Genomic DNA, 55,080 nt, shown 5'->3' with positions numbered 1-55,080 from the left:
CCGCACGACCGCCTCCACCAGCGGCCGGCCGACGACGGGCACCCGCGCCAGCCGCGCGGCCGGCGGCAGCAGCGCGGCGAACAGCGCCACCTCGCGGCTGTTGGTGCCGACCAGCAGGTCGACCTCCGGCGCCGCCTCCGCCCACGCGTCCTCGACCGCCTCCTCGGCCGGCAGCGGCGGGAGGCCGTACTGGGTGCCGAACGGCATCGCGGCGACCAGCCCGTACCGCCGGGCGCGCGCCGCCACCCGCGCCTGCGCGTCGACGACCTCCGCGACCGGCGCGGCGGCGTCCAGCGACCGGGCCTCCGCGGCCATCGCGGCGCTCATCCGCGCCCGGCCGCGGGACAGCCCCAGCGGGGCGCTGGACACGACCGCGCGGCGGAACAGCCCCCGGGCGCCGTCGGCCGCCATCAGGTGGGCGATCGCGTCGCCGCCGGCGGACTCGCCGAACAGCGTCACCGCGTCCGGGTCGCCGCCGAAGGCCGCGGCGTTCGCCCGCACCCAGCGCAGCGCCGCGACGAGGTCGAGCAGGCCCAGGTTGGCCGGCCGGCCGTCCCCGTCGCCGAGGAAGCCGAGCAGCCCGAGCCGGTAGGTGACGCTGACGACGACCACCCGCTGCTCGCGCACGAGCGCGGCCGGGTCGTAGGCGGGGGCGTCGCCGGCGCCGCTGACGTAGGAGCCGCCGTGCACCCACACCATCACCGGCAGGGCGTCGCCGGGGGAGGCGTCCTCCGGCACGGTCACCGACAGCCGCAGGCAGTCCTCGTCGGCGACGAGCTCGCCCATGGGGTCGGTGACCATGAGCTCGAGCTCCGGCGCCGGCGGCTGCGGGCACGCCGGCGACCACGACGTCGCGTCGACGACGCCGGCCGCCGGCGGCTCGGGCACCGGCGGGCGGAACCGCTCCGCCCGGGCGTACCGGATGCCGGTGGCCCGCACGACGCCGTCGGACCGCCGGGCGGTGACCGTCCCCGCGGGCGCCGCGAACCGCGGTGCGGTGTCCTGCTGGGTCACGCGGCGCCGACCGCGGCGCCGAGGGCGTCGAACGCGGCCTGCTGGAAGGCCCGCATGGGGGCGACCGTGGTCTGCAGCTCCACCTCGGCGGCGTGGTACATCCCCGGCTCGACGTGCAGCCGCACCGGCACGCCGGCCGCCTGCAGGCGCCGGGCGTAGGCGACGTCCTCGTCGTGGAACAGGTCCAGGTCGCCGACGCCGATCCACGCCGGTGGCAGGCCGGCGAGGTCCAGCCGGCGGGCCGGTGCGGCGTAGGGGCGGGGCTCGTCGGCGCGCGGCGCGTGCCCCAGGTAGGCGGTCCACGCCCAGCGGTTGGACCGCGGCGTCCACACGAGCTCGCCGCGGCCGGCAGTGCTGCGGCGCAGCACGGTGCGGTCGTCGAGCATGGGGTAGACCAGCAGCTGGAAGGCGACCGGCACGCCCTCGTCGTGCGCCCGCTGCGCGAGCGCCGCGGCCAGCCCGCCGCCCGCGCTGGCCCCGCCGACGGCGACGCGCGCCGGGTCCACGCCCAGCTCCCCGGCCCGCCGGTGCAGCTCGCACAGCGCGGCCAGCAGGTCGTCGAGCGCGGCGGGGAACGGGTGCTCGGGGGCCAGCCGGTAGCGGGCGCTGACCACGACGACGCTGAGGTCGCGGGCCATCCGGCTGCACAGGTCGTGGTCGCTCTCGGGGTGCCCGATGACCGTGCCCCCGCCGTGCACCCACAGCAGCGCGCCGCCGGTGCGCTGCGCCGGCTCGTACACGAACACGTCCTGCCCGCCGGGGACGTCGTGCTCCGTCACGGTCACCCCGGCCACCGGCTCGGTGACCCGGGACCCGAACAGCCGGCGCCCGATCCGCAGCTCGGCCCGCGAGCCGATCGACAGCGGCGGCCAGAGGTCCGGGCGGCGGAGCCCGGGCGGGACGGCGGCGACGGTGCGGGCGCGGCGGGCGAGGGCGACGGCGAGGCCGAGCGCGGCGAGGCGCGTCAGGCGGCGGGGGCGGGCGGTCACCGGGCGGACGCTAGCGGTCGGCCCCCGCGCGGCCGCGGGGGCTACGGTGCGCGACGGCGCCCGGGACGGGCGCGGGCGACGGATCGGGAGGACGCGTGACCACAGCGGTGCGGCACGGGGAGGGCACGCTGCCCTCGGGGCAGTACTGGCAGGGCTGGAGCGTCCCCGACCCGGCCGGCGTCGTCGTGCTCGTGCACGGCGTGCACGAGCACGGCGGCCGGTACGCGCACGTGGCCGAGCGGCTCGGCCGCGGCGGCTACGCCTCCTACGCGCCCGACCACCCCGGCCACGGCCGGTCGCCCGGCCGGCGGGGCGACATCGGGAGCATGGCGGGCACCGTCGAGGGCGTGGCGCAGACCGTCCGCGCCGCCGCCGACCGGCACCCCGGCGTCCCGGTGTTCGTCTACGGCCACAGCCTCGGCGGGCTCATCGCGCTGCAGTACCTGACCGGCGAGCCGGACGCGCGCGTCGTCGGCGCGGTCGTCTCGGCGCCCGCGCTCGACACCAGTGCCGCCACCCCGGTGCAGCGGGCGGTGGCGCCGCTGCTGGCCCGGCTGGCGCCCGGCCTCGGCGTGCTCACCCTCGACGTCGAGGCGGTCAGCCGCGACCCCGAGGTGGTGGCCGCCTACCGGGCCGACCCGCTCAACCACAACGGCAGGATGGTGGCCCGCACCGGCGCCGCGCTCATGCAGACCGCCGCCGCGATGCCCGGCCGGCTGCGCGGGCTCCGGCTGCCGCTGCTGGTCGTCCACGGCACCGCCGACCGGCTGGTGGCGCCGGTGGCCAGCGAGGTGGTCCGCGAGCACGCGGGCTCGCCCGACCTCACCCACCGCGCCTACGACGGGTTGTTCCACGAGCCGCACAACGAGCCGGAGAAGGAGCAGGTCCTCGACGACGTCGTCGCCTGGCTCGACGCCCACCGGGCCGGCTGAGCGGTCGTCGGGCGCGGCGATCCGTGACAGGGTCCGGTCAGCCGCGCCGACCGGGGCGGCGGAGGGGGGGACCCGTGCCGCAGACCCTCGGCGACGGCGTGCGGCTGCTGCGCGCCTTCGTCACCAACCCGCGTCAGGTGGGGGCGGTGCTCCCGACGTCCCGGACGGCGGTCCGCGCCATGCTCGACCTCGCCGACGTCCCGGCCGCCGGCCTGGTCGTCGAGCTCGGGGCCGGCACCGGGGTGGCCACCCGGGAGATCCTCGCCCGGCTCGGCGCGGGCGCCCGGCTGGTCGCGCTGGAGATCGACCCGCAGCTGGCCCGCCGGCTCGCCGAGTGCCTCGACGACCCCCGGCTGCAGGTCGTGTGCGGCTCCGCGGAGGACCTCGACGGCCTCCTCGACGGCCGGCGCGCCGACGTCGTCGTCTCCATGCTGCCGTTCACCTCGCTCGAGGCGGGCCTGCGCCGCCGGCTGCTCGACCAGCTGCCCCGGGCGCTGCGCCCGGGCGGCACCGCGGTCGTCATCCAGTACTCGCCGCTGGTGCTCGGCGAGCTGCGCCGCCGGTTCGCCGACGTCCGGACGCGGGTGACGCCGTGGAACGTGCCGCCCGCGTTCCTCTTCGGCTGCACCGGCGCCGCCGGGGGCTGACCCGGCGGCGATGAGCCGCCGGCCCCGCGCCGGTCTCACAGGTCATGACGACCGGACAGATCGACCCCCGGTACGGCGACGCCACGGCGACCGCACCGCCCTGGGCCGACGTGGAGCGGCTGCTCGCCGACGCCCAGCTCTACTGGATCACCACCGTCCGCGCGGACGGCCGGCCGCACGCCGTCCCGCTCGTCGGCGTCTGGCACGACGGCGCGTTCGCCTTCTGCACCGGCGCCGACGAGCAGAAGGCGCGCAACCTCGACGGCAACCCGCACGTGGCCGTGACCACCGGCAGCACCGGCGCGCACGGCTGGGACGGCGGGCGCGACGTCGTCGTCGAGGGCGTCGCGGTGCGGGTCACCGACCCCGGGGAGCTGCAGGCGCTGGCCGACGCCTGGTACGCGAAGTACGGCGAGGACTGGCACTTCGCGGTGCGCGGCGACGAGTTCGTCGAGCTGAGCTCCTCCGGCGGGGCCACCGGGGGCGGCGCGCGGGTGTACCGGGTCCCGCCGGACAAGGTGCTGCTGTTCGGCGGGCCGCACGGCCAGACCCGGTACCGCCCCTGAGCCGGGGCGCCGCACTCCTACGCTGCCCGCCGTGGACGCGACGACGACGCTGGCCTCCGACCTCGGCTTCCCCGAGGGCCCGCGCTGGCACGACGGCCGGCTGTGGTTCTCCGACTTCCACGACCGGCGGGTGCGCACGCTCACCCCGGACGGCGTCCTGACGACGGTCCTCGACCTGGACGACGCGCCGTCCGGGCTGGGCTGGACGCCGGAGGGGACGCTGCTCGTCGTCGCGATGACCCGCCGGGCGCTGCTGGAGGTCGCCGGCGGGCGGCCGGTGGTGCGCGCCGACCTCGCCGGCCTGACCCGCTCCCGCGCCAACGACCTGGTCGTCGACGCGGCCGGCCGGGCCTACGTGAGCAGCTTCGGGTTCGACCTGGTCGGGGGCGCGCCGGTGGAGCCGACCGGGCTGGTGCGGGTGGACCCCGACGGCACCGCGTCCGTCGTCGCGGACGACCTGCGCTTCCCCAACGGCATGGCGCTCACCGGCGACGGCCGGACGCTGGTGGTCGCCGAGACCTACGGCGCCCGGCTCACCGCCTTCGACGTCGCCGGCGACGGCTCGCTGTCCGGCCGCCGGGTGTTCGCGGAGACGCCGGGCCTGGCGCCCGACGGCATCTGCCTCGACGCCGAGGGGCACGTCTGGTTCGCCACCGCCCGCACCGCCGAGGTGCTGCGCGTGCGGGAGGGCGGCGAGGTGACCGGCCGGGTGCCCGTCGGGTCGGGCTCGCTGTCCTACGCCTGCACGCTCGGCGGCGACGACGGGCGGACGCTGTTCGTCTGCACCGCGCCCACCTGGGCCGAGGGCGGCCCGCGCGCCGGCCGGGTCGAGGTCGCCCGGGTCGACGTCCCCCGCGCCGGCCGGCCCTGACCGTCAGGCCGGGCGGGCCGGGAGCAGGTGCTCCTGGTGGTCCAGCTCCCGCTCCAGCGTGCGCAGCCCCTCGTCGGGCAGCCGGCCGAGGTCGCGCCAGCGCAGCAGCTCCTCGCGCTCGGCGTCGATGACCGCCCGGCGCACCCGCAGCGCCGCCTCGTACTCCGGCGACATCGGCACCTCGCCCTCGGCGTCCACGAGGACCTCCAGCCGCCGCTCGTAGCGGCTCCGCCGGGTGCGCAGCGCCGCCCGGATCGACTCGATCGCGGCGTCGTCGACGTGGTCGTGCCGCTCGGCCTGCAGCTCGTCGAGCCGGGCGAGCCCCGCGTCGACCGCCGCGACGCGCGCCTGGTTGCGCAGCCGGGCGGCGTCGGCGGCGTCGGCCCGCAGCCGCAGCCGGCGCACCAGCGGGGCGAAGGTCGCGCCCTGGCCGACGAGGGTGACCAGCACGGCGAGGAAGGCGCAGAACAGCAGCAGGTCGCGGTCGGGGAACGGGTCGCCGGCATCGGTGGTCAGCGGGATCGTGAAGACGGCGGCCAGGCTGATCACGCCGCGGGTGCCGGCCCAGCTCAGCACGGCGATCTCCCGGCCGGACAGCTGCCGAGGCGGGGTCGAGGGGTCGTCGTCCTCGTCGGCGGCGGGAGCGCCGCTGAGCCGCATGTGCAGCGCCTGCGGCGCGTGCTCGGTGAGCCACAGCCACAGCGGCCGGACCAGCAGCACCGCGCCCACGGTGATCAGCGAGGCGACGACGACGGTCGAGGGCGCGTACTGGCCCAGGCCGCGGATGACGGCGGGCAGCTGCTGGCCGATGAGCAGGAAGACGACGCCCTCGAGCAGGAAGTCCACCAGCTTCCACACCGCGTCGGTCTGCAGCCGGGTGGCGCCCGACTGCCAGTACGGCGCGTTGTGCGCGATGACCAGCCCGGCGACGACGACGGCCAGCACGCCGGACACGTGCACCGACTCGGCCAGCAGGTAGGCGACGAACGGCGTCGCCAGCGAGACCGCGTTGGACGCCAGCGGGTCCCGGCGCAGCCGGCGCAGCGGCCGGACGCCGTAGGCGACGACCAGTCCGGCGGCGACGCCCCCGGCGGCGGCGAGCGCGAACTGGCCCAGCGCCGACCAGGTGGAGAAGCCGTCGCCGACCGCGGCCGCGACGGCGACGCTGAGCAGGGTCAGCGCGGTCGCGTCGTTGAGCAGCCCCTCGCCCTGGATGAGCGTGACCAGCCGGGGGGGCAGCCCGACCCGGCGGCCGACGGCGAGCGCGGCCACCGGGTCCGGCGGGGCGACGGCGGCGCCCAGGGCGATGCCGGCGGCGAGCGTCGCCCCGGGGACCCACAGTGCGAACCCGGCGCCGATCACCAGCGCGGTGACCAGCACCAGCAGCACCGACAGGCCGACGACGGTCCGCATGTTGGCGCGGATCGCGATCAGCGAGGAGTCCAGCGCGGCGCTGTAGAGCAGCGGCGGGAGCAGGACGGTCAGGACGATCTCGGGGTCGAGCGTGAGGTTCGGGCCGGGCAGCAGCGCGTAGACCAGCCCGGTCACGGTGAGCAGCGCGGCCGCCGGGATGCCGGTGCGGCCGGCCAGCCAGCGGGCCGCCACGATGACCGCGACCGCGGCCAGGACGAGCAGGAGGACGGTCTCGGCGTGCACCGAGTCATCCTCCCCGAGCCTGGGGCGGGTCCGCCGGATCAGCGCGCGGGCACGGGCTCCTCGGCCTCGTCGCGGGGAGGACGAGGTCCTTCTGCCATCGCCTCGGCGGTCAGCGTCACCGAGCGCAGCCGCGCCTCGGTGCCGGGCGCCTGGTGGGCGACGATCAGCTCGTCGGCGTCGGCGAGCCGGGCGAAGTCGGTGAGCCGCTCGCGGACCTCGGCCGGGGTGCCGACGGCGGTGTGCGTGAGCATCGAGTCCACGTGCCGGCCCGCGCCCGAGGACAGCAGCAGCTCGGCGGCGTCGTCGTCGAGGTCGCGGCCCTGGCCGAACAGGCCGACGGCGAGCCGGCGGCGGGTGGCCTGCAGCATCTCCTGCGCCTGCGCGGTGGTGTCGGCGGCGACGGCGTTCACCCCGGCGATCACGTACGGGGCGTCGAGCTGCGCCGAGGGGCGGAAGTCGCGGCGGTAGGCGGCCACCGCGGGCTCCAGCAGCTGCGGCGCGAAGTGCGAGGCGAAGGCGTAGGGCAGGCCGAGCGCGGCGGCCAGGCCGGCGCCGAACATCGACGAGCCGAGCACGTACAGCGGCACGTCCGACCCGCGGCCGGGCACGGCCTGCACGCCGGGCACCCGCGACTCGCCGGTCAGGTAACCCTGCAGCTCGAGCACGTCCTGGGGGAAGCGCTCGGCGGAGGCGGCGTCGCGGCGCAGGGCGTACATGGTGTTCTGGTCCGAGCCGGGCGCGCGGCCCAGGCCCAGGTCGATGCGCCCGGGGTACATCGCCTCGAGCGTGCCGAACTGCTCGGCGATCGTGAGCGGCGAGTGGTTGGGCAGCATGACGCCGCCGGCGCCGAGCCGGATGGTGGAGGTGTGCGCGCCGACGTGCGCGATGAGCACGCTGGTGGCCGACGACGCGATCGCCGGCATGTTGTGGTGCTCGGCGTACCAGACCCGGCGGTAGCCGGCCTCCTCCGCCCGCTGCGCCAGCGCGACGCTCCCGGCGATGCTGCTGCCGTAGGTCTCCCCGGGGGCGACGGGGGCGAGGTCGAGCACGGACAGCGGGATGCGCATGGGGGAGCTCCTGGGACGACGAGGTTCGTTGCCCGCTGCAACGCCCGGCGGTCCCGGGGGCTTCCGCTGCGGTGGTAGTCGGACGCAAGTCACCGGCAACCGCGCCGGGCGACGGTGGCACCCGTGACCGCGACCGCACCGCTGCCGTTCCCCGTCACGCCCCGCCGGCCCGGCGACCCCGAGGCCGACGTGACCCGCCTGGCGCTGGCGCACCGCGCGCTGTGCGCCGGCTGCCGGCTGCTGGCCGGCGTCGCGGCGGAGGCCGCCGCCGGGGCGGTCTGGCCGGCGGAGCGGAAGCGGGCGGTCGTCGCCTTCGGCCGGTGCGTGCTGCGGGAGGTGCGCGCGCACACCGCGCGGGAGGACGCCGTCCTGTGGCCGGTGGTGGCCGCCTCCGCCGGGACGCACGCCGCCGACCTGGAGCCGCTCACCGAGGACCACGCCGTGCTGCGGGCAGTGCTGGGCCGGGTCGACGCGGCGCTCACCGCCTTCGCCGCCGCCGCCGGTCCCGACGCCGCGGCGCCGCTGGCCGCCGTCCTCGCGGAGCTGGCCGACGCCCTCGACGAGCACGTCGCGGAGGAGGAGCGCGAGGTGTTCCCGGTGGTCCGCCGGTGCGTGTCGGTGCGCGACCTGGCCCGCTACGAGGGCGTGTGCGCACGCGGCTCGGGGCCGCGGTCGGCGGCGTTCGCGCTGCCGTGGGTCGCCGACGCCTGCCGCACCCCGGACGAGCGCGCCGGGCTGCTCGGCGCGACGTCGCTGCCGCTGCGGGTGCTGCTGCGCGCGGCCGAGCCGGGCTGGCGCCGCCGCCGCGACCTCGTCGCCGGCGTGCGCTAGACGAAGGACCCCCTGCCCCGCGCCGCTCGCGCGCTCGCGCCGGGACCCTGCAGGGCGGCCGATGAGCGGGACGTCGCTGCGCGGCTGCCGATCAGCCCGGAGCGGCCCTCGCGGCCGCGATCCAGCCGGGGTGCCCGGTGCGCTCGGCGACGGCGATGGCGACCTCGCGGTGCGCCGCGGCGGCCGCGGTGTCGCCCCGCGCGGCGGCCAGCCGGGCCAGCAGCGTCGCCGTCGGGCCGAAGACCATGAGCGCGGTCTCCGTCCCGCACACGGTGTCGCGGTAGGGGAGCAGCTCCGCCTCGGCCTCGGCCATCCGCTCGGGCTCGCCCAGGGCCAGGCCGACCTCGCCGCGGACGAACGCGAAGAACGGCGTGAACAGGTCGCGCGCGGCGCGGTCGTGGCGCGGGCAGCGGGCCCGCGCCTCCTCCGCCCGCCCGTCGAGCACCAGCGCCAGGGCCCAGGTCTCGGTCGAGATCTCGGGGGACATGGGCACCAGGGCACCCATCTCGTCCGGGTCCACCCGCTGCGCGTCCGGGCTGCCGAGCTGCAGGCCGAGCTGCGTGGTCAGCCGCAGCGCCCGCGCGACCTGGGGGTAGTAGCCCGCCTCGAGCAGGGCCTGCTCGGCGGCGTCGTACACCGCCTCGGCCTCGGCGACCCGCCCCGCGACGGCGGCGCGCATGCCGGCGTAGCAGCGGGCGATGCCGTGCAGCAGGAGCAGCCCGTAGGCCGCGGCCAGCCGCTCGGCCTCCGCGGCGTGCACGTCCGCGGCCTCCAGGTCGAGCACCGCGCAGGTGTCCTGCAGCAGCATCAGCCGCGCCACGGCCTCGAACAGCCCCCACTGCTCGCGCTGCGCCAGCTCGAGCAGCTCGGCGCCCAGCGCCAGGGCCTCGCCGCGGTCGACGTCGCGCATCGCGTGGAAGTGGCGCGCGGCCAGGGCGTGCGCCAGCGCGTCCGCGTCGCCGCTGCGCCGGGCCTCGGCCAGCGCCTCGGCCGAGGCGCCGGCCGCCCGCTCGTCGTGGCGCTCCTCGAGCTCGTGGGCCAGCAGCGCCAGCAGCCGGGCGCGCTGCGCGCTGCCCGGGGGCAGGCCGGCGACCGCCCGCTCGGTGCGCGCGACGAAGCGGTCGTCGACCGGGTCGACCCAGGCGTTCCAGAACGTCGGCACGTCCGACGACAGCAGCACCCCCGCGGTCAGCCCCGCCGGGGCGTCGTCGGGCAGGACCGCCAGCGCGCGGCTGCGCAGGGCGCGCGCCTCGCCGACCGCCCCGGCCTGCGCCGACGCGTACGCCTGCGCCCCCAGGAGCCAGGCGAGCCCCTCGGCGTCGCCCGGCGCGGCCCGCCGGTGCGCCTCGACCGCGCGCCCCCACATGACGGCGGCGTCGGCGTGGGCGAACCGCCGCCCGGCGAGCTCGGCGGCCGCCCGCGCCCAGCGCGCGGCCGCGGCGGCGGAGCCGGGGCCCGCGGCGGCGGCGTGGTGGGCGAGCGCGGTGACGTCGTCCGGGCGCAGCCGCTCGAGGACGGCGGTCACCCGGCCGTGCAGCCGGGTGCGGCGCAGGGAGGACAGGTCCTCGTAGAGGGTGTCGCGCACCAGGGCGTGCACGAACCGCAGCCGGCCGGGACCGGGTTCCACCAGCAGGCCGGTGACCAGCGCCGTCTCCAGCGCCTCGACCAGGGCCTCCTCGTCCTCGTCGCCGCCGGCCGGCGCGGCGGCGGCGAGCAGCACCTCGACGTCGACGTCGCGGCCGATGACGGCGGCCAGCCGCAGCAGCGTGCCGGTGCGCGCGGGCAGGCCGGCCAGCCGGTGGCGGACGACGTCGCGGACCGTGCCGGGGACGGCGTCGACGTCGGCGCCGGCGTCGACCAGCCGCAGCAGCTCCCGGACGTAGAACGGGTTGCCGTCGGCGCGGGCGGTGATCGCGGCGCGGGTGCGGCGGTCGACGGGGGTGAGCGCCCAGTCCTCGACCAGCTCGTCGACGGCGGCGGCGTCCAGCCCGCGCAGCGAGAGCCCGACCGGGGAGCGGCGGGCGAGCGCGGCGAGCACGTCGGCCAGCCCGGCGCTCTCCTCCGGGCGGTGCCCGGCGACGACGAGCACGCGGCACCCGGCCAGCGCGGGCAGCAGGTCGACCAGCAGCGCCGTGGTCTCCCGGTCGGCGCGGTGCAGGTCGTCGACGGTCACCAGCAGCGGCGCCCGCGCGGCGACGGCGGCCAGCCAGCCGGCGACGGCGCGGTGCAGCCGGAACCGGTTGCCGGTCGGGTCGCCGGGCGCGGCGGGGGCGTCGTCGGTGAGCAGCGCGGCGAGCGGGGCCGGGTCGGCGGGCGGGTGCCCGGCGGCGAGCGCGCGCAGCGCCGCGGACCAGGGCCAGCCGGGCGGGGCGCCGTCGGTCTCGGGGCAGGACACCGCCAGCGTCGTCCAGCCGCGGCCCGCGTACTCGGCGCGCAGGTGGTCGAGGACGGTGGTCTTGCCGCTGCCGGCCTCGCCGGCGAGCAGGGCGACCTCGACCTGGCCGCCGGCCGCCCGCTCGGCCGCGGCGGACAGCGCGGCCAGCTCGGCGTCGCGGCCGACCGGGCGGGGCACGTCCGGCGCGGGGGCGGCCGGAGCCGGGGCCGGGACGGGCACGGGGGAGGGCGCCGGGCGGCCGACCGGCGGTGCCGGCGCACGCGCCGGCAGGAGCGAGGGGGACTGGGCGAGGACGGCCTCCTCCAGCGCCCGCAGCTCCGGGCCGGGGTCGACGCCGAGCTCGTCGGCCAGCCGGGTGCGGACCTCGCGGAGCGCGGCCAGCGCCTCGCCCTGCCGTCCGGCGCGGTACAGGCCGAGGGCGAGCAGGCGCCAGCCCTCCTCGCGCAGCGGGTGCTCGGCGACGTGCGCGCGCAGCTGGGGGAGCGGGTCCCGCCCGCCGGGGGCGTCGAGGGCGACGGCGGCCCGGCGCTCGACCGCGGTCAGCCGCAGCTCGTCCAGCCGGGCGGCCTCGGGACCGGCCCAGGGCTCGTCGCGGTACTCGGCGTAGGCGGGACCGCGCCACAGGTCGATCGCGGCGCTGTACCGGGCGCGCGCCTCGGCGGGGTCGGTGGCGGCCAGCCGGTCGCCCTCGTCGAGCAGCCGGACCGCCTCGAGCACGTCCACGGCGTCGTCGGCCGGGCGCAGCGCGTAGCCCGGCGGCACGGTGACCAGCAGCCGGGCGGGCGTGCGCGGGGCGCGGCCGGGCTCCAGCACCCGGCGCAGGTGGCTGACGTGGGCCTGCAGCGTCCCCAGCGCGTCGGCGGGGGAGGCGCCGCGCCACAGGTCGGCGACCAGCACCTCGGCGGGGACCACGTGCCCGCCGGCGACCAGCAGCCGGGCGACGACCGAGCGCTGCCGCCGGCCGCCCAGGTCCAGCGGCGCGCCGTCGCGCACGGCACCCACGTCGCCCAGCACCCGGAACCCGACGGTTCCGGCACCCCCGCTCCCCATAGCGGCGCGAGCATATGGCGCGCGAGCCCGATCGCCGAGGGATCGGGGGAGGTTCCACCGGAAGCGGTCACGGCCGGGTCACGTCGTGTGTCGTCCTGTCCCGGGGGCCGCCGACCAGCGGCTCGCAAGCCGCTGCCAACCGCGCGCCGTCACGGTGCCGGCATGACCTCGACCGTTCCCGCCCTGCCGTTCCCCGTCACCCCGCGCCGGCCCGGCGAGCCCGAGCCCGACCTGTTCGGCTTCTCCCTCGTGCACCGCGCGCTGCGGTCGGGTTGCCGGCTCCTGGCGGACGCGGCCACCCGCATCGCCGCCGGCGAGCCGTGCCCGCCCGGGCGGCAGCGCGCCGTCGTCCGCCACGCCGGGGCGGTGCTGCACGAGGTGCACGTGCACCACTCCCGGGAGGACGACGTCCTGTGGCCGGTCATCGTGGCCTCGGCCGGGGACTCCGTGGACCTGGGCCCGCTGTCCGACGACCACACCGCGCTGCAGGGCGTGCTGGACCGCGCGCAGGCCGCGCTCGCCCGGTTCGCCGAGGACGGTCCCGCGCAGGCCGGGCCGCTGGCCGCCGTCCTCACCGAGCTCGCCGACGAGCTCGACGAGCACATCGAGGAGGAGGAGCGCGAGGTGTTCCCGGTGGTGCGCCGGTTCGTCTCGGCCGGGGACTTCACGCGGGTGGAGACCCGCTTCCGGAAGGGCACCGGCCCGCGGCACATGGTCTTCGTCCTGCCGTGGATCGTCGACGCCTGCCGGACGCCGGAGGAGCGGGCGCGGCTGTTCGCCGGGGCGCCCGCGCCGCTGCGGCTGCTGCTGACGGCGGTGCAGCGCCGCTGGACCCGCCGCCGCGACCTCGTCGCCGGGGTCTGAGCCGACCGCGGCCGGGGCCCCTCGACGGGACCCCGGCCGCGGGTTCAGGCGCTGCGGGCGCGGCGGGTGCGGGTGGGCACGACCTCGACCGGGGCGTCGGCGCCCTCGACGCCGAGGCGCCGCTCGAAACCGGGCGGGACGACGAGGTCGTCGCGGGACAGGTCGGCGGCGGACTCCCGGGCCAGGCCGGTCAGCGCCGAGCCGAGGCCGTCGCGCAGCAGGTCCAGGACGTTCTCCACCCCGGCCTGCCCGTTGGCGGCCAGGCCCCACAGGTAGGCGCGGCCGATCATGACGGCCCTGGCGCCCAGGGCGAGGGACTTGGCGACGTCGGAGCCGCGGCGGATGCCGCCGTCGAGCAGCACCTCGACCTGGTCGCCGACCGCCTCGGCGATGGCGGGCAGGGCGCGGATGGAGGCGGGGGTGCCGTCGAGGTTGTTGCCGCCGTGGTTGGACACCGAGATCGCGGTGACGCCGGCGTCCACGGCGCGCCTCGCGTCGTCGACGCGCATGACGCCCTTGAGCATGAACGGCCGGTCGTCGCCCCACAGCTCACGGAGCCAGGCGACGTCCTCCCAGGTCGGCATGGGCGACTGCATCCAGGCGCCGTAGGCGCCGAAGAACGTCGGCGGGGTCTCGGCGGGGTCGCCGACCATGTTGGGGACGCGGAGGTCGGGCAGCTTCCGCGTCCTGGCGAACCCCCACAGCCAGCGCGGCCGCAGCGCGACCTGCGGGGCGTAGCGGCGGACCGCCTGGAGGTCGATCTTCTCCGGGATGAACGGGGAGCCCCAGTCGCGGCCGTAGGAGAACGACCAGTCCAGGGTGGCGATGAGCCCGGCGGCGCCGGCGCGGCGGGCGCGCTCGACCTTGGCGGCCATGGTGTCGCGGTCGCCGACCCAGTACAGCTGGAAGAAGGTCTTCGGGTTGGCGGCGATGACCTCCTCCATCGGCTTGCTGGCCATCGAGGACAGGCCCATCGCCACGTTCCGGGCGGCGGCGGCGCGGGCGACGGCGACCTCGCCGTCGGGGTGCACCGCCTGCACGCCGGTGGGGCTGATCAGCACCGGCATCGAGACGTCCTGGCCCATGACCGTGGTGGCCAGGTCGCGCTCGTTGGACAGGCCGGCGGTGTGCGGGGCGAAGCCCAGCTCGTCGAAGGCGCGCAGGTTGTCGTCGACGGTCAGGCCCTTCTCCGAGCCGGCCACCAGCGCGCCGTACACGCTCTTGGGCAGCCGCCGCTTCGCCCGCCGCTGCGCCTCGGCCACGGTCTCGAACCAGGGGTTGGCCATCTCGTCTCCGTCCGGTCGGTCCCCGGGACCGACCCCCGGTGGCACTCAGTGCCACCCTAGCGGCGCGGATGAGGCGCAGGCCATACCGCGGGACCGTCGCGCCCCGGCACGGAGCAGCCCCGCGGCCGAGGGGCCACGGGGCTGTCGCCGGGGTGCGCCGAGGGCGGCGCGGGTGCCGCGGTCAGAAGCGGGCGGCCGCGGCGGTGATCTCGTGCGCCGACTCGAGCGTCGGGGCGGCGGCGAGGGCGCGCTGCAGCTCGCGCTCGTCGCGGCGGCGGGCGCGGGTGCTGCGGGCGGAGGCCAGGGCGGTGCGCAGGCGGGTCATGTCGGTTCCTCCTCGGGGCGGGGTGCCACCGGTCGATCCACGGCGGCGGCCACCTCCGGTCGTCACCGGCGGGCCCGTGCAGGTGCGGCGGCGATCACTGTGACCACCGTCTCGACCTGCTGGGTCTGCATCTCCAACCATCCTCCCCGGCCCACGGTTCGTCAAGCGAACCCAGCGTGACCTACGCTGCACCCGTGACTGCCGACACACCTCCCGACGGGTACGACCGGGCGCGCTGCTCGGTCGCCGGCACCCTCGCCCTGGTGGGCGAGAAGTGGAGCCTGCTCGTGCTGCGCGAGGCGTTCCTCGGCGTGCGCCGGTTCGCCGACCTGCAGCGCGCGCTCGGGGCGCCCAAGGCGGTGCTCACCGACCGGCTCAACTCGCTGGTCGCCCAGGACCTGCTCACCCGCGTCCCGTACCAGGAGGAGGGCGCGCGGCAGCGGCACGAGTACCGGCTGACCGAGCGCGGCCGCGACCTCTACCCGGCGCTGGTGGCACTGATGCAGTGGGGCGACCGGTGGCTCGCGGAGGACGGCGTCCCGCCGCTGGCGCTCACCCACCGGGACTGCGGCGCGCCGGTGGCGCTCGGGCTGCGCTGCGCCGCGGGCCACGACGTCGGTGGCCCGCGCGAGGTGACCGCCACCCCGGTGCGCCGGGAACGGGCCGGTGAGACGGCCGACACACCCGCGGGCTAGCGTCGGCGGCGCCTGCGCTGCCGCTGCGACCCCGGAGGCCTCCCTGCCCACCATCGTCATCCCCGGTGCCGCGAGCGCCCCGGAGCTGTCCGCCCACCTCGCCGTGCCGCCGGTGGGGGAGGGGCCCTGGCCCGGCGTCGTGGTCGTGCACGAGGTCTTCGGGCTCACCGACGACGTCCGCCAGCAGGCCGACCGGCTGGCCGCGGCCGGGTACCTCGCCGTCGCGCCCGACCTGTTCACCGCCGGCGGCGCGCTGCGCTGCCTGCGTTCGACGTTCCGCTCGCTGAACCGCGGCGAGGGCCCGGCCTTCGGTGACCTCGAGGCCGCCCGCCGGTTCCTCGCCGACCGCGACGACTGCACCGGCCGGATCGGCGTCCTCGGGTTCTGCATGGGCGGGAAGTTCGCGCTGCTCGGCGCCACCCGCGGCTTCGACGTCGCCGCGCCCAACTACGGCCCGCTGCCGAAGGACGCCGAGAGCGTGCTCAAGGGCGCCTGCCCGGTGGTGGCCAGCTTCGGCGGCCGCGACCGGGCGCTGCGCGGCGCCGCCGGCCGGCTGGACCGGGTGCTCACCGACCTCGGCGTCGAGCACGACGTGGAGGAGTACCCGGACGCCGGGCACTCGTTCCTCAACCGGCACAACGCCGGGCCGTTCACGGCGCTGGAGAAGGTGCTCGGCGTCGGCTACCACGGCCCCTCGGCCGAGGACGCCTGGGCGCGCATCCTGCGCTTCCTGGACCGGCACTTGCGGGCCGCGGCGTGAGCGGGGGCGCGAGCGGCCCGCTGGCCGGCCTGCGGGTCGTCGAGCTCGGCGGGATCGGGCCCGGCCCGCACGCCGCGATGGTGCTGGCCGACCTCGGCGCCGACGTCGTCCGGGTGGAGCGGCCCTCCGGCGGCCTGTCGCTGGGCGGGGCCGCCCGCGACGTCGTCATGCGCGGCCGGCGCTCGCTCGGCGTCGACGTCAAGGGGTCCGAGGGGCGCGACCTCGTGCTCGGGCTGGCCGGGCACGCCGACGTGTTCCTCGACGTCTTCCGCCCCGGCGTCGCCGAGCGGCTGGGCCTCGGCCCGGACGCGTGCCTCGAGCGCAACCCCGGGCTGGTCTACGCGCGGATGACCGGCTGGGGCCAGGACGGGCCGTGGGCCGACCGGGTCGGCCACGACGTCAACTACCTCGGGCTGACCGGCACGCTCGCCGCGCTCGGCCGGCCCGGGCAGGTGCCGCGGCCGCCGCTGAACCTGGTCGCCGACTACGGCGGCGGCTCCATGCTGGTGCTGGTCGGCATCCTCGCCGCGCTGCACGAGCGGTCCCGCTCGGGCCGCGGCCAGGTGGTCGACGCCGCCATGGTCGACGGCGTCGCGCTGATCTCCCAGATGCTGTGGTCGATGCGCGGCATGGGGCTGTGGTCGGACCGGCCGGGCACCAACGTCCTCGACGGCGGCGCGCCCTACTACGACGTCTACGCCTGCGCCGACGGCCGGTTCGTCGCCGTCGGCGCGCTGGAGCCGCAGTTCTACGCGGCGCTGCTGGAGGGGCTCGGGCTGGCCGGCGACGACCTGCCCGCGCAGACCGACCCGCGCGGCTGGCCGCGGCTGCGCGAGCTGTTCACCGCCGCGTTCGCCGCGCACCCGCGGGAGCACTGGGAGCGCGTCTTCGACGGCACCGACGCCTGCGTCACCCCGGTGCTCACGACGGAGGAGGCGGCCGCGCACCCGCACCTGGCCGCCCGCGGCACGCTCGTCGAGGTCGACGGCGTGCGGCAGGCCGCCCCCGCGCCGCGCTTCTCGCGCACCCCGGCCGGCCCCGCCGCGCCGGTGGGCCCCGGCCCGGCCGACGCCGCCGCCGTCCTGGAGGAGTGGTCGCGCCCCCGATGACGGGAGCGCACGAGCCGCGGTGCGCCGCGGAGGAGGAGGGACCGTGACCGAGCCCGTGCTGGTGGAGCGCCGCGGCGCCGTCCAGGTCATCACGATCAACCGGCCGGAGGCGAAGAACGCGCTCGACGGCGCGGTGGCCCGCGGCGTCGCCGCGGCCGTCGACGAGCTGGACGCCGACGACGAGCTGCGCGCCGGCGTGCTCACCGGCGCCGGCGGCACGTTCTCCGCCGGCATGGACCTCAAGGCGTTCCTGCGCGGCGAGCGGCCGGCGATCGAGGGGCGCGGGCTGTGCGGGATCACCCAGACACCGCCGCGCAAGCCGCTGGTCGCGGCGGTCGAGGGGTGGGCGCTGGCCGGCGGGTTCGAGCTGGTGCTGGCCTGCGACCTCGTCGTCGCCGGGTCCTCGGCGCGCTTCGGCGTGCCCGAGGTGACCCGCTCGCTGGTGGCCGCCGCCGGCGCCGCGCTGTTCCTCCCGCGGCGCATCCCGCAGGCGGTGGCGATGGAGATGCTGCTGACGGGGCGGCCGATCGACGCCGAGCGGGCGGCCGCGGTCGGGCTGGTCAACCGGGTGGTCGCCGAGGGCGGGGCGCTGGAGGCCGCGGTCGAGCTGGCCGGCGTCATCGCCGCCAACGGCCCGCTCGCGGTCGCCGCCACCAAGGAGATCGCCCGCGGCACCGCCGACTGGACCGCCGAGGAGGGCTGGGCGAGGCAGCAGGAGCTGATCGAGCCGGTGTTCTCCTCCGAGGACGCCCGCGAGGGCGCGACCGCGTTCGCCGAGCGCCGCGCGCCGGTCTGGCGCGGCCGCTAGCCGACCGGGCCGGTCGAGGTCCGCACGACCAGGTCGGCGGGCAGGGTGCGCGGCGGCGGGGCGGGCCGACCGGCGAGCAGGTCCAGCAGGGCCTGCCCGGCCGCCCGCCCCTTCTCCCGGGTCGGCTGACGCACGGTGGTCAGGCCGAGCCCGGCCGCCGTCGTCGCGTCGTCGAAGCCGGCCACGGACAGGTCCTCCGGCACGCGCAGTCCGCGGCGGGCCGCCGCGCGCAGGGCGCCCTCGGCCAGCCGGTCGCTCAGGCACAGCAGCGCCGTCGGCCGGGGGTCGGTGGCGAGGACGGCGTCGGCGCCGGCCTCCCCGACGGCGGGCGTGCTGTCCCCGCCGTGGAACACCGGGACGGCGGCCCAGTCCAGCCCGGCCCGCTCGGCGGCGTCGCGGTAGCCGGCCAGCCGGTCGCGGGTGACGGCGTAGGTGGCCGCCTCCTGGGTGGCGACGCCGACCAGCCCGGGCCTGATCGGGTCGCGGTGCATGCCGAAGGACACGACGGCGAGCCGCCGGTGGCCCAGCGCGAGCAGGTGCCCCGCGACGGCGGCCGCGGCGGCGCGGTCGTCGACGCCCACCCACGGCGTCGCCGGGGCCCCCAGGGCGGCCAGCCGGTCCGGGCGGGGCTGGTCGACGACGGCCAGCGGCAGGCCGCGGGCGATCGCCGCCGCGAGCAGCGGGTCCTCGTCGCCGACCGAGGAGACGACCAGCCCGTCGACGACGGCGTCGGTGACCGCGGACAGGCGCCGGGCGGGGTCGGTCGAGCCGGGGACCAGCAGCAGTCCCGACCCGGCGGGCTCGGCGACCTCGGTGACCCCGGCCAGCAGCGCGACCGCCACCGGGTCGGCGAAGGCGTAGGACAGCCCGTTGTCGTAGGCGACGCCGACGGCGCCCACCCGGCCGCGGCGCAGACCCGCCGCCAGCGGGTTGGGCCCGGGGTAGCCGAGCCGGCGGGCGGCGGCGAGCACTCGCTCGCGCAGCGCCGCGGAGAGCTGGTCGGGCCGGGAGAAGGCGTTGGACACCGTCTTCGCCGAGACGCCGACCTCGGCGGCCACGTCCCGCAGGGTCACCGGGCGGGCGCGGTCGGCGGGCACGCGGCCATTCTGCGGGGGCTCGCGGGGCCCACCGTCCGGAGCCCGCCGTCCGGCGGTCAGCCCGGCGTCTCGGAGCGGCCGGACGGGGCGGGCGGGCGGTCGAAGTCGCCCTGCAGTCCGCTGAGCTGCAGGATGCGCTCCACGATCGGCGACGCGGCGCGCAGCACCGGGCGCCGGCCGACGGCGTGGGACGCCTCGACGCACCGGGCCAGGACGCTGACGGCGGTCGAGCTGATGAAGGACACCCCGGCGGCGTCGATGACGTCGACGAGCAGCGGGGTCCGCCCCTGGCGCTCCTTGAACCGCGTGGCGACCGCGGTGTCCACCTCGCCCCGCAGGCAGAGCACCCGGTCGTCGCCCTCCTCCCGGACGGTGATCGATCCGGGAGACGGCCGGACGTCCTCGGGGTGGGCAGTCATCTCGGCCTCCTCGCCCGCGGACGCGTCGAGAGGAAGGGTGCCGCGGGTCCGCCGGCTCGGCCCGACCCGCGCAGACGACGGTACGCGTCGGGCGTGGCGGCAGGCGGCATCCGCGGGTCGGGGTCCTAGTTGATGCAGCCGGTGTCGGCCGCCGTCCGGGGCTCCTCGGTGGGTGCGGCGGTGTCGCCGGTGTCCGCGGGCGGGGTGGTGGCCTGGCCGATGCCGGTGAAGTCCGCGCCCAGGATCAGCTGGACGGTGCCGGACGTGGCGTCGTCGGCGACCTCGGTGACCGCTCCGGGGACCTGCGCGGCGAGCGTGGCGGCCAGCGCCTCGTCGCCGGCGGCGTGCCGGATCGTCGTCCGCTCGTGGTCGGTGCTGCCGGCGTTGCCGGTGCTGAGCACCGGGAAGCCCGCGGCCTCCAGGTCGGCCGTGGCCTCCGCGGCGATCCCGGAGATGCCCGAGCCGTTGTAGACCGCGACCGACACCTCCGCCGGGTCGACCGTCGCCGGCGGCGGCGGGGCCTCCGACGCGGGCGCCTCGGGCTCGGCGGACAGGCCTGCGAAGAACGCGCGCAGCGTGTCCTCGTCGGCCAGCTCCACGATCGAGGAGCCCGCCTCGTTCTCCGCGTTCGGGTCGGCGATGGGGATGGTCTGGAACCGGATGTCCCCGGCCGTCACCGACTGCATCTGCTGCGCGAGGTCGAGCAGGTCGAGGTCCTCGTCGATGGTCAGCGACTCCGACGCCGCCCGGATCAGCTCCCGCTGCTTGCCGAGGTCCAGCAGCACGTCCTGGGACAGGATCTTGCGGAGCACCCCGCCGATGAAGACCTGCTGGCGGACGATGCGGTCCAGGTCACCGCGGGGGAGGGCGGGGGAGCCGTCCGGCCGGACGCCGTGCCGCTGGCGGACGAACCTCAGCGCGTCGGCGCCGGAGATCGTCTGCTTCCCGGCGGGGAACACCGCGCCGGAGTACTGCGAGTCGTCGACGGCGTGGCAGAGGTTCACCTCGACGCCGCCGACGACGCTGGTGAGCTCGAAGAAGCCGAGCAGGTCGACCTCGGCGTAGTGGTCGATCCGCAGCCCCGACAGCTGGTTGATCGTCCGGATCAGCAACTGGGCACCGGCGGCCTGCTTCTCGCTGTCGGGCGCGGACTCGTCGACCTCGGCGGCGCCGTAGGCGTAGGCGGCGTTGAGCTTGTCCGTCCCGTGCCCGGGGATCTCCACCCAGGAGTCGCGCGGGAAGGAGACGAACGACGCTCCCGACCCGTCGGCCGGGACGTGCACCAGGATCATCGTGTCGGTGTTCGTGCCGGAGTCGACCCCGGCGTCGAGCTCGGCGAGTTGCTCGGGCGTGAGGTCGGCCCGGCTGTCGTTGCCCACCAGCAGCAGGTTCACCGCCTCGGGCATGCCGCCGGACTCGGTGTTGCCGTCGGCCGGGATGGCGTCGGTGCGGGTGACCGTCGAGTCGGCCAGCCGGCCGAGGTACCAGCCCCACCCGCTCCCGGCCAGCACGACGACCGACACGACGGCGGCGACGACGCGGGCCGTGACGGCGCCCCCGGAGGATCGGCGGCGCGGCCCCGGGGTTCCGCGGGTCGCGCCGGCCCGGGCGGCACCGGGGGAGCGGTCGCGGGGCGCGCGACCGGCGCGCGGGTCGAGCCGCGGGGGGATCGGCCGGCCCGGGGGGCCGCCGGGCTCGGGACGGTCTCGGCTCACGCGGCGCAGGTTAGGGGCGTGCGGCGCTCCTGTGGGGCCCGCGACACGGGGCGGCCGCCCCGCACCCGGGACGGCTCGGCCCGGATGTGTGCTTCATCGATGAAGAAGCGGGTATCCGGCTCGGCATGGCAGGTCCGGCAGCGGTCCCGATCCTGTGCGCGGTGCAGTTCGTCGACGTCCTCGGCACCACGCTGGTGGTCGCGGCGCTGCCCGCGATGCTGGCCGACCTCGGCGCGCCGCCGTCGGCGGCCGCGCCGGTGGTGACCGTCTACGCCGTCCTGTTCGGGGCGCTGCTCATGCCGGCCGCGCGGCTGGGCGACCGGTTCGGCCACGCGCGGGTCCTGGGGACCGGACTGGCCGGCTTCGGTGCGGCGTCGCTGCTGGCCGCGGTCGCTCCGTCGGCCGGCGTGCTGGTGGTGGCGCGCGGCGCCCTCGGCGCCGCGGCCGCGCTCTCCGTGCCGACCGCGCTGCGCCTGCTGACCGCCGCGACGGAGGAGGGGAACGCGCGGCGGCGCGCGCTGGCCGCCTGGAGTGCGACCGGCGCGGCCGCCGGCGCGAGCGGGCTCGTGCTCGGCGGCGTGCTCACCGACCTGGCCGGCTGGCGGGTGCTGTTCTGGGTGCAGGTGCCGCTGGCCGCCCTGCTCCTGGCGGCGGTGCGCCGCACGGCGCCGCCGACCGCGCGGCGGAGCGGGGGAGCGCTCGACCTGGCCGGCGCCGCGGTGCTCACGGGCGCGGTGGCGGCCGTGGTGGCCGGCGCGTCGCTGCTCGAGGGCGGCGCGCACCGGACCGCCGCCGCTGCGCTCCTGGTCGCCGGGCTCGCCGCCGCCGCGGGCCTGCCGGCGGTCGAGCGGCGCTCGCCGGACCCCCTGCTGCCGCGGGCCGCCGTCGGGCACCCCCGCCTGCGCCGGGGCGTGCTCGCCTCGGCGGCCAACACCGCGACCACCAGTTCGGCGGTCACCGTCGCGACGCTGCACCTGCAGGACGCCGGCGGCCTCGGCGCGACCGCCGCGGGGCTGGCGCTGGTGCCGTTCAGCCTGTGCGTCGTCGCCGGGGCGGGCCTGGCCGCGCGGGTGCTGCGGCGCACCTCGGCGCGGGTCACCGCGGCGGCGGGGCTGGCCGTCATCGCCGTCGGCGACGCGGCGCTGCTCGGCGCGGGCCTGGGCCCGGGGGTGGTGTCGGCCGCGGTCGCCGTCGCGGGGCTGGGGATTGGGCTGTCCTCGGTGGCCGCGACGTCGCTGGGGACCGACGTCGGCCCGGAGCTGCAGGGGACGGCGGCCGGCGCGGTGAACACCGCGGCGCAGCTCGGTACCGCCCTCGGGGTGGCCGCCGTGCTGCTCGTCGTCCGGGCCACCGAGGGGACGGGCCTGCCGCTGGCCGGCAGCGGCCTCGGCTGGGCCACCGCGGCGCTGCTCGCGGCCCTCGCGGCGGGACTCCTGGCCCGCCGCCCGGCTCGGACCGCGGAGCCGGCCAGGAGCGCGGGTTAGTGTGCCGGGCACCACACCAGGTCGGAGGGAGCAGACATGCGTGACGCGGTGATCGTCGAGGCGGTGCGCACGCCCGTGGGCAAGCGCAACGGCGGGCTGTCCGGGGTGCACCCGGTCGACCTGTCCGCGCACGTCCTCACGTCGCTGGCCGAGCGGGCCGGCATCGACCCCGCCGAGATCGAGGACGTCATCTGGGGCTGCGTGTCCCAGGTCGGCGAGCAGACCTTCGACATCGCCCGGACGGCGGCGCTGGCCGCGGGCTGGCCGGAGACGGTCACCGGCGTGACCGTCGACCGGCAGTGCGGGTCCTCGCAGCAGTCGGTGCACTTCGCCGCCGCCGGCCTGGTCTCGGGCCAGTACGACGTCGTCGTGGCCGGCGGCGTGGAGTCGATGTCGCGGGTGCCGATGGGCAGCGCGCGGCAGGACGCCAACCCGTTCGGGACGCGGTTCTTCGAGCGCTACGGCGGCGCGAAGATCAACCAGGGCCTGGGTGCGGAGACGATCGCCGAGCGGTGGGGCCTGTCGCGCCAGCGCTGCGACGAGTTCTCCGTCGCCTCCCACGAGAAGGCCGCCGCCGCCCGCGCCGAGGGCCGCTTCGACGCCCAGATCGCCCCGGTGACCACTCCCGACGGCACCGTCGTCAGCCAGGACGAGGGCATCCGCGAGTCGTCGGTGGAGAAGCTCGGCACCCTCAAGACGGCGTTCAAGGAGGACGGCGTCATCACCGCCGGCAACTCCTCGCAGATCTCCGACGGCTCGGCCGCGCTGCTCATGACGACGTCGGAGAAGGCCGCCGAGCTCGGCCTGCGCCCGATCGCCCGCGTGCACACCGCGGTGCTCGCCGGCGCCGACCCGGTGGTCATGCTGACCGCGCCGATCCCGGCCACGCAGAAGGCGCTGGCGAAGTCGGGGCTGTCGATCGACGAGATCGGTGTCTTCGAGGTCAACGAGGCCTTCGCGCCGGTGCCGCTGGCGTGGCTCGCGGACCTCGGCGCCGACGAGAAGTCGCTCAACCCCGACGGCGGCGCCATCGCCCTCGGCCACCCGCTCGGCGGCTCGGGCGCGCGGATCATGACGACGCTCGTGCACCACATGCGGGACAACGGCATCCGCTACGGCCTGCAGACGATGTGCGAGGGCGGCGGCCAGGCCAACGCCACCATCCTCGAGCTGCTGTAACCGCACGCCGGATCGGCCCCCGTGCAGGGGCCCGCCCCGAGCATGCGAGGGGTGGGGGCACGGGGGTCCTTCCCCTGGGGTCGCCTCCGACGGCGGCCCCGGGTCCGTTTACGTTCCGGAGCGTGACAGCGACCGCGGGAGACCCGACCCTGCTCGACGTCCTGACGCTCGAGGAGGTCGACCGGGACCTCTACCGCAGCACGCTGGTGTTCACCGACCCGTTCCCGCTCTACGGCGGCCAGGTCGCGGCGCAGGCGCTGCTCGCCGCCGGCCGCACGGTGGCGCCCGACCGGCTGCCGCACTCGCTGCACGGCTACTTCCTCCGCAGCGGCGACGCCGCCCGGCCGACCGTCTTCCGCGTCGACCGCGACCGCGACGGCGGGTCGTTCTCCGCGCGCCGGGTGGTCGCGGTGCAGGGCGGCGAGGTGGTGCTGTCGATGTCGGCGTCGTTCCAGGCGCCCACCGCCGGGCCCGACGTCCAGGTGGCCGCGGCGCCGGCGGCCGAGGACCCCACGGAGTGCGAGCCGTTCGCGCTGCCCCGGCTGTTCACGATGGACGGCCGCCGTCCCTCCCAGCCGCACCCGGCCGCCTCCTGGCCGACCCGGTTCTGGTCGCGGTCCACCGTCGCGCTGCCCGACGACCCGCTGGTGCACGCCTGCGTGCTCACCTACCTGTCCGACATCGGCACCGGGCTGTCGGCGCTGCCCGAGGACGAGGCGGCGCCCGGCCCGACCCTGGACCACGCGGTGTGGTTCCACCGGACGGCCCGGCTCGACGACTGGGTGCTCATGGACCTGGTCCCGCACACGGTCTCCGGCGGGCGCGGCTGGTACACCGGGTCGGTGACCACCCGCGACGGCGTCCTGGCCGCGAGCCTCACCCAGGAGACGCTGTTCCGGCCGGGCCGCAACCCCTTCCGCCCGGGTCGCTGACGCCGTCCGCGGCCCGTTCCCGGAGCCCGGCGGTGGCGGTGTCGCGGGGATCGGCGAGGATGGGGTGTCAGCGAGGGGGAAGGACGGACACGTGGCGAAGCACCGGGCAGCAGAGAGCGACCCCACCGACTTCGACGCGGCGACGGCCGCGCTGGCCGACGTCACGGGCGACTACACCATCGACGTGGCGCACACCCGGATCGGGATCCGGGCGCGGCACGCGATGGTGACGACCGTCCGCGGGTCGTTCACCGACTTCGCGGGCGAGGCGCACCTCGACGTGCAGAAGCCCGGGGCCAGCAGCGTGTCGATCCGGATCAGGACGGCCAGCATCGACACCGGCCAGGCCGACCGGGACGCGCACCTGCGCTCGCCGGACTTCCTCGACGTCGAGCGGTTCCCGGAGATGGTGTTCACCTCGACCGACGTCGAGCAGATCGACGACGACGCCTACCAGGTGAGCGGTGACCTCACCATCCGCGACGTCACCCGCCCGGTGACCGTCGAGTTCGCGATGACCGGCTCGGCGAAGGACCCGTTCGGCAACACCCGGGTCGGCTTCGAGGGCGCGCTGGCGATCAAGCGCAGCGAGTGGGGTCTCACCTGGAACACGGCGCTGGAGACGGGCGGGTGGCTCGTCAGCGACCGCATCCAGGTCGAGTTCGACGTCTCGGTGATCCGCACCGCCTGACCGGCCGTCGACCCGGCGACCTGTCGCCACGTCGCCGGATCGGCACGGAGGCATGTCGCCGCGTCGAGGTGTCGACACGGGACCGTGGTCCCGGTCGGAGCGGCGTACCGCGGCGGCCCGTTCCGCCCCCTCGGACGGGCCGCCGGGGTCCACGGCTCAGCCGGGACGGACGACGTCGTACCGCACGACGGCGAACTCGCCGTTCTGCGCGACCTCCCGGGTGACCAGCTCGACGTGCGCCGGCAGCAGCGGCATCCCGGCGCCCAGGGTGACCGGCGCGATCGAGACGACGACCTCGTCCAGCAGCCCCGCCCCGGCGAACTGCGCGGCCACCGGGCCGCCGCCGACCACCCACACGTCGAGGTCGCCGGCCGCGGCGGTCATCTCCGCGTGCAGCGCGCGCAGCTCGTCGGGGGTGTCCGCGGCGGTGAAGCGGATGTCCGCGCCCTCGTAGGGCGTCAGCTGCCGGTGGGTGAGCACCCACGCCGGCTGGTGGTAGCTCCAGGCGTCCGGGCCGCCGTGCTCGCGCACCCACTCGTACGTGGAGGCGCCCATGACCAGCGAGCCGACGGTCTTCTCGAACGCCTTGTAGCCCATCGCGCCCTCGTGGTCGGCCTCGCGGGTGAGCAGCCAGTCCAGCGAGTGGCCGGGGCCGGCGATGAAGCCGTCGAGGGTCGTGGCGGTGTAGTAGACGGTGCGGGTCATCGGTCCCTCCGGGAGAGCCACTCGATGGGGTCGCCGGCGTCGACCGCGACGCCGGCGTCGCGCAGCCAGTGCCGGGCGAGCAGCCGGCGGTGCGCGGAGAAGGTGAGGACGTGCGCGACGACGCTGCCGAGGACGAAGCTCTCCGGCGGCTCGCACAGCGCGTCGACCAGCCGGTCGCCCCAGGCGCCGCGGCGGGCGATCTCGCGGACGGCGGCCAGCCAGCGCGGCGCGACGGCGTCGTGCCGGTCGATGAGCGCGGCCGGGTCGTCGGTGCCGCGCACGGGGTGCTCCCCGCCCTCGATCGAGGCCACCCAGACCTCCAGCGACCAGACCAGGGCGTCGAGGACGGCGGCGAGCGTCTCCTCGGCGCCGTCCCAGGCGAGGACCGTCAGGCCCGGCGCCCGCACCCGCCGGTACTCCTCGTCGGGCAGGCCCTTGGCCAGCTCGAGCAGGGCGCGGGTGTCCTCGACGCCGTGGTGGACGAGCAGCGCGGTGACCTCGTCGCCGCCGCGGCGCGCGGGCTCGTCGGCCACCCACAGTGACGCCGGCGGGTGGAAGTGGATGCCGTTGGGCGCGGGCAGCCAGTGCCCGTCCCGCGCGGCGCTGCCGGCGTGGGCGGAGCCGGGGCTGCGGCCGTAGGCCCGCGCGAACGCCCGGCTGAACCCCTCGACCGACTCGTAGCCCGCGGCGAAGGCGGCGTCGGTGACGCTCGTGCCCTGCCGCAGCTGCCAGGCCGCGCGCTCGAGCACCACCCGGCGGCGCAGCGCGACCGGGGACTCCCCGGCGCCGCCGGACACCTGCCGGCTGAAGTGGAACGGCGAGGCGTACGCGTCGCCGGCCATGTCGGACAGCGTGCGGTTGTCCTCGTCGAGGACGGCGTCGAGCAGTTCGCGGAGGCGGTCACGGCCGGGCGGGGTCACGCGTCGAGTCTGGCGAGCCGGGCGGCCGCGCGGCCCGACCGTTCTTGCGCCGTGTCAGCCGGCGGACAGCGACCGCGCCCACCGGCACCCGCGGGTGTCGGTGGGGCACGACCGGGTAGGGCAGCACGGCGCGGCCGGCCGGACGGCGGCCGCGCCTCCCGCTGCACCCCGGAAGAGGCCCGCCCCGTGCCGCCACGCGCATCCACCGACGCCCCGCCGCGGGCGCCCGTCGGGGACGAGGGGTACCGCCCGGACCCCAAGCGGTGGACCGCGCTGTCGGTGACGCTCGTCGTCGGCTTCATGAGCCTGCTCGACGTCAGCATCGTGTCGGTCGCGCTGCCCTCGCTGCAGTCCGACCTCGGGGCGACGCCCGCGACCGTGCAGTGGGTGGTGTCCGGGTACGCGCTGACCTTCGGGCTGGTGCTGGTCCCCGCCGGCCGGCTGGGCGACGCGTTCGGCCGCCGGCGGCTGTTCCTGCTCGGGCTGGCCGGGTTCGTGTTCTCCAGTGCCGCGGCCGGCGCGGCGCCGTCGGTGGGCTGGCTGGTCGCCGCCCGGCTGGTGCAGGGGCTGGCGGCCGGGTGCCTCGCGCCGCAGAACTCCGCGCTCATCCAGCAGCTGTTCCGCGGCGCCGAGCGCGGGCGGGCGTTCGGCCTGTTCGGCGCGACGGTCGGCATCTCGACCGCCGTGGGCCCGATCGTGGGCGGCGCCGTCCTCGGCCTGGCCGACGGCCCCGGCGGGTGGCGGTGGCTGTTCTACGTCAACGTGCCGATCGGCGTCGTCGCGTTCGCGCTCGCCCTGCGGCTGCTGCCCCGCGGCGGGGGCGGCGGGCGCGGGGGGATCGACGTCGCCGGGGTGCTGCTGCTCGGCGCCGGGGCGCTGGCCGTGCTCTTCCCGCTGGTGCAGGCCGAGGCCGGCGGGCTGGCGCGGCTGTGGTGGCTGTTCGTCGTCGGGGCGGCGCTGCTCGCAGTGTTCGTCGCGTGGGAGCGGCGGGTGGTGGCCCGCGACGGGCAGCCGGTGTTCGACCCGCGGCTGGTCACGCAGACCCGCGGCTACGGCATCGGGGCGGCGCTGGGCACCGTCTACTTCGTCGGGTTCAGCGGCATCTGGCTGGTGTTCGCGCTGTTCTTCCAGACCGGGCTGGACTACACGCCGCTGCAGTCGGGGCTGGCGGTGACGCCGTTCGCGCTCGGGTCGGCGTCGGCGGCGGTCGTGGCCGGGCGGCTGGTGGAGCGGCACGGCCGGCGGCTGACGGTGTTCGGGCTGTCGGGCGTCATGGTCGGCCTCGCCGCGGCCGCGGTGGTCCTGCTGCTGGTCCCGCCGTCGGCGGCCGGGTGGGCGATCGCGCCGGCGCTGCTGGTGGGCGGCATCGGCGGCGGGTTCGTCATCTCGCCCAACATCACGATGACCCTGCGCGACGTGCCGGTGTCCATGGCCGGGTCGGCCGGCGGGGGCCTGCAGACGGCGCAGCGCTTCGGCGCCGCCGTCGGCACCGCGGCGCTGCCCGGGCTCTTCTACCTCGTGCTGTCGGCGTCCGGCGACCACCCGACGGCGGCCGCGGCCGGGCTGGCCGTGTCCGTGCTCGGCGCCGGCGCCGCGCTGGTGCTGGGCGTGGTCGACCTGCGCCGCAGCCGTGCGGAGGAGGCCGAGCGGCACGGCCCCGACGGCGTGCACAGCCACGGCCACGCCGCGCACCACTGACCCCGAGGAGGACCCGCATGGCCGGACCGACGGTGGCGGTGCTCGGCACCGGGACGATGGGCGCGGGGATGGTCACCTCGCTGCGGCGGGCGGGGCTGCCCGTGCGGACGTGGAACCGGGACCCCGCCAAGGCGCGGGCGCTCACCGGCACGGGCGCGGAGGCGTTCGGCTCCCCGGCGGAGGCGGCCGACGGCGCCGACGTCGTCCTGACCGTGCTGCTCGACGCCGACGCGGTGCTCGACGTCGTCCGGCAGGCCGCCCCCGCCGCCGGGACGACGTGGCTGCAGTGCTCGACCGTCGGTGTCGAGGGCGCCGACCGCACCGTCGAGGCGGCCCGCGAGCTCGGCCTCGTGCTCGTCGACTGCCCGGTGCTCGGCACGAGGGAGCCCGCCGCGAAGGGCGCGCTGACCCTGCTGGCCAGCGGCCCGGAGGAGGCGCGCGAGCGGCTGGCGCCGGTGTTCGACGCGCTCGGCTCGAAGACCCTGTGGCTGGGCGAGGCCGGCGCCGGCAGCCGGCTCAAGCTCGCCTGCAACTCGTGGCTGTTCATGCTCACCGCCGGCACCGCGCAGGCGATCGCGCTGGCCCGCGCCCTCGGCCAGGACCCGCAGCGGTTCCTCGACGCGATCGAGGGCGGGCCGGTCGACTCCGCCTACGCCCACCTCAAGGGCCGGCTGATGCTGGCCGGCGACTACCCGCCGAGCTTCGGCCTGACCGGCGCGGCCAAGGACGCCCGGCTCATCCGCGCGGCGCTGCAGGCCGGCGGGGTCCCCGACCGGCTCACCGCCGCGGTGCTCGAGACGATGGAGGCCGCCGCCGGCCGGCTCGACGACCCGGGCGCGGTGGACATGGCCGCGGTGGTCGAGGGCCTCACCCCGGACGACCGCGGCTGAGCCGGGCCACCCGGCGGGCCGCGCGCAGCGGCTCCGGCGTGCGGACACCGGCCGCCGTCGCCAGGACGACGGCGGCCGCGGTCGCCGGGCCGGTGCGCCAGCCGGCGGAGGCCACCACCGGGCGCGCGGCGGGCACCACGCGCACCGCCCGCGCCACCTCCTCGCCGCCGAGCAGCAGGGGAGCGGAGTCGCCGCGGGCCGGCCCGGGCGGGTCGCCGCGGGCGGCCAGCGGCCGGTCGGTGACGCCGACGCTCGGGAGGTCCAGCACGGCGCCGAGGTGCAGCGCGAGCCCGGCCCGCCGCGGGTGGTCCCGTCCCGCCGCCGGGACCAGCAGGACGTCCGGACGGCGGGGCAGCGCGGCCACCGCGGCGGCCAGCAGCGGCCCCTCCCGCAGCGCGAGCAGCGCCGGCGCGTAGGGGCCGGCCGCCGGTCCCCGCGCGACGGCGGCCGCGTCCCCCAGCACCGCGGCCGCGACCAGCCCTCCGGCGTCCTCGACCGCGGCCACCGCGCCGGCGAGCGGCCCCGCGGGTGGGGTCCACGGCGGTGGGCGCAGCGCGGCCAGCCGGTCCTGCTCGGCGGCCAGCGCCGCGGCGTCGGTCGGCCAGGTCGCCACGGTCCCGGACCTTCCTCGGGCGGTCCTCCCCACGGTCGGCCGCCGGCCGGGGCGGCGCAATCGGGCGCGTGCCGCACCTCCGGCCGGGGTACCGGCGCCGCCGTGGCAGACACCCAGGACGGCCCCGCGCTCCACCCGGTCACCCGCGAGCTCGCGGAGGGCCCCAACTACGCGGCGATCAGCACGCTGCTGCCCAGCGGGCGCATCCAGACGCAGTACATCTGGGTCGGCACCGACGGAGAGCGGCTGTTCGTCAACACCGAGACCGGGCGGCGCAAGTTCGAGAACCTCCGGCGCGACGCCCGGGTGACCCTGGCCATCCGGGACGAGTCCGACCCCTACCGCTACGCCGAGGTGCGCGGCCGGGTGACGGACACGACCACCGGCCCCGAGGCGCGGGCGCAGATCGACGAGCTGTCGCAGAAGTACGACGGCCGGCCCTACCCGCCGGAGAACATCAGGACCGAGCGGGTCACCGTCTGGATCGAGCCGGAACGGCAGACGACGACGGGCTGACGCCCCGGACGGCGCTCTCCTCCTGCGCGTACCGCGCCGTGCTGCTACTGCGCGTACCGCGCCGTGCTGCTACTGCGCGTACCGCGCCGTGCTGCTACTGCGCGTACCGCGCGGCGAACTCGCCCGGCGTCATCCCGGTGACCCGGGCGAAGTCGCGGGTCAGGTGCGGCTGGTCGGCGTAGCCCAGGTCGGCGGCGATCCCCGCCAGCGTCGCCGTCCGGTCGCGCAGCCGGCCGGCGGCCTCCTGCAGCCGCCGCCGCTGCACCAGCCACTTGGGCGTGAGGCCCAGCCGGCGGGACACCAGCCGCTGCAGCGCGCGCTCCGACAGCCCCGTCTCGGCGCACAGCTGGTCCACGCGGGTCAGGTCCGGCCGCGACTCGACCAGCGCCACCAGCCGGTCGACCAGCGCGCCCTCCTCGTCGACCGGCAGGAACGGGCGCAGCGCGTCGTCGTAGGCGGCCCGCGCCTCCGCGTGCGCCGCGGGGGAGTGCGGGTCGGCCGCCATCGCCGCGCGCACCCCGGCGGCCAGCCGGGCGCCGTCGTCGCCGAGCACCTCGCCGACGTCGACGTGCCGGTCGGTGTACGGCGCCACCGGGCCGCCGGCCACCAGCGCGCCCGCGGCGGGGGTGAGCATGACGCCGACCGCCCACCCGTCACCGGCCAGGGTCGTCGTGGACAGCCCCGACACGACGCCGTAGAAGCGGGCGTAGTCCGGCGCGACGACGAGCAGGCAGACCGGGTACTGCAGCACCCGCTGCACCGCCTCCTCGCCGGGCGGCACCGACCACACCGGGATCCAGAACCACTGCACCAGCGCGGCGAGGGGACCCGTGACCTCGTAGCGGTACATGACGTGCGAGGCGTCGCGCGGGTCGCGCAGGTGCGCCCGCTCGATCGTGTCGCGGCGGGGGACGGCGGTGCTGTCGGGTTCCATCAAGACGCAGGCTGCCGCACGCGGCCAGGCTCGGGCCATGGACACGACGACCGCCACCCCGATCGCCACCGACTACGCCGCCGTCCTCGAGCCGCTGCTGGCCGTCGCCGACGCCGTGCCGGCCGCCGGGTGGGACGCCGCCACGCCCTGCGAGGACTGGACCGCCCGTGACCTGGTGGAGCACGTCGTCGGCACCCAGCGGGAGTTCCTCACCGGCCGGGGCGTCGACCTCGGTCCCGCGCCCGACGTCGCCGCCGGCCCCGCCGCGGCGCTGCGCGAGCACGCCGCCCGGGTGCTCGCCGTCGTCGCCGACCCGGCCGTCGCCGACGCCGGGTACGACGGCTTCTCCGGCCCGACGACGGTGGGGGAGACCCTGGCGCAGTTCTACGTGTGGGACATGGTCGTCCACCGCTGGGACCTCGCCCGCGCCACGGGCCAGGACGCGACGCTGACCGAGGCCGAGCTCGACCGCATCGAGTCCGGCGCCCGCAGCTGGGGCGACGCCCTGTACCTGGAGGGCATCTGCCGGCAGGTGGACGCCCCGGAGGGCGCCGACCGGCCGACGCGGGTCCTGGCGCTGCTCGGCCGCCGCGCCTGACCCGCCCCTCCGCCGGGTAGCCCCGGGGCATGCACCCCGGCAGCACCGACACCGCCGACGGGCCCCGCGAGGGCCGGCTGCAGCTGCGCGACGGCCGCACGATGGCCTACGCCGAGTGGGGCGACCCCGACGGCCGGCCCGTGCTCGGCTGCCACGGCTCGCCCAGCTCCCGGCTCGAGCGGCACGTCGAGGACCCCGCCGCCTACCGCCGCTGGGGCGTGCGGTTCGTCGTCCCGGACCGGCCCGGCTTCGGCGCCTCCGACCCGCAGCCGGGCCGGCGGGTGACCGACTGGCCGGGCGACGTCGTCCAGCTGCTCGACCACCTGGGCATCGACCGGTTCGCCGCCCTCTCGCTGTCCGGCGGCGCCGCCTACGCGCTGGCCTGCGCGCACGCCCTGCCCGACCGCGTGCACGCCGTGGGGATCCTCGGCGGCGCCCCGCCCCCGGACGTCCCGTGGCCGTGGCCGGGCTGGCTGCCGACGTCGGTCCGCGCGGCCGCGCACCGCCCCTCCCCGGCGACGGCGGCGCTGCTGCTGCCGGTGTTCGCGCCGCTGACCGTCCGCCCGCAGCTGCTGCCCCGCTACCTGCAGCTGCGGCTGAATCCCGCAGACCGGCGGGTGATCGGCCGGCCCGCGGTCCGGCGGGTGCTGGCGCGCACGTTCACCGAGGGGCTGCGCCAGGGTGCCGGGGTGCTGGCCGAGGACCGGGCGCTGCTGTTCCGGCCGTGGGGCTTCCCCGTGGGGGAGGTCCGCCAGCACGTCCACATCTGGCACGGCACCCAGGACTGGCAGGTGCCGGTCGCGCTCGGCCGGGTGCTGGCCGGGATGCTGCCGTCGGTCACCGCGCACTGGCACGCCGGCGAGGGGCACTTCCTGGTCTTCGACCACGCCCGCGACGTCTACGGTGCGCTCGCCCACGGAGTGGGTAGCCGCCCGGCATGACCGCCGCGCACGGGAGCCGCACCGTGCCCCCCACCTACGTCGACGCCAACCGCCTGTGGGTCGACTCCCGCCTCCGGTACGAGATCGGCCTGCGGGTCGAGGGGCGCATCCTGCGCCGCCTCGGCGCCCGCGGCGAGCGCGTCGTCGAGATCGGTACCGGCCGCCGCGGCCTGGGCGCGCGGGTCGCCGTCGAGCGGCTCGGCGCCACGCAGGTGACGGCGTTCGACCTGTACCCGGCCACCGTCGGCCGCGCCCGCATCGCCTGCGCCGACCTCGCCGACCGGGTCACCTTCCGCGTCGGGGACGCCACCGCGCTCCCGGTCGACGACGCGAGCGCCGACCTCGTCGTCGACTTCCACGCGCTGCACCACATCCGGGACTGGCGGGCCGCCGTCGCCGAGGTCGCGCGGGTGCTGCGCCCGGGCGGGCAGCTGGCGCTGACCGAGATGACCGCGCGGTTCGTCGACGCGCCGTGGCTGCGCGCGGTCTCCCGCCACCCGGCCGACCGGTTCTCCACCGAGCAGCTGCTGGCCGAGCTGCGCGCGCACGGGCTGGAGGTGCCGCCGGGTCGGCTGCGGCGGGCGGCCGGCGACCGCTGGGTCCAGGCCGTCGCGACCCGCGCGTGAGCGTCTCCGCGGTCCTCCGGGAGACCCTGGCGCTGCTCCGCCGGCACGCCGGGCGGGTCTACGCCCTCTCGCTCGCGGTCACGCTGGTCAACACCGTCCCCGATGTGCTGCGCCAGCTGCTCGTGTACGACGACCCGAGCCTCGCGCACGCGCTGCTGGTCGACGTCGTCGGCTTCGCCACCGGCCTGCTCGCCCAGCTGTGGCTGACCGGCGCGCTCACCGGCCTGCCCGGCGACGGTCGGGTGCGCCCCGCCGGCGCGCTCGGGCGGGGGACGGCGACCGCGCTGCGGGCGGTGCGCACCTCGCCGGCCGCGGTGCTCGCCGGGGTGGTGCTCGGCGGCACGGTCTCGGCGCTGCTGACCGTCCCGGCGTCGGTGGCCGCGCTCGGCCTCGAGCACGTGGTCGGCCCGCTGGACGCGCCGTCGGCGGCGGCGTTCACCGTGGCGACGGTCAGCGACGCGGTGGCCAGCTGGGCGACGCTGCCGTTCCTCGCCGTCGTGCTGGTGCTCACCGCCGGTTCGGGCGGGGCGTCCGCGGGCAAGGGCCGCCCGTGAGCAGTCACGACTGGGACGTCACCCGCAAGGCCGTCGGGTCGCTGTCGGTGTGGATCGGGACGGCGGCGCTGTTCGCGCCCCGGTGGATCGCGCAGACGCTCGGGGTGCGCCCCGACGCCGCGCAGGGCGACGTCGCGCTGCCGCTGCTGGTGCGCCTGGGCGCGGCCCGCAACATCGCGATGGGCGCGGCGCTGCTGGTCACGCCGGCGCCGCAGGCGCGGCGCACCACGGAGGTGACGCTGCTGCTCACCGCGCTGGACGCCGCCGCGGTGTGGACCTCCCGCGCCGAGGGCGACGTGGCCCGGCGCAGCGCCGTCCTGTCGGGGATCGTGCTGGGGCTCGCCTCCTACGGCGCCGCCCGCTGGCACCGCCGCTAGCGCCAGGCGAAGACCGGCTGCTCGAGGTGGGCCACGCGGGTGGGCAGCCCGCGGCACACCACCTGGCAGAACTGGTACACGACCGCGGCGGTCGGGGCGTGCACCCAGCCGCCGAGCAGCGGCAGCCGGATGACCGGGGCGTCGGACTCGGGGATGGACACCAGCACCGGCTCGACGTCGAGGTCGGCCAGCGGCACCTGGTACGCCGCGGCCACCTCGGCCTCGGCCGGGCGCAGCTCCCCGGCGTCGCCGGCCCACACGACCACCGGCGTCATGACGTAGCCGGAGCGGGTCACGTAGTCGTCGAGCAGGCCGACGACGTCGTCCTCCCCGCGGACCAGCCCGACCTCCTCCTCCAGCTCGCGCAGCGCGGCCTGCACCGGGGTCTCGCCCGGGTCGAGCCGGCCGCCGGGCAGCGCCCACTGCCCGGCGTGCGCCCGCAGCCCGGCCGCGCGGCGGGTGACCAGCAGGGCCGGCACGTCGCCGGTGCAGGTGACGCAGACGGCGACGGCGGCCTGGCGCAGGTCGGGGCGGCCGGCCGCGCGCCGCGGGAGGTCCCGCAGGCGCGCGGCCGCCGTGTCCCGGTCGGGGGTGCTCAGAGCCAGCCGCGCCGGGCGCCGAGCTGGCGGACGGCGGCGTCGAGCTGCGCGGCCACCGCGGAGACGTCGGTCTCGTGCAGGCCGAAGCGCAGCCGGCCGCCCACGTCGCGGCCCTCGGTGAGCAGCCCGCCGCGCCGGTCCACCTCGAGCACGACCTCGACGCCCTGCGGGCCGGCCAGGAAGGTCACCTCGAGCTCGTTGACGCGCCCGCGCAGCGACGACGGCGGCGCGAACTCGACCTCCTGGTAGAAGGGCAGGTCGCTGCCGGCCAGCCGGCCCTTCTCGACGTCCGCGCCGCGGAAGCGGAAGCCCAGGCCGTCGAGTGCCCGGACGACGGTGCGCTGGACCGGCAGCGGCTCGACCGTCACCGCGTCGAGGTCGCCGGGGTCGACGGCCCCGGGGACGTCGACCTTGGTGCGCAGGCCGATCTTCACGCCGCGCAGCGTCCAGCCGTCGAGCGTCGTGAAGGGGCACTGCCAGGGCACCGGGAAGCTGAACGGGATCGCCGCCTTCGCGCCCGCCTCGATCCGGCCGGCGCCGGCGATCGGCGCGGTGCCGAAGGTGACGTTCTCCTTCCACTCGTTGTCGCCGCTCTCGACCTCGACGGTGGCCTGCAGGGACACCCGGATCTCGTTGATCTCCTGGGCGACCTGCCCGCCGGTGAGGTGCACGGTGCCGGTGACGGTGCCGCCGGGGGTGGTCACCGGGCGGTCGAGGACGGCGTCGACGCTGGCGTTGCCGGCGCCGAACTTCGCCATCAGGTTGCGGAAGGCCATGGGGGTGCTGCTCCGTTCGGTTCGGGGACGGCGGGCACCCTGACACGACGGCCGGGACCTGACGAGGGGTTCCCGCGCGTGCCGGTCAGGTGCCCGTCTTCTGCCGCACGAGATCCTCCACCGCCTGCGGGATGCGGTTCTCGAAGTCGTGGACGCGGGCCCAGGTGGGCGTGACGTCGATCCGCGCCATCCGGTCGTAGAGGGCGTGCACGCCCTGCTCCCACTGCGGGAACACCTCGGCCGGGGTGACCTTGCGGGCGCCCTCGACGTACTCGGGGAACACGCCGTCGACGAGCGTGACCTGCGCGGTCCCGCGGACGAGCAGCACGTTCGGCGGCCACGCCGGCGGGCTGGTGTCGATCGTCAGCGCCACCGCCGGGTCCGCCTGCAGCGCCGCGACCTTCGCCGAGCCCGGCACGGTGCCGACGACGATCGTCGTCCCGTTCCAGAGGAACCCGACCGGGACCGCCCGGGGCGTGCCGTCGCGGGCGACGTAGGCCAGGCGCGCCGGGTTCGCCGAGTCGAGCAGGCGGCGGGCGACCGGGTCGTCGAGGACCGCGCGGACGTCGTCTGGGGTCATCGGCCGGCCTCCCCGGGACGGCTGTGGGAGCGCCGCCCAGCCTCCCACCCGGGCGCCGTCGCCGGGCCGGTCGGCGACGCCCCGTGCGGGACACGCCGAGATGGTTGGACGTCCTACTAAATCGGGCCTACCGTGCAGCCATGGCGTCTGCGGAGCTGCACGTGCCCGTCCACCCCGTCCGCTTCGTCACCGCGGCCAGCCTGTTCGACGGGCACGACGCGGCGATCAACGTGATGCGGCGGCTGCTGCAGAGCCAGGGCGCGGAGGTGGTGCACCTCGGCCACGACCGCGGGGTCGACGAGGTGGTGCGCGCCGCCGTCGAGGAGGACGTCCAGGGCGTCGCGATCTCCAGCTACCAGGGCGGGCACGTCGAGTACTTCAGCTACCTCAAGGAGAGGCTGGCCGACGCCGGGGCGGGACACGTGCAGGTGTTCGGCGGCGGCGGGGGCGTCATCGTGTCCGAGGAGATCGCCCTGCTCGCCGAGCGCGGGGTGCGGGTGTTCAGCCCCGAGGACGGCGCCCGCCTGGGCCTGCCCGGGATGGTCAACGAGCTCGTCCGCGCCTGCGACGTCGACCTGACGACCGAGGGCCCCGACGTCGACGCGCTGCTCACCGGCGACCCGCGGGCGCTGGCGCGGGCGATCAGCGTGCTGGAGGCCGGCGCCGACGAGGCGCTCGCCGCCCGCGTGCGCGAGGCCGCCGCGGCCCGCACCGTGCCGGTGCTGGGCATCACCGGCACCGGCGGGTCGGGCAAGTCCTCGCTCACCGACGAGCTGCTGCGCCGGCTGCGCCGCGACCAGGAGGACAAGCTGCGGGTCGCCGTCGTCGCGGTCGACCCCACCCGCCGCCGCGGCGGCGGCGCGCTGCTCGGCGACCGGATCCGCATGAACGCCCTGGAGTCCGGCGACGGGGCGCACACCTTCTTCCGCTCGATGGCCACCCGCGCCGCCGGCGCCCAGGTGCCCGAGCACCTCGACGACGTCCTCGCCGCGGTGAGGGCCGCCGGGTTCGACCTGGTGATCGTGGAGACGCCGGGCATCGGGCAGGGCGACGCGGCGATCGTGCCGTTCAGCGACGTCTCGCTCTACGTCATGACGCCGGAGTTCGGCGCCGCGAGCCAGCTCGAGAAGATCGACATGCTCGACCTCGCCGACGTCGTCGCGATCAACAAGTTCGAGCGCCGCGGCGCCGAGGACGCCCGCCGCGACGTCGCCCGGCAGATGGTGCGCAACCGCGAGGCGTTCGGCGTCCCGTGGGAGCAGATGCCGGTGTTCGGCACGAGCGCCGCCCGCTTCGACGACGACGGCGTCACCGCGCTCTACCAGCACCTGCTCGGCCTGCTCGTGGAGAAGGGCCTGCCCGCGGGCACCGGCGTGCTGCCGCGGGTGGACGTGCGCGCCTCGACCGGGCTGGCCAGCGTCGTCCCGTCGTCGCGGTCGCGGTACCTCGCCGAGGTGGCCGAGGCGGTGCGCGCGCACCACCGGGTGACCGAGGAGCAGGCCGCCGTCGTGCGGCGCCGCGAGCACCTGACCACCGCGGCCGAGGTGCTGGACGGCTCCGGCGAGGGAGCTGCCGCCGAGGCGGCGAGGGCGGCGGCCGAGGCCGCCGACGCCGAGCTGCTGCCCGAGGTGCGCACGCTGCTCGAGGAGTGGCCGGCACGGGTGGAGCGGTACTCCGGCGACGAGTTCGTCTACACGGTCCGCGGGAAGGAGATCCGCACGCCGCTCACCCGGGAGACGCTGTCCGGGACGAAGGTGCCGCGGGTCGCGCTGCCCCGGACCTCCGACGCCGCCGGCCTGCTGCGGTTCCTGCGGCGGGAGAACCTGCCCGGCGCCTTCCCGTACACGGCCGGCGTCTTCCCGTTCAAGCGCGCCGGCGAGGCCCCCGCGCGGATGTTCGCCGGCGAGGGCGACGCGTTCCGCACCAACCGGCGGTTCCGGGTGCTGTCGGCCGGCAACGAGGCCACCCGGCTGTCCACGGCGTTCGACTCGGTGACCCTCTACGGCCGCGACCCGCAGCCGCGGCCCGACGTCTACGGCAAGGTCGGCACGTCCGGCGTGTCGATCGCCACCCTCGACGACATGCGCGTGCTCTACGACGGGTTCGACCTGTGCGCGCCCACGACGTCGGTGTCGATGACGATCAACGGCCCCGCGCCCGCGATCCTCGCGATGTTCCTGAACACCGCGATCGAGCAGCGGCTGGACCGGTTCCGCGAGGAGGAGGGCCGCGAGCCCGACGCCGCCGAGGCCGAGGAGGTCCGCGCCTGGGTGCTGGCCACCGTCCGCGGCACGGTGCAGGCCGACATCCTCAAGGAGGACCAGGGCCAGAACACCTGCATCTTCTCGACCGAGTTCGCGCTGCGCTGCATGGCCGACATCCAGGAGTGGTTCATCCAGCACCGGGTGCGCAACTTCTACTCGGTCTCGATCTCCGGGTACCACATCGCCGAGGCCGGGGCGAACCCCATCAGCCAGCTCGCCTTCACGCTGGCCAACGGCTTCACCTACGTCGAGGCCTACCTCGCCCGCGGCATGGCGATCGACGACTTCGCGCCCAACCTGAGCTTCTTCTTCTCCAACGGGATGGACGCCGAGTACACGGTGATCGGCCGGGTGGCCCGGCGGATCTGGGCGGTCGCGATGCGGGACCGCTACGGCGCCGGCGCGCGGTCGCAGCAGCTCAAGTACCACGTGCAGACGTCGGGCCGGTCGCTGCACGCGCAGGAGATGGACTTCAACGACATCCGCACCACCCTGCAGGCGCTGTGCGCGATCTACGACAACGCCAACTCGCTGCACACCAACGCCTACGACGAGGCGGTGACGACGCCGTCGGAGCACTCGGTCCGCCGGGCGCTGGCCATCCAGATGATCATCGACAGGGAGTGGGGGCTGGCGGGCAACGAGAACCCGCTGCAGGGGTCGGCGATCGTCGAGGAGCTCACCGACCTGGTCGAGGAGGCGGTGCTGGCCGAGTTCGACCGGATCGCCGAGCGCGGCGGCGTGCTGGGCGCCATGGAGACCGGCTACCAGCGCGGCCGGATCCAGGACGAGTCGATGCTCTACGAGCACCGCAAGCACGACGGCTCGCTGCCGATCGTCGGGGTCAACACCTTCCTCGACCCCCGTCGCGACGAGGCCCCGCCGAAGCAGCTGGAGCTGGCCCGGGCCACCGAGGCGGAGAAGCAGTCGCAGCTGGACCGGCTGGCCGACTTCCACGCCCGACACGCCGACGAGGCGCCGACCGCGCTCACCCGGCTGCAGGAGGCGGCGACGTCGGGCGGCAACGTCTTCGACGCGCTGATGGACGCCGTCCGGGTGTGCTCGCTCGGCCAGATCTCCGATGCGTTCTTCGAGGTGGGGGGCCAGTACCGGCGCAATGTGTGAGGACGACCTCGGCGCGCCGGTCCCGCTGGCGGGGCCGGCGCGCCGGATCGTGTCGCTGGTGCCGTCGCTGACCGAGGCGCTGGCGGTGACCGTGCCCGACCGGCTGGTCGGCGCCACCGACTGGTGCACCCACCCGGCCGGCCTCGACGTGCCGCGCGTCCGCGGCACCAAGAACCCCGACCGGGCGGCGGTCGCCGCGCTGACGCCGGACCTCGTCGTCTGCAACCGGGAGGAGAACCGGCGCCTGGACGTCGACCGGCTGCGCGCGGCCGGGATCGCGGTGTGGGTGACGGTCATCGAGTCGGTGGACGAGGCGCTGGCCTCGATGCGGCGGCTGTTCGCCGAGGCGCTGGCGGTCCCCGAGCCGGACTGGCTGAGGGACGCCGCGCGCGCGTGGGCGCGGCCGGCGCCGGAGCCGTCGCTGCGCTGTGCCGTGCCGGTGTGGCGGGACCCGTGGATGGTGGTCGGCCCGCGCACCTTCACCGGCGACATGCTCGCCCGCCTCGGCCTGGTCAACGTCTTCGGGGAGGGGGAGGACCGCTACCCGCACGTGGCCGTCGACGACGTCCTCGCCGCGCGGCCCGACGTCGTCCTGCTGCCCGACGAGCCCTACCCGTTCACCGCCGACGACGGCCCCGAGGCGTTCCCCGGGGTGCGGTCGGTGCTGGTGTCCGGGCGGGCGCTGACCTGGTACGGCCCGTCGCTGGCCACCGCCCGCGACGGCCTGCTGTCCGCCCTCAGCCCCCGCTCAGCCCCGGGGTGACACCTCGTCCCGCAGCAGCGCGAGGGCCGGGACGTACAGGCGGGACTTGATGGTGCCCAGGGTGGGGCCGGCCTTCCCGGCGAGCGCGGCGGCGATCTCGACGGCGGCCGGGCGGACCTCCTCCTCGGCGACCGCGCGGTCGACGATCGCCGCGGCGAGGGCGTCGGTGCCGCCGTAGCGGCGGCCGGTGGTCATCGCCACGTGCGCCGTCTGCGGGGTGAGCCGGGCCTGGACCAGGGCGGACATGCCGGGGCTGAAGGGCAGGTCGATGTCGATCTCGGGCAGGCACCAGAAGCCGCGGTCGGCGCGCATGACCCGCTGGTCGTGCGCGAGCGCGAGCATCGCACCAGCGGCGAAGGCGTGGCCCCGGACCGCCGCCACGGTCGGGACCGGCAGGGCCAGCACGCGGGCGAGCAGCCGCTGGACCGTGCCGACGTAGGCGTCCCGCTGGTCGGGGTGCTCGAGCAGCCAGGCGAGGTCCAGGCCGTTGGAGAAGAACTTGCCGGTGGCCGTGGTGACCAGGGCCCGGGGCCCGGAGGCGCCCTCCACCTCGTCCAGGGCGGCGTCGACGGCGGCCAGCCAGTCGGGGGAGAAGCGGTTCTCGTCGGCGCCGAGGTCGAGCACGAAGACGTCGTCGGAACGGTCGAGCGTGGGCACGGTGGTCTCCCGGTTCGGTGGGTGGGGTGGAGCGGCTCAGGCCGGCGCGCCGCAGTCGACGACCGCGCCGACGGCGGCGGCCAGCTGCGCGCGGGTGTGCGGGTGGACCCGTCCGGCGCGGATCCCGGGGAAGAGCAGCGCGGCGGGCAGGCGCACGACGCAGGTGGTGACGGCGCCCGTGGCGGCCGCGTCGTCGCGGTCCCAGAGCGAGCGGGCGAGCCGGTGCAGCGTGTCGAGCAGGTCGGCGTCCAGGGCGCGCAGGCCGTCGGCGACGTCCGGGGCGACGGCGTCGGTGAGCACGTCGTCGCGCTGGAGCCCGACCAGGAGCCGCGCCGCCCGGAGGTCCTGCTCGGCGAGCCGGGCCGGGGCGTCGGCGGCGGCCTGCACCGCCCGGCGGGCGTCCCGGCCGGCCTCCACGACGGCGGCCCGCTGCAGGTCGAGGAACTGCCGCGCGCGGCGCAGCCAGGCGGCCCCGACGACGGTCTCCAGCGAGCCGAAGGCGTGGTAGATGCTGCCGTTCGAGGCCCCCGACCGGGCGGCCAGCGCGCGGACGGTCAGCTGCGCGCGGCCGCGGGCCACGAGCAGCTCCTCGGCGGCGTCGAGGACCGCGTCGGGCGCGTGGACCCGGGGCCGGGGCATCGGGACCCCCTCCGTGGACGGACGAGGCCACCTTAGTGGAGCGTGCGCTCCACTACGAGCCCGGGTGCGTCAGCCGGAGGTGCGGACGTCCTCGGCGGGCTCCGTCCGCGGCGTCGGCACCGCCGCGGCCGGGGCCGACGAGATGGCCATCTCGCGGGCCATCATCCCCTGCTCGAGGCGCATCACCAGGGCCGGCGACAGGCGCATCAGCCGCCACATGACCCGCGCCTGCCGGGGCGCGACGACGACCGCCCGGTTGCGGTCCACCCCGCGCAGCACGTCGGCGGCCAGCGCGTCGGCGCCGTACAGGCGGCCCCCGCTGGCCCGGGTCAGCGCCGCGCGGACGTCGATGGCCTCCGCGGTGGGGACGCGCGGGAGGTCCGCCGGCGTCCGCTTGTCCAGCAGCGGGGTGTCCACGGCGCCCGGACACACCACGCTGACCCGCACCCCGCGGGGCGCGGCCGCGGTGCGGAGGGACAGCGAGAGGCCGACCACCGCCCACTTCGTCGTGCCGTACGGGACGTTCCCGGGCATCGGCAGCAACCCGGCGAGGGACGCCGTGTTGACGATGTGCCCGGACCCCTGCCGCAGCATCAGGGGGTAGGCGGCCTGCACGCCGTGGACGACGCCGCGCAGGTTGACGTCGACGATCCGGTCCCAGTGGGCGAGGGACAGCTCCTCCACGGGGCCGCCGAAGGCCACGCCGGCGTTGTTGAACAGCAGGTCCAGCCGGCCGTGCCGCCCTGCCGTGCCGGTGACCAGCGCCTCGACCGCCGTCGCGTCCCGCACGTCCACCGCGGCCGCGGTGGCCGCACCGGGCCCGGCGGCGCTGAGCCGCTCCGCGACCTCGGCCGCGGCCGCGCCGTCGACGTCCGCGAGGACCACCTGGTCACCCCGGCGCACCAGCGCCGCACCCAGCGCCCGCCCGATCCCCGAGGCGCCTCCGGTCACGATCGCCACCCTGGTCATGGCCCACTCCTGACAGCCGGTCCCGTGCCCGTCGCTCCTGGGGACCAGCCTCGTGCGCCCGTGGGCGCCGGACGCCGTCCCCCGCACGGCACGGGCCCGCCGTCGGCGTGGGCCGCCCGCTCGTCGACGGGCCGTGACGACCGGTGACCACCCGGCTCAGGGGAGCGCGCGACGCACCAGGACGCGGGGGAAGCCGCCGGCGACGGCGTCGGTGTCCGCGGCCTTGGTGAAGCCGGCCGCCTCGAACATCCGCCGCGTGCCGACGTAGGCCATGGTCGTGTCGACCCGCTCGTCCCCGCTGTCGGCGGGGTAGCCCTCGACGGCGGGGGCGCCGTTCGCCGCCGCGTACCCGACCGCCCCCTGCAGGAGCGCGTGCGCGATGCCCTTCCCGCGGTGGCCCGGACGCACGCGCACGCACCACAGCGACCACACCGGCAGGTCGTCGACGTGCGGGATCCTCCGCGACCGCTCGAAGGGCAGCTCCGCCCGCGGCGCGACCGCGGCCCAGCCGGCGACCTCGCCGTCGTCGTACGCGAGCACCCCCGGCGCGACCGGGCGCCCGGTGAGCGCGCGGACGTACTCCCGCCGCGCGGGACCGACGAGCTCGCGGTTGGTCCGCGAGTCGAGCCGGTGGCTCAGGCACCAGCAGACGTTGGCGTCCGGGTTCCGCGGGCCGAGCACGGCCGCGACGTCGTCGAACCGCTCACGCGTCGCCGGGTGGACCTCGATGGCCATCGCGCCACGCTAGTGACGGCGGCGGCGTCCGGCCACGCCCCGGAGCCCGGCTCAGCCGGCGGCAGCCGCCGGTGCGGCGCCCTCGGGCGCAGTCACGGGCCCTCCGCCGTCGGGGACCCGGCGGCGGCCGAGCCACCGGTCGGTGAGCCGGACGGTGAGCACCGGCAGCAGCCCGATGGTGGCGAACACGGCGGCGCCGAAGCCGACGACACCGAGCCACTGGAGAGCGCCGAACCCGGCGGTCGCGCCGACCTCCGCCGCGGCCACCCCGACGGCCGGCAGGCAGAGGAACAGCGCCCCGGCGACCGGCAGCAGCCATCGCAGGCGGTGCACCGTCAGCCCGGCCACCGCGCCGCCCGGGAGCGCGACCAGCACGTAGAGCAGCAGGACGAAGGACGTCCCGCTCCACGAGAACGTGCTCGACCCGGTCGCCGCGAGGCTGACCAGCGACATGAGCGCGCGGCTGACCGCGCCGAGCGCCGCGCCGGCGACCAGCGCCGCCAGCGCCCCCGTGCCGATCCTGAGTCCCACGGTCCCTCCCCGTCCCCGCCGATGGCGGCGGGAGGGTAGCGGTCGCGCGCCGCGTGGAGGGGCGTCCCGGCTCCGCCTCACCCGGTCCTGCGGTAGGTGAGCGTGAGGTCCTCGTCCCAGGTGGCGCCGCCGTCGCGGGAGAACTCGCCGCGCGTCACGAGCACGTCCCCGCCGTCGCCGAAGGTGCCGGTGAACCGCTGCGACATGTGCGGGTCGTCGCGCCAGAACCGCCACTCGCCCGGGCCCGCGCCGACCGCGTACAGCCGGTGGACGCCGCGGGAGTCGTAGTAGTGCATCGACAGGCGGTCGTCGACGACGCCGATGACGGCGAGCGCGTCGGGCACGTCGGGGTGGTCGCTGTGGGAGCGCCAGACGAGGAAGTGGCCGCCCTCCAGCCAGGCGAACACGGCCCGCCCGCGGATCTCCTGGCCGGGCAGCAGGGGATGGGCGCCCTCCGTCGTCCACGTCCCGGGCAGGGCCCGCAGGTGCTCCAGCTGCGCCGCCGGCGTCTCGTCGCCCATGCCGCCTCCTCCGGTCAGCGTCCCGGCTGCGCGCCCGCCAGGAACCGCTCGACGATCCCCGCCCACCGCGCGCGGGCCGCCTCGTTGGCCTCGAGGGTGGGCAGCCCCATCTGGGTCGCCACGAGCGACGCCGTCCCGTTCCGCTTCGGCTCGCTGGTGACGACGACGGAGGTGCCGTCGGCCGCCCTCGTCCGCCAGGTGATGCGCCGGTCGGTGCCGCTGACCCTCGGGTCGCCGCCGGCGACGACCTCCTGCACGGCCGCGTCGCCGTCGGCGAACGCCCGCCAGCGCTCCATGAGCTCGGTCATGCCGAGCGGCGTGGCCCGGCTGACGCTGGTCTGGAAGGTGCCGTCGGAGCGCTGGCCCGGGACGCGGCGGCCGATGTGGTGCTCGTAGGCGACCGTCACCGACTGGGTCCACCAGCCGCGCTGCTCGAAGCCGTCGCCGAGCTCCTCGTAGACGTGCAGCGCGATCGCCTGGTGGTCGAGGTCCCTCGCGCCGACGGACTCCAGGAAGCGGAGCCACTCGTCCCAGGACCGCTTCGTGGTCCGCTCGATGGGCCCGATCCGGGGGTTGTCCGCCATGGCCGCGATCCTGCCGGACCCGGCGTCGGCCGCGGGTCGGTCACGGACGCGCCCCACGTCGACCTGCTGCTGCCTCCGGCCGCCGGACACCGCCGCAGCTCGACAGGCGGCGCAACGGTCGGGCGCGCTGCAGGACCCCCAGGCGGGTGCCGGACCCTGCGCAGGAGGGTCAGCGGTCGGGCGAGAGGTCGTCGTCGGGGATCCGGACGAAGCTCCCCAGGTTCCCGCGCTCCGAGAAGGCCGCCCATGTGTTGAGCGCAGTGATGGCGACGACCAGGACGCACCAGACACGAGGAACGCCAGCCCGGTGCCGCCCGACGGCGCGCCGGACGTCGACCTGCCGCGGTCTCTGCCGCCCCGAGACGACCGGGAGTCGACAACGGGCGGGACGACCACACAGCCCGTGCCGGGCGGGCCGCGGCGGTGACCGAACGGCGTGGGCAGGATGGCGGCATGCCGCGGCTGCTCGTCGTCCACCACACGCCCTCGCCGAACCTGCAGGCGGTGCTCGAGGCGGCCCGCGAGGGCGTGGCGATGGTCGAGGAGGCCGAGCTGGTCGAGCGGCCGGCGCTGTCGGCCGGGCCCGCGGACCTGCTCGCCGCCGACGGCGTCCTGCTCGGCACCCCGGCCAACATCGGCTACATGAGCGGCGCGCTCAAGCACTTCTTCGACACCGTCTACTACCCGTGCCTGGACGCCACCGTCGGCCTGCCCTTCGGCGTGTGGGTGCACGGCGGCGACGACACCGCCGGCGCGCTGAAGGCCATCGGCACGATCACCGGCGCGCTGCGGTGGAAGCAGGTCGCGGCGCCCCTGTCGCTCACCGGCGCCCCGACGAAGGACGACCTCGAGGCGGTCCGCGAACTGGCCGCGACCGTCGCGGTGAGCCTGGAGGACCGCTGAGTCCTAGCCTGCCGGGGTGAGCACCCGTCTCGTCGTCATCGGAGGCGACGCCGCCGGCGGCAGCGCGGCGTCCCAGGCCAGGAAGCGGCAGCCCGACCTCGACGTCGTCATGTTCGAGCGCGGCCGCGCGACCTCCTACTCCGCCTGCGGCATCCCGTACTGGATCTCCGGCACCGTCGACAGCGAGGCGCGGCTGGTCGCCCGCACGCCCGAGCAGCACCGCGCGGCCGGCATCGACGTCCGCATGCGCACCGAGGTCGTCGGCATCGACACCGACAAGGGCGTCGTCCACTGGCGCGACCTCGACGCCGGCACCGAGGGAACCGAGCCCTACGACGACCTCGTCTACGCCACCGGCAGCGTGCCGATGCGCCCGCCGGTCGAGGGCATCGACGCCGAGGGCGTCTACGGCGTCCAGGTGCTCGACGACGGCGTCGCGCTGCGGGCCGAGCTCGACAGCGGGCGCGTGCAGAAGGTGGTCGTCATCGGCGGCGGCTACATCGGGCTGGAGATCGCCGAGGCGTGCCGGGTGCGCGGGCTCGAGGTCACCGTCGTCGACAAGTCGGCCACCCCGGTGGGCACCTTTGACCCCGACGTCGGGCGGTTCATCGCCGACGGCGTCCGCAGCGAGGGCGTCGACCTGGTCCTCTGCGACGGCGTCGCGGGCATCGACGTCGACCGCGACGGGCGGGCGCGCGCGGTGGTCACCGAGAGCGGCCGCGAGCTGCCCGCCGACCTCGTCGTCCTCGGCCTGGGCGTGCGGCCGAACGTGCGGCTGGCGCGGGAGTCGGGCATCCCGCTCGGCACCTCCGGCGGTGTCGCCGTCGACCAGCGGATGCGGACCCAGGTGCCCGGGGTCTGGGCGGCCGGCGACTGCGTGGAGTCCGTGCACCGGCTGTCCCGGCAGCGGGTCGTCGTCGCGCTCGGTACGCACGCGAACAAGCAGGGCCGGGTGGCCGGGATCAACATCGGCGGCGGCTACGCCACCTTCCCCGGCGTCATCGGGACGGCGATCACCAAGATCTGCACGGTCGAGGCCGCGCGCACCGGGCTGTCGGAGAAGGAGGCCGAGGACGCCGGCTACTCGTTCGTCACCGCCGCCGTCGACTCCACGACCACCGCCGGCTACATGCCCAACGCGTCCCCGATCCGGGTCAAGATGATCGCCGAGCGGCGCAGCGGCCGGCTGCTCGGCGCCCAGGTGGTCGGCGAGGAGGGCGCGGCCAAGCGGATCGACGCGCTGGCCATCTGCATCTGGAACGAGATGACCGTCGACGAGGTCCTGTCCCTGGACCTGTCCTACGCGCCGCCGTTCGCGCCGGTGTGGGACCCGGTGCTCATCGCCGCCCGCAAGGCGTTCGAGGCGGTCGAGGCCGACACCCACGGCTGACCGGGCAGCCCGGGACCGGTCAGCGCAGCACGCCCGCCATCCGCTCGACGATCGCGGTGAGCACCGGCTCGGGCGTGGCCAGGTTCAGCCGCACCGCGCCGCGCCCGGCCTCGCCGCAGCGGGCGCCGTCGACCACCGCCACGCCGGCCCGCTCGAGCAGCAGGTCGCCGGGAGCGGCGGCCGGGAGGCCTTCCAGCCAGGCCAGGTAGGTGCCCTCCGGCGGGCGGTACCGGACGCCGGGCAGGTGCGAGGCGACCAGGTCGGCGAGCAGCCGGCGGTGCCGGTCGAGGACGGCGATCGTCTCCTCCAGCCAGCCGACGCCGTCCCGGTAGGCGGCGGTGTTGGCGACCGCGCCGAGCGTCGAGCAGCCGTGCTCCACCCCGTGCCCGACCCGCGCCCACAGTTCCGCGTCGGCGTCGTCGGACAGCAGCAGCTGCGCGCACTTGAGGCCGGCGAGGTCCCACGCCTTCGACGCGCTGGTGGCGGTGAGGGTGTGCGCGGCGGTGGTGTCCGACAGCGACGCGTAGGGCACGTGCCGGGAGCCGGGGAAGACCAGCGGCGCGTGCACCTCGTCGGAGAACACCCGGCCGCCGTGCCGCTCGACCACCTCGGCGACGGCGAGCATCTCCGCGGGCTCGAGCACCCGGCCGATCGGGTTGTGCGGGTTGCACAGCACCAGCAGGTGCCCGCCGGCGCGGAAGGCGGCGTCGAGGGCGTCGAGGTCGTAGACGTACCGGTCGCCGTCGCGGGCCATCGGCACCTCGAGCACCTCCCGGCCCAGCGCCGGCGGCACCTCCAGGAACGGCATGTAGGCCGGGGTGGGCAGCACCACCGGCGAGCCGGGCCGCGACAGGTGGGTGATCGCCGCGGACAGCCCGGCCAGGACGTCGGCCATCGGCCGGATCCGCTCCGGCGGCACCTCCCAGCCGTGCCGGTCGCGCAGGAACCCGGCGGTCGCCCGCGCCATCTCGTCGGCGAGCCAGTCGGGCAGGTAGCCGAACAGGCCGCGGGCGACGGCGTCCTGCAGCGCGGCGGTGACCGCGGGCGCGGTGCCCAGGTCGGACTCGGCGACCCAGGCACCCAGCGCGTCGGGGTAGCGGGTCCACTTCAGGCTGCCGCGCGAGCGCAGGCCCGCGACCACGGCGTCGGTGTCACTCGTCACGGTGCCGATCCTGCCCGCGGGCGGCCGGGGCCCGCGCGGGCTGGGAGGGTGCTCCCCGTGCGGCTGCTGCTGGTGGTGAACGGATCGGCGGGGAGTGCCGACGGGCTGGACCCGGCGCTGGAGGTGCTGCGCGCCGGCGCCGACGTCGAGGTCGCGGCGACCGCGGACGCCGGCGACCTGGACCGGGTGCTCGCCGGGCGGGACGGGCGCCGGCTGGCCGTCGCCGGCGGCGACGGCTCCGTGCACGCGGTCGTCGCCGCGCTGGACCGCGCCGGCGCCCTCGACCCCGCCGACCCGCTCGGCGTCGTGCCGCTGGGCACCGGCAACGACCTGGCCGGCGCGCTCGGGCTGCCCGACGACCCGGCCGCCGCCGCGCGGTGCGTCCTCGACGGCCCCCCGCGCCCGCTGGACCTGCTGCGCGACGACGCCGGGGGCGTGGTGGTCAACGCGGTGCACGCCGGGATCGGCGTCCGCGCCGCGGACGAGGCCGCCGGGCTCAAGGAGCGGCTCGGCGTGCTGGCCTACCCCGTCGGCGCCGCGGTCGCCGGGATCGCCGGCGCGGAGCACCGGCTGCGGGTGACCGTGGACGGCGCCGTCGTCACCGCGCCCGCCGGCTGGGCGGCCGACGGGGCGACGCCGCTGCTCATGGTCGGCGTCTGCAACGGGCCGACGATCGGCGGCGGGACGGCGCTCGCGCCCGGCGCCGACCCCGGCGACGGCCTGGCCGACGTCGTGGTCAGCGCGGCTACGGGCGCCGCCGCGCGGGCCGCGTTCGCCGTCGCGCTGCTCGCCGGGCGGCACCCCGGCCGCGACGACGTCGTCGTCGTCCGCGGGCGGGAGGTCACCGTGACCGGCGGGCCGGCCGGCCTGGACGCCGACGGGGACCTGCTGCCGCCGGCGGCCGCGCGGACCTGGCGGCTGGTCCCGGCCGCGTGGTCGGTGTCGGTGCCGCGCTGACCGCTCAGGCGGCCGGGGACCAGCCGAGCAGGGGGCCGAGGCGCTCGGCGGTGTCGGTGAGGATCTGCTCGTAGTCGGTCTCGGTGAGGCTGAACGGCAGGGCGAACACCACCTCGGTGACCTCGCGGAAGCCGGCGTGCGCGTACAGCGCCTCGGCGATCTGCTCGGCGGTGCCGAGCAGGTCCGGGGCGAACAGCAGCCGCCCCGGCCCCTGGGGGATCCCCACCCGCGCGCTGCGGGCCTCGACGTAGGCGGCGTACCGCTCCCGCTGCTCGGCGGTCGCGCTGTCGGTCGGGATGACCACCAGGCCCTGCGACACGCGCCCGCCGGGGCTGGCCTCGCGGAAGGCCCGCACCTGGTCGGCCTGGATCGCGGCGAAGTCGGTGGAGCCGCCCTCGGCGCGGACCACGCTGCTGGTGAGGAAGTGCATGCCCGCCTGCCCGGCCCACTGCGCGGAGCGGGTGCTCGCCCCGCCGTACCAGAGCCGGTCGCGCAGGCCGGGGGAGTGCGGCTGCACCCGGTCCGACCACTCCTCGACGACGCCCTCGCGCCCGGCGAACGACGCCGCGGGCTCCCCGCCGACCAGCCGCAGCAGCCGCTCCACCCGGGCGTAGGAGAAGTCCTCGACGTCGGCGGTGTCGGGGTAGAGCGCGCCCTTGACGTCGTCCCAGTGCATCGGCGGGCCGACGCTGACCCCGGGGTTGAGCCGGCCGCCGGAGAGGACGTCCACGGTGGCGAGGTCCTCGGCCAGCCGCAGCGGGTTCTCCCAGCCGAGCGGGGTGACCGCGGTGCCGAGCTCGATCCGCCGTGTCCGCTGGGTGGCCGCGGCGAGGACGGCGACCGGCGAGGAGATGCCGTACTGCAGGTGCCGGTGGCGCAGCCAGGCGCTGTCGAAGCCCAGCCGCTCGCCGAGCTCGACCGTCCGCAGCGTCGTCTCGTGGCCCGCGGCGGGGTCGGCGGGGTCGAACAGGCCGATGGTGAGGAAGCCGAGCCGTTCGAGCGGGGTACCGGGGGCGGGCATGGCGCCGATCCTGCCCGCCCCCGGGAGGTCACTCCGCCGCGGGCCGGTCGGGATCGGTCAGCCAGTCGCGGAACAGGGTGTCGAGGTCCTGTCCGCTCACGTCCTCGGCCAGGGCCAGCAGGTCGGCGGTCGTGACGTTGCCGTCCTCGTTCTCGGACACCCAGCGGTGCAGCAGCTCGGCGAAGGCGGCCTCGCCGATCTCCAGGCGCAGGGCGTGCAGGAACGCGGCGCCCCGGTCGTAGACGGCGTCGGCGAACAGGCCGGTGGCCCCGGGGTCGGTGAGCGACACGGTCCAGAACTCGTCGTCGGCCGGGGTGGCGAGGACGTCCTCGTACGACTCCTGTGCCGTGGTGCCGCCGCGGGACTCGGTCCACATCCACTGCAGGTAGGTGGCGAAGCCCTCGTTGAGCCAGATGTCGGCCCACGTCGTCGGGCTCACGCTGTTCCCGACCCACTGGTGGGCCAGCTCGTGCGCCACCGTGGTCTCGCTCGCCGATCGGGAGTACACCGGCCGGGTCTGGGTCTCCAGCGCGTACCCGATGCTGTCGTCGTCGACGATCGCGCCGAACGAGGTGAACGGGTAGGGGCCGAGCACGTCCTCGAAGAACGCGATCATCTGCGGCTGCAGGGCCAGGCTGCGCTGGGTCGTCGCCAGCCGGTTGCCGGTCACCCCGGTGTCGACGAAGTCCAGGATCGGCAGCCCGTCCGGCCCGGTCGACGTCGTCATCGTGTAGTCGCCGATCGACGCCGTCGCGAGGTAGCTGGCCATCGGGTCGGCCGCGTGCCAGGTCCAGGTCGTCCGGTCGCCGACGGTCACCGGGTCACCGACCGGCTCACCGTTCGCGACGGCGGTCTTGCCCGCGGGGACGGTGATCCGGAAGTCGTAGGTGGCCTTGTCGGTGGGGACGTCGTTGACCGGGAACCAGGTGGGCGCGCCCTCGGGCTCGCCGGCCACGAGGACGCCGTCGGCGAAGGTGACCCAGCCGTAGAGGGCGCCCTCGGCGTCCGTGGGCTGCCCCGGGTGCCCGCTGTAGACCACGGTGACCTCGTGCGTCGTGCCGGCCTTCAGCTTGGGCGCGGCCTGGACGACGAGCTCGCCGCCGCGGCCGTCCTCACCCGGCGGCAGCTGCGTGGAGCGGGCCGGCCTGCCGTCGACCAGCACCGAGGAGACGGTCAGCCCGCGCAGGTCCAGCGAGAGGCTCGCCAGGTCCTGCGTGGTGGTCAGCGTGACGACGGCGGTGCCGTCGAGCCGGCTCTCCTGCGGCGTCGCCCCCGGGTACCAGGACAGGTCCAGGCCGTAGTGCTGCACGTCGTAGCCGCCGTTGCCGGCGGCCGGGAAGTACGGGTCCCCGCCGGAGGTGCTGCCGTCGGCGTAGCGCGGGGTTCCGGGAGCGCCGGGGGCCGCGGCGGCGGGGCCGGCGGCCGCGACCACGGACGCGGCGGCGACGAGGGCCACGGTGGCCCGGCGGGGAAGGGGGCGGAAGCGCACGGATGACCTCCTCGAGCGGCCCGGGCGGGCCGGATCGGGCCACCGTAGGGACACCGTGTGACGGACGCATGTCCGTCCGTCGTCACCGCACGCGGACGGCGAGCAGCGCGACGTCGTCGTCGAGGTCGGTGCGGCGGCGCTCGACCAGGCCGTCGGTGTAGAGCAGCACCGTGCTGCCCGGCTCCAGCGCCATCCGGTGGGTGCCCCGCGCCCGGGTGGCGTCCAGGCCCACGAGCAGGTCCGGGGGAGGGGCGAGCACCTCGACCCGGCCGTCGGCGTGCCGCAGCAGCAGCCGGGTCTGCTCACTGATCCGCTCGGCGGCCCGCCGGGCGGTCTCGGCGTCGCGGGTCAGCGCGCGCAGCCGCAGCTCGGAGGCGGCCAGCCCGGCGACCTGGGTGAGCACCGCGACGTCGGTGTCGGTCCAGTCGCGGGGCCGGGAGTCGATGGCGCAGACCGCGCCCACCACCTCGCCGTCCGGGCCGACCAGCGGCACCCCGCAGTAGGCGACCACGCCGAGGTCGTCGATCGCCCGGTTGCCGGCCAGGACCTCCACCTCGCGGGCGTCGCGGACCACCGGCGGCCGCGTGGTGGCCCGCACGTACTGGCAGAACGAGTGGCTCAGCGGGGTGCTGCGGCGGGCCTGCCACTCGGGCGGGAGGCCGACCGCGCCGGGGAACACCTGGCGGTCGGGCTGCACGAGGGTCACCAGCGCGGTGGGGACGTCGAGCAGCGTGCGGACCAGGACGACCAGCCGGTCGAAGTCGGCGTCGGCGATGCCCGACGGGTCGTCGGTCCCGCTGTCCGCGCTGGTCACGGGCCCACGGTGGTCGGCCCGCGCGCGGTCACCGGGGGAGCCGGCCCATCAGGTGGAACTCGGGGTTGGGCGGGATCGCGGCGAAGTGCGCGAGCCGGTTGGACAGCGCGAAGAAGGCGGTGATCGCGCCCACGTCCCAGACGTCGTCCTGGGTGAGGCCGTGCGCGCGCAGCCTGTCGAGGTCGGCGGCGGTCACGGCGGCGGGGTCGGTGGCCAGCCGGACGGCGACGTCGAGGACGGTGCGCATCCGGTCGTCGAGCGGGGCCTTGCGCCAGTCGACGGCGACCAGGTCGGCCAGGTACGGGTCGCGGGTGCGGATGCGCGCGATCGCGCCGTGCGCCACCACGCAGTACGCGCAGTCGTTGGCCGCGCTGGTGGCGACCACGATCAGCTCCCGCTCGCCGGTCGACAGGCCTGGGGTGTCCTTGTCCATGAGCGCGTCGTGCATCCCGAGGAACGCCCGCTCCTCGGCCGGCCGCCAGGCCAGCGCCGCGAAGACGTTGGGCAGGAACCCCGACTTCTCCTGCACCTCGGCGTGGCGCTCGGCCAGGTCCGGCGGCAGGTCGGCGGGGTCGGCGACGGGGAAGCGGCTGATCGGCGCCGGGTCGGTGGTCACCCGTGCAGCGTGCCCCGCCACCGGTCCGGCGTCGACCGTGTGCGCCGGCGCCGCGTCCCGGGCGCCGGAGTACGGCGTCCGCGCACACCGTCGTGCGGACCCGCCCGGGATCAGTCGCCGACGACGACGCGGTCGCGGCCCTCGCGCTTGGCGCGGTAGAGGCGGGCGTCGGCGCGGCCGAGCAGCTGCGCGGGCGTCCGGTCGGTGACCTCGCTGGTGCTGGCGGCGCCGATGCTCACGGTCACCGGCAGGTCCCCGGTGAGCGGACCCCACGGGTGGGCGGCCACGGCGCTGCGGACGTCCTCCAGGTGCCGGGCCGCGGCCGCGGCGTCGGCGCCGGCGAGGACGACGAGGAACTCCTCACCGCCCAGCCGGGCGACCAGCGAGGCGGTGCCCGGGGCCGGGAGGTCCTGCACGATGCCCGCGACGGTGCGCAGCACCTCGTCGCCGACGGCGTGCGAGCAGGTGTCGTTGACCCGCTTGAAGTGGTCCAGGTCCAGCAGCGCCACCCACACCAGCGCGCCGTCGGCCAGGAGCCGGGGCAGCTCGTCGTCGACGTGCCGGCGGTTGTGCAGGCCGGTGAGCGGGTCGCGCAGGGAGAGCTCGCGCCAGCGGCGGCTCTGCCGGCGGGCCTCGGTGGTCTCGTACATGGCCTGCAGCGCGCGGGCGCGGGACTCGCGCTGGGCGGACTGCTGCTCCATCAGTTCGGCGCAGTAGCGCTTGTGCTCCTCGAAGGCCGCGCGGTGGTCGCCGGCGGCGGCGTGCAGCTCGGCCTGCTCGGCGCGGGCGCGCACCCGGATCGAGGTCAGCCCGTGCTGCAGGCAGCGGCGCACGCACTCGTCGAGGGTCCGCTGGGCGGCGTCGACGGCGCCGCGGCGGCGCTGCACCTCGGCGAGGGTGAGCAGGAAGTCGGCCCCGGCGTCGCCGTCGTGGGAGCTGTCGAGGACCTCCGGCGCCAGACCCGGCAGCAGCGCCTCCTCGGCCTCGTCCAGCCGGTGCAGGCCCATGAGCGCGCGGGCGACGGTGTCCAGCCGGCCGACGTCGAGCGGGACGCCGTGCGCGGCGGCCAGGTCCTGCAGCCGGGTGCTGAAGTGCAGGGCGTCGGCGAACCGGCCGGCGAGGGTGTCGGTGTAGGCGCGGTTGTTGAGGATGCGCAGCTGCCGGTCGACGTCCCCCAGGTCCTCGGCCAGCCGGAGGACGGTGGCGTAGCGCTCGGGGGCGGCGGGGTCGC

57 protein-coding genes (2 of these 57 only partly in view) are annotated in these 55,080 nt (G+C 77.1%); 27 read left to right on the top strand and 30 right to left on the bottom strand.

Annotation, left to right across the window (positions count from 1 at the left end):
- Both ACI8AR_RS07430 and ACI8AR_RS07425 read right to left on the bottom strand, forming a co-directional pair.
- Positions 1-1,014 carry the 5' portion of a carboxylesterase family protein gene (locus ACI8AR_RS07430; RefSeq protein WP_457050431.1) on the bottom strand. 309 nt of this gene lie to the left of the window's left edge, so the window shows 1,014 of its 1,323 coding nt (coding positions 1-1,014); its start codon is at positions 1,012-1,014; its stop codon lies off the left edge, out of view.
- On the bottom strand, positions 1,011-2,003 hold the full coding sequence (locus tag ACI8AR_RS07425; RefSeq protein ID WP_457050430.1) for an alpha/beta hydrolase: 993 nt from the start codon (positions 2,001-2,003) through the stop codon (positions 1,011-1,013). The genes ACI8AR_RS07430 and ACI8AR_RS07425 overlap by 4 nt, the downstream gene beginning before the upstream one ends.
- Positions 2,004-2,098: 95 nt before the next feature.
- On the opposite strand from ACI8AR_RS07425, the gene ACI8AR_RS07420 reads away from it, so the two are divergent.
- The 4 genes from ACI8AR_RS07420 to ACI8AR_RS07405 all read left to right on the top strand — a co-directional run bounded on the left by ACI8AR_RS07420 (position 2,099) and on the right by ACI8AR_RS07405 (position 5,019).
- Positions 2,099-2,935, top strand: a complete 837-nt coding sequence (locus tag ACI8AR_RS07420; protein ID WP_457050429.1) for an alpha/beta hydrolase — start codon at positions 2,099-2,101, stop codon at positions 2,933-2,935.
- A 74-nt stretch (positions 2,936-3,009) separates the two neighbouring features.
- Positions 3,010-3,582 (top strand): class I SAM-dependent methyltransferase, encoded by a 573-nt coding sequence (locus ACI8AR_RS07415; protein ID WP_457050428.1) that lies wholly within the window; start codon positions 3,010-3,012, stop codon positions 3,580-3,582.
- A gap of 44 nt (positions 3,583-3,626) precedes the next feature.
- Positions 3,627-4,148, top strand: a complete 522-nt coding sequence (locus ACI8AR_RS07410; protein WP_457050427.1) for a pyridoxamine 5'-phosphate oxidase family protein — start codon at positions 3,627-3,629, stop codon at positions 4,146-4,148.
- A 31-nt stretch (positions 4,149-4,179) separates the two neighbouring features.
- On the top strand, positions 4,180-5,019 hold the full coding sequence (locus ACI8AR_RS07405; protein WP_457050426.1) for an SMP-30/gluconolactonase/LRE family protein: 840 nt from the start codon (positions 4,180-4,182) through the stop codon (positions 5,017-5,019).
- Positions 5,020-5,022: 3 nt separating this feature from the next.
- On the opposite strand, the gene ACI8AR_RS07400 is transcribed toward ACI8AR_RS07405, so the two are convergent.
- Both ACI8AR_RS07400 and ACI8AR_RS07395 read right to left on the bottom strand, forming a co-directional pair.
- A complete protein-coding gene (locus ACI8AR_RS07400) occupies positions 5,023-6,675 on the bottom strand; it encodes a Na+/H+ antiporter (RefSeq protein WP_457050425.1) in 1,653 nt (550 codons plus the stop codon).
- Between the two features lie 38 nt (positions 6,676-6,713).
- Positions 6,714-7,742, bottom strand: coding sequence for an LLM class flavin-dependent oxidoreductase (locus ACI8AR_RS07395; protein WP_457050424.1), 1,029 nt, complete (start codon positions 7,740-7,742; stop codon positions 6,714-6,716).
- A 123-nt stretch (positions 7,743-7,865) separates the two neighbouring features.
- Between ACI8AR_RS07395 and ACI8AR_RS07390 the strand changes: the two genes are divergently transcribed.
- On the top strand, positions 7,866-8,573 hold the full coding sequence (locus ACI8AR_RS07390) for a hemerythrin domain-containing protein (protein ID WP_457050423.1): 708 nt from the start codon (positions 7,866-7,868) through the stop codon (positions 8,571-8,573).
- Between the two features lie 91 nt (positions 8,574-8,664).
- On the opposite strand, the gene ACI8AR_RS07385 is transcribed toward ACI8AR_RS07390, so the two are convergent.
- Positions 8,665-11,970: a BTAD domain-containing putative transcriptional regulator gene (locus ACI8AR_RS07385; RefSeq protein WP_457050422.1), complete on the bottom strand. Its 3,306-nt coding sequence runs from the start codon at positions 11,968-11,970 to the stop codon at positions 8,665-8,667.
- A 210-nt stretch (positions 11,971-12,180) separates the two neighbouring features.
- Between ACI8AR_RS07385 and ACI8AR_RS07380 the strand changes: the two genes are divergently transcribed.
- A complete protein-coding gene (locus tag ACI8AR_RS07380) occupies positions 12,181-12,882 on the top strand; it encodes a hemerythrin domain-containing protein (protein ID WP_457050421.1) in 702 nt (233 codons plus the stop codon).
- A gap of 44 nt (positions 12,883-12,926) precedes the next feature.
- Here the strand turns inward: ACI8AR_RS07380 and mftD are convergent, their stop codons facing one another.
- Complete coding sequence (gene mftD, locus ACI8AR_RS07375; RefSeq protein ID WP_457050420.1) at positions 12,927-14,168, bottom strand: pre-mycofactocin synthase MftD; 1,242 nt, start codon at positions 14,166-14,168, stop codon at positions 12,927-12,929.
- A 181-nt stretch (positions 14,169-14,349) separates the two neighbouring features.
- Positions 14,350-14,493: a hypothetical protein gene (locus ACI8AR_RS07370; RefSeq protein ID WP_387993827.1), complete on the bottom strand. Its 144-nt coding sequence runs from the start codon at positions 14,491-14,493 to the stop codon at positions 14,350-14,352.
- A 194-nt stretch (positions 14,494-14,687) separates the two neighbouring features.
- On the opposite strand from ACI8AR_RS07370, the gene ACI8AR_RS07365 reads away from it, so the two are divergent.
- From ACI8AR_RS07365 to ACI8AR_RS07350, 4 genes are all read left to right on the top strand, one after another.
- Positions 14,688-15,188, top strand: a complete 501-nt coding sequence (locus ACI8AR_RS07365; protein WP_457050419.1) for a winged helix-turn-helix transcriptional regulator — start codon at positions 14,688-14,690, stop codon at positions 15,186-15,188.
- A gap of 112 nt (positions 15,189-15,300) precedes the next feature.
- On the top strand, positions 15,301-15,948 hold the full coding sequence (locus ACI8AR_RS07360; RefSeq protein WP_457050418.1) for a dienelactone hydrolase family protein: 648 nt from the start codon (positions 15,301-15,303) through the stop codon (positions 15,946-15,948).
- Positions 15,945-17,057: a CaiB/BaiF CoA transferase family protein gene (locus tag ACI8AR_RS07355; RefSeq protein WP_457050417.1), complete on the top strand. Its 1,113-nt coding sequence runs from the start codon at positions 15,945-15,947 to the stop codon at positions 17,055-17,057. Before ACI8AR_RS07360 ends, ACI8AR_RS07355 begins: the two co-directional genes overlap by 4 nt.
- Positions 17,058-17,100: 43 nt before the next feature.
- Positions 17,101-17,865, top strand: a complete 765-nt coding sequence (locus ACI8AR_RS07350; protein WP_457050416.1) for a crotonase/enoyl-CoA hydratase family protein — start codon at positions 17,101-17,103, stop codon at positions 17,863-17,865.
- On the opposite strand, the gene ACI8AR_RS07345 is transcribed toward ACI8AR_RS07350, so the two are convergent.
- From ACI8AR_RS07345 to ACI8AR_RS07335, 3 genes are all read right to left on the bottom strand, one after another.
- Positions 17,862-18,962: a LacI family DNA-binding transcriptional regulator gene (locus ACI8AR_RS07345; RefSeq protein WP_457050415.1), complete on the bottom strand. Its 1,101-nt coding sequence runs from the start codon at positions 18,960-18,962 to the stop codon at positions 17,862-17,864. The two genes, ACI8AR_RS07350 and ACI8AR_RS07345, sit on opposite strands and share 4 nt — an antisense overlap.
- 56 nt (positions 18,963-19,018) lie before the next feature.
- Positions 19,019-19,381, bottom strand: a complete 363-nt coding sequence (locus tag ACI8AR_RS07340; protein ID WP_457050414.1) for an STAS domain-containing protein — start codon at positions 19,379-19,381, stop codon at positions 19,019-19,021.
- 125 nt (positions 19,382-19,506) lie between these two features.
- On the bottom strand, positions 19,507-21,096 hold the full coding sequence (locus ACI8AR_RS07335; RefSeq protein WP_457050413.1) for an LCP family protein: 1,590 nt from the start codon (positions 21,094-21,096) through the stop codon (positions 19,507-19,509).
- 125 nt (positions 21,097-21,221) lie between these two features.
- Here ACI8AR_RS07335 and ACI8AR_RS07330 point away from each other — a divergent pair, with 125 nt between their 5' ends.
- The 4 genes from ACI8AR_RS07330 to ACI8AR_RS07315 all read left to right on the top strand — a co-directional run bounded on the left by ACI8AR_RS07330 (position 21,222) and on the right by ACI8AR_RS07315 (position 25,382).
- Positions 21,222-22,580, top strand: a complete 1,359-nt coding sequence (locus ACI8AR_RS07330) for an MFS transporter (protein ID WP_457050412.1) — start codon at positions 21,222-21,224, stop codon at positions 22,578-22,580.
- Positions 22,581-22,616: 36 nt separating this feature from the next.
- A complete protein-coding gene (locus ACI8AR_RS07325; RefSeq protein ID WP_457050411.1) occupies positions 22,617-23,759 on the top strand; it encodes a thiolase family protein in 1,143 nt (380 codons plus the stop codon).
- A gap of 122 nt (positions 23,760-23,881) precedes the next feature.
- Positions 23,882-24,691, top strand: coding sequence for an acyl-CoA thioesterase (locus ACI8AR_RS07320; protein ID WP_457050410.1), 810 nt, complete (start codon positions 23,882-23,884; stop codon positions 24,689-24,691).
- A 91-nt stretch (positions 24,692-24,782) separates the two neighbouring features.
- The gene (locus ACI8AR_RS07315) at positions 24,783-25,382 is read left to right on the top strand and encodes a YceI family protein (protein WP_457050409.1); all 600 of its coding nucleotides are present in this window, start codon (positions 24,783-24,785) and stop codon (positions 25,380-25,382) included.
- 156 nt (positions 25,383-25,538) lie between these two features.
- On the opposite strand, the gene ACI8AR_RS07310 is transcribed toward ACI8AR_RS07315, so the two are convergent.
- Positions 25,539-26,087 carry a dihydrofolate reductase family protein gene (locus ACI8AR_RS07310; RefSeq protein WP_457050408.1) on the bottom strand — a complete coding sequence of 183 codons (549 nt, stop codon included), beginning with the start codon at positions 26,085-26,087 and terminating at the stop codon, positions 25,539-25,541.
- A complete protein-coding gene (locus tag ACI8AR_RS07305) occupies positions 26,084-27,007 on the bottom strand; it encodes a helix-turn-helix domain-containing protein (protein WP_457050407.1) in 924 nt (307 codons plus the stop codon). Before ACI8AR_RS07305 ends, ACI8AR_RS07310 begins: the two co-directional genes overlap by 4 nt.
- Before the next feature lie 186 nt (positions 27,008-27,193).
- On the opposite strand from ACI8AR_RS07305, the gene ACI8AR_RS07300 reads away from it, so the two are divergent.
- Together ACI8AR_RS07300 and ACI8AR_RS07295 are read left to right on the top strand one after the other, a co-directional pair.
- Positions 27,194-28,705, top strand: coding sequence for an MFS transporter (locus tag ACI8AR_RS07300; RefSeq protein WP_457050406.1), 1,512 nt, complete (start codon positions 27,194-27,196; stop codon positions 28,703-28,705).
- Between the two features lie 17 nt (positions 28,706-28,722).
- Positions 28,723-29,595: an NAD(P)-dependent oxidoreductase gene (locus ACI8AR_RS07295; protein WP_457050405.1), complete on the top strand. Its 873-nt coding sequence runs from the start codon at positions 28,723-28,725 to the stop codon at positions 29,593-29,595.
- Here ACI8AR_RS07295 and ACI8AR_RS07290 read toward each other — a convergent pair.
- A complete protein-coding gene (locus tag ACI8AR_RS07290) occupies positions 29,573-30,208 on the bottom strand; it encodes an endonuclease V (protein ID WP_457050404.1) in 636 nt (211 codons plus the stop codon). The two genes, ACI8AR_RS07295 and ACI8AR_RS07290, sit on opposite strands and share 23 nt — an antisense overlap.
- A 102-nt stretch (positions 30,209-30,310) precedes the next feature.
- Here ACI8AR_RS07290 and ACI8AR_RS07285 point away from each other — a divergent pair, with 102 nt between their 5' ends.
- Positions 30,311-30,724: a PPOX class F420-dependent oxidoreductase gene (locus ACI8AR_RS07285; protein ID WP_457050403.1), complete on the top strand. Its 414-nt coding sequence runs from the start codon at positions 30,311-30,313 to the stop codon at positions 30,722-30,724.
- Positions 30,725-30,818: 94 nt separating this feature from the next.
- On the opposite strand, the gene ACI8AR_RS07280 is transcribed toward ACI8AR_RS07285, so the two are convergent.
- A complete protein-coding gene (locus ACI8AR_RS07280; protein WP_457050402.1) occupies positions 30,819-31,658 on the bottom strand; it encodes a helix-turn-helix domain-containing protein in 840 nt (279 codons plus the stop codon).
- Between the two features lie 37 nt (positions 31,659-31,695).
- On the opposite strand from ACI8AR_RS07280, the gene ACI8AR_RS07275 reads away from it, so the two are divergent.
- Genes ACI8AR_RS07275 through ACI8AR_RS07255 form a run of 5 tightly spaced genes read left to right on the top strand, consistent with a single transcriptional unit; the run spans position 31,696 to position 34,754 of the window.
- Entirely contained in the window at positions 31,696-32,256 is a 561-nt protein-coding gene (locus tag ACI8AR_RS07275; RefSeq protein WP_457050401.1) for a TIGR03086 family metal-binding protein, read from the top strand.
- 29 nt (positions 32,257-32,285) lie between these two features.
- Positions 32,286-33,197 carry an alpha/beta fold hydrolase gene (locus ACI8AR_RS07270; RefSeq protein ID WP_457050400.1) on the top strand — a complete coding sequence of 304 codons (912 nt, stop codon included), beginning with the start codon at positions 32,286-32,288 and terminating at the stop codon, positions 33,195-33,197.
- Positions 33,194-33,823, top strand: coding sequence for a class I SAM-dependent methyltransferase (locus ACI8AR_RS07265; RefSeq protein ID WP_457050399.1), 630 nt, complete (start codon positions 33,194-33,196; stop codon positions 33,821-33,823). The genes ACI8AR_RS07270 and ACI8AR_RS07265 overlap by 4 nt, the downstream gene beginning before the upstream one ends.
- Positions 33,820-34,377, top strand: coding sequence for a hypothetical protein (locus ACI8AR_RS07260; protein ID WP_457050398.1), 558 nt, complete (start codon positions 33,820-33,822; stop codon positions 34,375-34,377). The genes ACI8AR_RS07265 and ACI8AR_RS07260 overlap by 4 nt, the downstream gene beginning before the upstream one ends.
- Positions 34,374-34,754, top strand: a complete 381-nt coding sequence (locus ACI8AR_RS07255; protein ID WP_457050397.1) for a DUF4267 domain-containing protein — start codon at positions 34,374-34,376, stop codon at positions 34,752-34,754. The genes ACI8AR_RS07260 and ACI8AR_RS07255 overlap by 4 nt, the downstream gene beginning before the upstream one ends.
- Here ACI8AR_RS07255 and ACI8AR_RS07250 read toward each other — a convergent pair.
- From ACI8AR_RS07250 to ACI8AR_RS07240, 3 genes are all read right to left on the bottom strand, one after another.
- Complete coding sequence (locus ACI8AR_RS07250) at positions 34,751-35,278, bottom strand: NUDIX hydrolase (protein WP_457050456.1); 528 nt, start codon at positions 35,276-35,278, stop codon at positions 34,751-34,753. The two genes, ACI8AR_RS07255 and ACI8AR_RS07250, sit on opposite strands and share 4 nt — an antisense overlap.
- Before the next feature lie 71 nt (positions 35,279-35,349).
- Positions 35,350-36,129, bottom strand: a complete 780-nt coding sequence (locus ACI8AR_RS07245; RefSeq protein ID WP_457050396.1) for a sporulation protein — start codon at positions 36,127-36,129, stop codon at positions 35,350-35,352.
- A gap of 85 nt (positions 36,130-36,214) precedes the next feature.
- Positions 36,215-36,709, bottom strand: a complete 495-nt coding sequence (locus ACI8AR_RS07240) for a pyridoxamine 5'-phosphate oxidase family protein (RefSeq protein WP_457050395.1) — start codon at positions 36,707-36,709, stop codon at positions 36,215-36,217.
- Positions 36,710-36,849: 140 nt separating this feature from the next.
- On the opposite strand from ACI8AR_RS07240, the gene icmF reads away from it, so the two are divergent.
- A complete protein-coding gene (icmF, locus tag ACI8AR_RS07235) occupies positions 36,850-40,098 on the top strand; it encodes a fused isobutyryl-CoA mutase/GTPase IcmF (protein WP_457050394.1) in 3,249 nt (1,082 codons plus the stop codon).
- Positions 40,091-40,861, top strand: coding sequence for a helical backbone metal receptor (locus ACI8AR_RS07230; RefSeq protein WP_457050393.1), 771 nt, complete (start codon positions 40,091-40,093; stop codon positions 40,859-40,861). The genes icmF and ACI8AR_RS07230 overlap by 8 nt, the downstream gene beginning before the upstream one ends.
- On the opposite strand, the gene ACI8AR_RS07225 is transcribed toward ACI8AR_RS07230, so the two are convergent.
- The 7 genes from ACI8AR_RS07225 to ACI8AR_RS07195 all read right to left on the bottom strand — a co-directional run bounded on the left by ACI8AR_RS07225 (position 40,847) and on the right by ACI8AR_RS07195 (position 45,497).
- Entirely contained in the window at positions 40,847-41,518 is a 672-nt protein-coding gene (locus ACI8AR_RS07225; protein ID WP_457050392.1) for an enoyl-CoA hydratase-related protein, read from the bottom strand. The genes ACI8AR_RS07230 and ACI8AR_RS07225 overlap by 15 nt on opposite strands.
- A 36-nt stretch (positions 41,519-41,554) precedes the next feature.
- Positions 41,555-42,157 (bottom strand): helix-turn-helix domain-containing protein, encoded by a 603-nt coding sequence (locus tag ACI8AR_RS07220; RefSeq protein ID WP_457050391.1) that lies wholly within the window; start codon positions 42,155-42,157, stop codon positions 41,555-41,557.
- Positions 42,158-42,226: 69 nt separating this feature from the next.
- Positions 42,227-43,126, bottom strand: coding sequence for an SDR family NAD(P)-dependent oxidoreductase (locus tag ACI8AR_RS07215; protein WP_457050390.1), 900 nt, complete (start codon positions 43,124-43,126; stop codon positions 42,227-42,229).
- 156 nt (positions 43,127-43,282) lie between these two features.
- Entirely contained in the window at positions 43,283-43,861 is a 579-nt protein-coding gene (locus ACI8AR_RS07210) for a GNAT family N-acetyltransferase (RefSeq protein WP_456936276.1), read from the bottom strand.
- 51 nt (positions 43,862-43,912) lie between these two features.
- Entirely contained in the window at positions 43,913-44,392 is a 480-nt protein-coding gene (locus ACI8AR_RS07205) for a hypothetical protein (protein WP_457050389.1), read from the bottom strand.
- A 77-nt stretch (positions 44,393-44,469) separates the two neighbouring features.
- Positions 44,470-44,913 carry a hypothetical protein gene (locus ACI8AR_RS07200; RefSeq protein ID WP_457050388.1) on the bottom strand — a complete coding sequence of 148 codons (444 nt, stop codon included), beginning with the start codon at positions 44,911-44,913 and terminating at the stop codon, positions 44,470-44,472.
- Positions 44,914-44,927: 14 nt separating this feature from the next.
- Positions 44,928-45,497 (bottom strand): hypothetical protein, encoded by a 570-nt coding sequence (locus ACI8AR_RS07195; protein WP_457050387.1) that lies wholly within the window; start codon positions 45,495-45,497, stop codon positions 44,928-44,930.
- Between the two features lie 453 nt (positions 45,498-45,950).
- Between ACI8AR_RS07195 and ACI8AR_RS07190 the strand changes: the two genes are divergently transcribed.
- The gene (locus ACI8AR_RS07190; RefSeq protein ID WP_456936280.1) at positions 45,951-46,400 is read left to right on the top strand and encodes a flavodoxin family protein; all 450 of its coding nucleotides are present in this window, start codon (positions 45,951-45,953) and stop codon (positions 46,398-46,400) included.
- Positions 46,401-46,416: 16 nt separating this feature from the next.
- Positions 46,417-47,790, top strand: coding sequence for an FAD-dependent oxidoreductase (locus tag ACI8AR_RS07185; protein ID WP_457050386.1), 1,374 nt, complete (start codon positions 46,417-46,419; stop codon positions 47,788-47,790).
- A gap of 19 nt (positions 47,791-47,809) precedes the next feature.
- Here ACI8AR_RS07185 and ACI8AR_RS07180 read toward each other — a convergent pair whose 3' ends face one another.
- Complete coding sequence (locus ACI8AR_RS07180) at positions 47,810-48,952, bottom strand: MalY/PatB family protein (RefSeq protein WP_457050385.1); 1,143 nt, start codon at positions 48,950-48,952, stop codon at positions 47,810-47,812.
- A 57-nt stretch (positions 48,953-49,009) separates the two neighbouring features.
- Between ACI8AR_RS07180 and ACI8AR_RS07175 the strand changes: the two genes are divergently transcribed.
- Complete coding sequence (locus ACI8AR_RS07175) at positions 49,010-49,909, top strand: diacylglycerol/lipid kinase family protein (RefSeq protein ID WP_457050384.1); 900 nt, start codon at positions 49,010-49,012, stop codon at positions 49,907-49,909.
- 4 nt (positions 49,910-49,913) lie between these two features.
- Here the strand turns inward: ACI8AR_RS07175 and ACI8AR_RS07170 are convergent, their stop codons facing one another.
- From ACI8AR_RS07170 to ACI8AR_RS07150, 5 genes are all read right to left on the bottom strand, one after another.
- On the bottom strand, positions 49,914-50,930 hold the full coding sequence (locus tag ACI8AR_RS07170; RefSeq protein ID WP_457050383.1) for an LLM class flavin-dependent oxidoreductase: 1,017 nt from the start codon (positions 50,928-50,930) through the stop codon (positions 49,914-49,916).
- Between the two features lie 28 nt (positions 50,931-50,958).
- Positions 50,959-52,419: a M1 family metallopeptidase gene (locus ACI8AR_RS07165; protein ID WP_457050382.1), complete on the bottom strand. Its 1,461-nt coding sequence runs from the start codon at positions 52,417-52,419 to the stop codon at positions 50,959-50,961.
- An 82-nt stretch (positions 52,420-52,501) separates the two neighbouring features.
- On the bottom strand, positions 52,502-53,233 hold the full coding sequence (locus tag ACI8AR_RS07160) for a GAF domain-containing protein (RefSeq protein ID WP_457050381.1): 732 nt from the start codon (positions 53,231-53,233) through the stop codon (positions 52,502-52,504).
- 28 nt (positions 53,234-53,261) lie between these two features.
- A complete protein-coding gene (locus ACI8AR_RS07155) occupies positions 53,262-53,849 on the bottom strand; it encodes a peroxidase-related enzyme (RefSeq protein ID WP_457050380.1) in 588 nt (195 codons plus the stop codon).
- A gap of 110 nt (positions 53,850-53,959) precedes the next feature.
- On the bottom strand, positions 53,960-55,080 hold the 3' portion of the coding sequence (locus ACI8AR_RS07150; RefSeq protein ID WP_457050379.1) for a GGDEF domain-containing protein. 478 nt of this gene lie beyond the right edge of the window; 1,121 of the gene's 1,599 nt are visible here — the last part of the coding sequence; the start codon falls outside the window, past its right edge; its stop codon occupies positions 53,960-53,962.

It is taken from the genome of Geodermatophilus sp. SYSU D01036 (assembly GCF_054050435.1).
The sequence above is the reverse complement of the archived record's forward strand: the minus strand, read 5'-3'. Positions and strand labels throughout refer to the sequence as shown.

Coding starts and splice junctions, on each gene's coding strand:
- ACI8AR_RS07410 (WP_457050427.1), top strand. CDS start 3,627: ATGACGACCGGACAGATCGACCCCCGGTACGGCGACGCCACGGCGACC.
- ACI8AR_RS07395 (WP_457050424.1), bottom strand. CDS start 7,742: ATGCGCATCCCGCTGTCCGTGCTCGACCTCGCCCCCGTCGCCCCCGGG.
- ACI8AR_RS07380 (WP_457050421.1), top strand. CDS start 12,181: ATGACCTCGACCGTTCCCGCCCTGCCGTTCCCCGTCACCCCGCGCCGG.
- mftD (WP_457050420.1), bottom strand. CDS start 14,168: ATGGCCAACCCCTGGTTCGAGACCGTGGCCGAGGCGCAGCGGCGGGCG.
- ACI8AR_RS07370 (WP_387993827.1), bottom strand. CDS start 14,493: ATGACCCGCCTGCGCACCGCCCTGGCCTCCGCCCGCAGCACCCGCGCC.
- ACI8AR_RS07340 (WP_457050414.1), bottom strand. CDS start 19,381: ATGACTGCCCACCCCGAGGACGTCCGGCCGTCTCCCGGATCGATCACC.
- ACI8AR_RS07330 (WP_457050412.1), top strand. CDS start 21,222: ATGGCAGGTCCGGCAGCGGTCCCGATCCTGTGCGCGGTGCAGTTCGTC.
- ACI8AR_RS07325 (WP_457050411.1), top strand. CDS start 22,617: ATGCGTGACGCGGTGATCGTCGAGGCGGTGCGCACGCCCGTGGGCAAG.
- ACI8AR_RS07310 (WP_457050408.1), bottom strand. CDS start 26,087: ATGACCCGCACCGTCTACTACACCGCCACGACCCTCGACGGCTTCATC.
- ACI8AR_RS07295 (WP_457050405.1), top strand. CDS start 28,723: ATGGCCGGACCGACGGTGGCGGTGCTCGGCACCGGGACGATGGGCGCG.
- ACI8AR_RS07280 (WP_457050402.1), bottom strand. CDS start 31,658: ATGGAACCCGACAGCACCGCCGTCCCCCGCCGCGACACGATCGAGCGG.
- ACI8AR_RS07275 (WP_457050401.1), top strand. CDS start 31,696: ATGGACACGACGACCGCCACCCCGATCGCCACCGACTACGCCGCCGTC.
- ACI8AR_RS07270 (WP_457050400.1), top strand. CDS start 32,286: ATGCACCCCGGCAGCACCGACACCGCCGACGGGCCCCGCGAGGGCCGG.
- ACI8AR_RS07265 (WP_457050399.1), top strand. CDS start 33,194: ATGACCGCCGCGCACGGGAGCCGCACCGTGCCCCCCACCTACGTCGAC.
- ACI8AR_RS07245 (WP_457050396.1), bottom strand. CDS start 36,129: ATGGCCTTCCGCAACCTGATGGCGAAGTTCGGCGCCGGCAACGCCAGC.
- ACI8AR_RS07240 (WP_457050395.1), bottom strand. CDS start 36,709: ATGACCCCAGACGACGTCCGCGCGGTCCTCGACGACCCGGTCGCCCGC.
- icmF (WP_457050394.1), top strand. CDS start 36,850: ATGGCGTCTGCGGAGCTGCACGTGCCCGTCCACCCCGTCCGCTTCGTC.
- ACI8AR_RS07230 (WP_457050393.1), top strand. CDS start 40,091: ATGTGTGAGGACGACCTCGGCGCGCCGGTCCCGCTGGCGGGGCCGGCG.
- ACI8AR_RS07220 (WP_457050391.1), bottom strand. CDS start 42,157: ATGCCCCGGCCCCGGGTCCACGCGCCCGACGCGGTCCTCGACGCCGCC.
- ACI8AR_RS07215 (WP_457050390.1), bottom strand. CDS start 43,126: ATGACCAGGGTGGCGATCGTGACCGGAGGCGCCTCGGGGATCGGGCGG.
- ACI8AR_RS07210 (WP_456936276.1), bottom strand. CDS start 43,861: ATGGCCATCGAGGTCCACCCGGCGACGCGTGAGCGGTTCGACGACGTC.
- ACI8AR_RS07200 (WP_457050388.1), bottom strand. CDS start 44,913: ATGGGCGACGAGACGCCGGCGGCGCAGCTGGAGCACCTGCGGGCCCTG.
- ACI8AR_RS07195 (WP_457050387.1), bottom strand. CDS start 45,497: ATGGCGGACAACCCCCGGATCGGGCCCATCGAGCGGACCACGAAGCGG.
- ACI8AR_RS07190 (WP_456936280.1), top strand. CDS start 45,951: ATGCCGCGGCTGCTCGTCGTCCACCACACGCCCTCGCCGAACCTGCAG.
- ACI8AR_RS07170 (WP_457050383.1), bottom strand. CDS start 50,930: ATGCCCGCCCCCGGTACCCCGCTCGAACGGCTCGGCTTCCTCACCATC.